The sequence below is a fragment of the Enemella dayhoffiae genome, from assembly GCF_002250625.1.
GTDB classification, from domain to species: domain Bacteria; phylum Actinomycetota; class Actinomycetes; order Propionibacteriales; family Propionibacteriaceae; genus Enemella; species Enemella dayhoffiae.
The window spans coordinates 284285-338946 of sequence record NZ_NMVQ01000023.1 but is presented as its reverse complement, the minus strand read 5'-3'; the positions used below and the strand labels follow the sequence as shown (position 1 = coordinate 338946).

Below are 54662 nucleotides of genomic sequence, written 5' to 3'. Positions count from 1 at the left end.
CTCGAACCTGGCCGCCATCGACAAAACCTTCGCGTTCACACCCCATCGTGGCCGGCCACTGCTTCGCGGGGGAAAGTATGTGAGGCACGGCCCCCTCGTTCCCGGGGACTATGTGTGAGTCTCGCCGTCGACTTGCTCGACCGGCGGGTGCCAAGTAGAGTTATTCGCTGTGCTGCGTGCCCGACACGCAAACCCAACCGACGAACACGAACCGATCAAGAGGCTGCCCAGTGGCGAACATCAAGTCCCAGATGAAGCGGATCAAGACCAACGAGAAGTCGCGTCAGCGCAACAAGCAGGTCAAGTCTGAGCTGCGCACCGCCGCTCGCCGCTTCCGTCAGGCCATCGAGGCCGGCGATTCGGCGAAGGCGAAGGAGACCGCCAAGCGCGCGACCCGCCTGCTCGACAAGGCGGTCTCGAAGGGCGTCATCCACAAGAACCAGGCCGCGAACAAGAAGTCGGCCATCTCCAGCCAGGCCGCCAAGGCCTGATCGCACACCGCGTCGGTGCGACGCCCCGGATCACTGGGTCCGGGGCGTTGTTGCGTTCAGAGCTGAGCAATCCCGGAGAAGTACTCGCCGGGCAGGGCTCCTAGCGTGGGCCCATGGATGAACCTCACCCGGACGTGGTCGAAATCGATCGGTGGCGGGAGTCGCTGGCGCGGTTGCGCGAGAAGGAGAAGGCGCACACCAGGGCCGGTGACGCGTTGGCCGCCGAACGCCGCCGGTTGCCGATGCACCCGGTCGCCGACTATCCGCTGACCGCACTCGACGGCACATCGACCAGCCTCGGTGCCCTGTTCGCCGGGCGCCCGCAGCTGATCGTCTATCAGTTCATGCCGTTGCACGACGGCGAACCCTGCAGCGGTTGCAGCATGTTCCTCGACAACGTGGGCAGCCTGGCCGCACTGGCCGCGCGGAGTGTGTCGTTCGCGGCGGTGAGCCGCTCCCCGGCCGACGAGCTCGCCCCGGTCGTGACCCGGGAGGGGTTCCGGCTGCCGTTCTTCTCCAGCGCGGGCAGCTCGATGGCCGATGACCTCGGTGAGCCCGAGGACGAGGGCACCGGGTTCGCGCTGCACGTGTTCCTGCGGTCCGGGGACACGATCCACCGGACCTGGGCGACCAGCCGCCGCGGGGTGGAACAGCTCGGCACCAGTTGGTCGCTGCTCGACGTGGCGCCCTTCGGCCGGCAGGAACCGTGGGAGGACTCCCCCGTCGGCTGGCCGCAGTCCCCGGCGTACGCCTGGTGGCGACTCCCCAGCGAATGGGGGTGAGCCGGGCTCAGCCGCGGTGTGCGGTGGCGATGGCGAGCACGCAGCGCTCCAGCGCGTATTCCGGCTGGTCGGCGGCGCCCTTGATGTCGGCGTCGGCCTGGGCGACGGCGCGGATCGCGGTGGCGAGTGAGCCCTGGTCCCAGCCGCGGAGCTGCTGGCGCATGGTGCGCAGCTTCCACGGGGGTACGCCGATGTCTCGGGCCAGGTCGTTGTCCCCCATGCCGGTGCGGTTGCCCTGCAGCTTGCCCAGCCCGCGCAGCCCGGAGGCCAGCGCGCTGGTCACCAGCACCGGCGCGACCCCGGTCGACAGGGCCCAGCGCAGCTGCTCCAGCGCGCGTGTGGCGCGCCCGGCGAGTGCCTCGTCGGCCACCGCGAAGCTGGACACCTCTGCCCGTCCGCCGAAGTAGCGCCGCACCAGGTCGATACCGATCTCGTTGCCGTCATTGTCGGCCGCCAGCTGGTCGACCGCGGCGGCGAGCGAACGCAGGTCGTGCCCGACGGCGTCGATCAGGAACTGGGCGGCGTCGGTGCTCATCCGCGCGCCGCTGCGGCGTACCTCGTTGGTGACGAACGGAAGCAACTCACGCGGCTTGAGGGCCGCGCAGTCGAACACCTCGACCTTCGTCTTCTTCAGCTTGTCCAGCAGGCCTTTGCCCTTGTTGCCGCCACCGTGCACCAGCACCGTCGCCAGGTCGGGCAGCGGGTCGGTGGCCAGGGCGAGCACCGCCGGGTGCAGGTCGGGGTCCAGATTGGCCAGGTCGCGGATGACCAGGATCGTCGCGTCGGCGAACAGCGAGCCACCGGACAGTTCGGCGAGGGAGCCGGCGTCGACCCGGCTCGCCTCGACGTCGTGCGCCTCGGCCACGGACTGCTCCTTGCGGGCGGCGGCGACCCGCTCGGCCACCGCCCGGTCGGCCAGCAACGACTCGGGGCCGCTGACCAGCAGCACGCGGCCGAAGGCGGAGGTTTTTGCCATGCGGCCAAGCATGCCAGCCCGGAACGACATCGGGGATAGGGTCGGCCGGTGACCTCGGACCGTGCGTTCGCTCCCCCGGTGGCCCTGGCCGCGGCCGGGTTCATGAGCAGCTTCGACCGGTTCGTGATCGGGCCGATGCTGGTGAGCATCGCGGTCGGACTGGACGTCCCGCTGTCGGAGCTGGTCGCGATCGCCGGAGCATACTTCCTCGCCTATGGCGTCTCCCAGCCGGTGTGGGGAACCCTGTCCGACCGGTTCGGGCGGGTTCGGCTGATCCAGTTGACGATGCTCGTCGGCGGGGTCGCCAGCATCGGGGTGGTGCCCGACGCCGGTTGGCTGCTGGTGACCAGGATTGTCGCCGGTGCGTGCTTCGGCGCGGTGGTGCCGACCTCCCTCACCTATGTCGGGGACACCGTCGAGCTGGGCGTACGCCAACGCGCCCTCTCGGACCTGATGGCGACGATGGCCGTCGGGACGGCGCTGGCCACCGCCCTGGCCGGGGTGCTGGCGCACGCCGTCGGCTGGCGGCCGGTGTTCGTGCTCGCCGGGGCCGCGTCGCTGGTGGCCGGGTTGCTGGTCGGACGCCTCCCCGAACCGGAGCGCGAACCGGTGGTGGGGCACCTGATCGGCCAGTTCGCGGCGGCCCTCAGCAACGGCTGGGCGGTGCTGCTCTATGCGTTGGTGCTGGTCGAGGGTGGCACCCTGCTCGGGATGCTGACGCTGCTGCCACCGGCGCTCGCCGCACAGGGGGTGGACGCGTCGGTGGCCGGCCTGGTGACCGCCGCCTACGGCGTCGGGGTGCTGGGGTTCTCCCAGCTGGTGCGGCGGTTGACCCAGCGCTGGCCGATGTGGTGGTTGCTCGGGGTGGGCGGGGCGCAGCTGGCGGTGGGGTTCGCCGTGGTCGGATGGCGGGTCACCCCGGTCACGGTGCTGGTGACCGCCCTGGCCCTGGGGGGCGGCTGGGCGTTCATGCACTCCTCGCTGCAGACGTGGGCGACCTCGGTGGTGCCGAGGGTGCGCGGCACGGTGGTGTCCCTGTTCGCCGGGTCGCTCTTCGTGGGCAGCTCGCTGGCGGCGTACCTGGCGGCGCCGTTCGCCGAGGCGGGCCGCTATCAGCTGCTGTTCGTGGCCTGCGGGGTGATCCTGGTGCCGTTGACGCTGGTCGCCTGCCTGGCCCGGATCCGCTATGCGAGCCGGCTCGGCCGCTGACCGCGGATCAGCTCTGCAGCTCGCGCTCGGGCAGGTCCGTGACGAACATGTGACCCGGTGCGTGGGTGATCGCGAACGGTGGCCGGGACGCCATCAGGGCAGCCTGGGGGGTGACCCCGCAGGCCCAGAACACCGGGACGTCACCCGGCTCCGCCTGCACCGGGTCGCCGAACTCCGGGTTGGCCAGGTCGCCGGCGAGCAGGGTTTCGGGCGAGCCGACGTGTACGGGCGCGCCGTGCACCTGAGGCGTACGCCCGCTGATCTGCACGGCCTCGCTGACCCGATCCGCGGGGATGGGTCGCATCGACACCACCAGCGGTCCGCGCAGCCGCCCGGCCGGGACGCAATCGCGCCGGGTGACATACATCGACACGTTGCGGCCCTGCTCGAGGTGCCGCAGCGGGATGCCGGTCTCGATCAGCCCCTGTTCGAAGGTGAACGAGCAGCCGATGTGGAAGGCGACCAGGTCGTCGCGCCAGTGCGTGGTGATGTCGGTGGGTTCCTCGACCAGCTCACCGTCGCGCCAGACGCGATAGCGCGGGAGGTCGGTGCGCAGATCGGCGTCCGGGGCGAGCCGGGTGCTGGGGCTGCCGACGTCCGACACATCCAGCACGGGGCAGGGCCGCGGGTTGCGCTGGCAGAACAGCAGCAGGTCGTAGGCCCAGTCCTGCGGCACGACGACCAGGTTGGTCTGGGTGAACCCGTACGCCCAGCCCGTCGTCGGCGCGCACAGCCCGGCGCGGGCTCGTTGCCGGGCGTGCTGTGGGGACCACCGCAGGGCCTCGCCGCTGTCGACCGCTGGCTGTGCCGTCATCGCCCCAGCATAGGCACCAGACCCCGCTCAGGCGTCGGGCACCGCCTCCACGATCAGGTTGTCCCGATAGCCGCGCCGGCCACCCTCGACCATCACCTCCCCGGAGCAGGTGACGACGACCAACCGGCTCCTCCCGGTGCTGTCCAGCAGGTCGGCCGGAAGCTGGTCGGCCCGCACCGTGTGCAACCGGGTCGCCCGCCACCGCGCCGTGCCGCCGGCGCCGTCACTGGTCACCAGCATCGCTCCGGGGGCGAGCCGGTGCAGCGGCCACAACGACCCGCGCACCGAACCGGAGGTGACGTGGCCCGACATCAGGATGGTGCCGGGCCCCGGCCGGAGGCGGTCGGGCAGGCTGCCAGCGGATCCGCGGTGCACGCCAACGGTTGCCGGGTCCTTGGGCACCTGGAACACCCCATCGGTGATGGCGGCGGCGCGGATCGGCGCCCGGATGCCGAGGCTGGGCACCTGCAACTCGGCCGGCCCCGTTCCTGGCTGGCGGGTCGGAGAACCGCCGGGCGCGGGGGCTCTCGACGGCGCCGTCGTCGCCGTGGGCGGCTGGGTCGGTCCCGGCGCGGTCCAGGTACGCCCCGGGGTGGGGGCCGGCGTACCCGGCTCGGGGGGTTGCTCGGCCGGGTCGGGCGCACCTGTCGCGGTGGGCGTAGCCGGCGGGGTCACCAAGGGATGGTCGTGGGTGACCCCAGGTGTCGGCTCGGTCCCGGGAACCGCTTCGGCCGTCGGCCGGGCCGGTGGCCGGGAGCGGCCCCAGATCACCACCCCCAACAGGCAACCGGCGACGGCGACCGCCACCACGATGGTGAAGACCCGGGTGCGCATCAGTCACCCTCCACCGCTCCGGACGGGATGCGCAGCACCGGCCGGGTTGGCGCCGAGGGCTCGGGTTTCGGCATCGGCTCTGGCTGGGGTGTCGGTGTGGGGGTGGGCGTCGGGCTCGGGCTGGGCGTCGGGCTCGGGCTGGGCGTGGGGGTCGGGCTGGGCGGGGGGGTCGGGCTGGGCGTGGGAGGCGGTGGCGTCGGGCGCACCCAGGTGATCTCGCTGGCCACTCCGCAGGGCGTTGTCACCGACGCGGTGCGATCGTCGGCCGCCAGGGTTTCCTGCCACACATAGAAACCGGGCCGTTCCACGGCGATCGGCGGGGTCCGGTGGTCTCCGTCCCGGTTGACTTCGAGCCGGACGGTCCCCGCCCGCGGGTCATCGGGGCGGCAGTCGTTCTCCGTGGGCCGCTGAGGATAGGGCCCGAACAGGGTTGCGGTCACCGTGCGGCGGGCCTGATCCGGCCAGAGTCCGCTGATCCGGACCAGGTCAGTGACGTTGCCGCCGCCGGTCAGCTCGGCGTGCGAGGTGACGGTGGTGATCGTGGGCCGGGCCTTGACCAGGCTGGTCTCTTCGGCCACCCCGCACGGGGTGGTCACCGGTGCCGACCGGTCTGTGCCCGGCAGAAACTCCTGCCAGACATAGAATCCCGCCTTCTGCACGGTGATCTCCGGGGTCCGATAGCGGCCGTCACCGTCGATGGCGAACTTCACCTCGCCCGCCTTCGGATCATCCGGCCGGCAGTTCTCGGCCCGGGGTCGCTGGGAATAGGGTCCCCAGAGCACCCCTCGCGCCTCCAGGCGTACCCCCGGCGCACCGGTCACGTCGACCTGATCGGTGAGCCGCTCCCCCGGTTCGGCGACCGCCTTCGAGGTCACCGTGGTGATCGCCGGCCGCAGCGGCTCGACCCGGGCAATGGCAGCCGCCTTGAGCGGGCGCCGCGGTGCGGCACCGACCATCCGCTGCACCTGGTGGTCCCGACTGCGCGGGTTGTCGTATTCCTTCGCCGCGTAGAGGATCGGCCGATCCGCCGGCACCTCCGCGTCCGCGGTCACCGCGAGTTCGCCGGGGTTCTGGGCGGGCAGCTCGAGCCGAGCCCGTCCGGTGCCGTCGGTGACCAGTCGGTGCTGCCTGCCCGCCACGGTCAGCGTCACCGGGACACCGGCTGGACCGTCTCCCCGCGATCCGGCCAGGCGTACCCCCACCGCCCCGCCCTGGATGAGCGTGGGCGCCTGCAGTTGCAACTCGAGCCGATCGACACCCGCGCGACTAAGGCCCTGCTCCAGTTCGTCCACGCGCCGGGCCACCCCGGGCCGGGCGGCCACCGCGGCCCGATAGCGCGCGTCCATCCGGGCGCGCTGACGGTCATCGCCCACGGTGCGCACCCGAATCACGTGATCGACCGCGGCCGCGGATTCGTCATCGCGCACGTGCTCACGCGCCCAGTCGAGCACCCACGCGAGGTCGGCCAGTTCGGTGGTGGTCAGCTCGGGCCCGTTGACGTCCCGGTGCCCGCCGCGGTCACCGAAGTCGGTCTGCTTGCGCACCCGATCGGCCACCGCACTGCGCCAACCCGAGGCGCTGTGCGGACCGGAGGAGTTGAGGTCGATGCACCACACCCGTTCGTCACCGATGTGATACTGCCCGACCTCGGCCAGCCCGCCGGCCGCCTGTACGCGCAAACCGAACGGCCCGAAACCATCGTTGGGACGTGCCTGGGCGCGTCCGGCCAGCAGCACGCTGGCGATCAGCGCCAGCACGACGGTGCACAGGATCACGGTCTTCTTCATCGGGGCTCCTTGGGTCGTTGGAGGTGAGCGGCCAAGCGGCCAGCCGTGCAGGTCAGGGCGACTGCGCCCTGGCGATCGGTGCGGAGCACCTGCTGGCCGTGCCGGCCGAGCAGCTGCAGGGTTCGGGCGGCGGGATGCCCATAGTCGTTGTCGGCGCCGACGCTGATCAGCGCCACCCGGGCGCCGCTGGCGGTCACGAACCCCTCGTCCTGGCGGGCCGAACCGTGGTGGGCAACCTTGAGCACGTCGGCGCGCAGGTCGGCGCCGCTGGCCAGGATCGCCTGCTGGGCGGCGGGTTCGGCGTCCCCGGTGAGCAGCACGCGGATCCCGCCCAGCTCCGCCACGGCGACCACGCTGGAATCGTTCTCGGCCGAGGACTCGCCGTTGCCGCCGGCCACCGCCGCCGCCTGGGTGCGCACCGGCCCGATCGTGCGCCAGCTGATTTCACCGATCCGGAGCTGCTGCCCCGGGGCCGCGACCCGCACCGGTACGCCCAGGGCGTCGGCCCGCTGCCTGATCGCGGCAGCGGCGCCAGGTGGTGAGCCGAGCGGGGACACCAGCAGTTGCCCGAGGGGTCGGCGTACCCCGGTTGGGCCGGCCACCGCGTCCAGTCCACCGGCGTGGTCGGCGTGGTAGTGGGTGAGCACCAGCAGCGGCAGCGCGCGGACGCCGAGCTGGTCCAGGCAGGCCGCCAGGGGTGCGGGGGCCGGCCCGGTGTCGACGAGGACCGCCTGGCCACCGCCGGCGTTCAGCACGACCGCGTCGCCCTGACCGACATCGCAGGCGACCAGCAGCCAGTCCCGGGGCGGCCAGCCGGGGGTCGCCTGGGGCCGCGAGATCACCACCACCAACAGCGCGGCGGTGAGCAGCACCAACCAGCGCCGCTCCAGCAGCCACCCGATCAACGGGATCGCGGCGAGGCAGGCGAGCAGGACCACCAGCACCCCGACGGGTCCGGCCGGCCACTGCCAGGCCGCCCCGGGAAGCCCGGCCCCGGCGTGGCTGATCCAGAGGATCGCCTGGGCGCTCCAACCGGCCAGCCACCCGGTGAATCCGGCGAGCCACGGCAGCGGGACGGCGAGGCCGGCGGTGGCGAACCCGAGCACGGTGGCCGGCCCGACGAACGGCCCGGCCAGGGCGTTGGCCAGCAGCCCCACCATGCTCACCTGTCCGGAGATGGCGGTGACCAGCGGCTGCGTCGCGAGTTGGGCCGCCAGCGGCACGGTCACCGCCTCCGCCACCGGCCGCGGCAGCCAGATCAGCCGATCTCGCCAGCGTGCCGCCAGCAGGATGATGCCGCCCGAGGCGAGCACCGAGAGGGCGAAACCGAGCGAACGTCCCAGCCAGGGGTCGCTCAGCAGCAGGGCGATCACGGCCAGGCTGAGGTGCCGGATCCCCTTTCCGGACTCGGCATTCGAGCCGAGCGCGGCCAGCGCAACCAGTCCCATGGCGGCAGCCCGCAGCACGCTCGGCTCGGTCCGACAGAGGGTGACGAACACGGCGACGCCGATCAGTCCGACCAGGTGCAGCCAACGGCCGCGGACTCCGAGCAGGCGGGCCGCGGTGAGCAGGAACGCCAGGAGCAGGGTGAGGTTGGCGCCTGAAACAGCGGTCAGGTGGACGAGGCCGGTGGTGCGGAAATCCTCCCGCAGCCGGTCGGTCATCAGGCTGGTGTCGCCCACCACCAGCGCCGGTACCAGCGCCCGCTGTTCGGCGGGTAGCTCCGCCACCGCGTCGCGCAGTCCCGCACGCACCGCATCGACGGCACGGGACCCGGGGCCGGGGTGGGAGACGGTTTCGGGGGTGCCGCGCAGGGAGGCGATCGCGGCGAACGGTTCACCGGGATCCGGCGACCCGAGCTGGACCAGCACCCGAACCGTGGCACCGACCGGCAGGCTCCGCAGAGCCTCGGCGTTGCCGCCGGTCGCGAAGACCCGCACGGGTTGACGCATACCGAACTCGTGGCCGCGCCCGGAGGCACGCACCGCATCCCCGGAGAGCATCACGGTCTGTCCGCCGAAGCGGCTGCCGACCGACTGCGGATCGGTGCCGACGGTCACGTCCAGGACGGCGACGGCCCGCTGTTCGGCGAGCCGACGCAGCGGGGAGTTGTCCAGCTGCTGCTGACGGGCCCAGCTGGTGGCCAGCAGCACCAGCAATGCCAGCGCCGTCGCGGCGAGCAGGGGCTTTCTGATCAGCGCCAGGACCGCCGCGGCCAGCGCGCTCGCTGCCGCCAGGACGGCGACCGGCACCCCACCGGCAGCGGTCCCGACCAGGGTCGCGCCCCAGGCCGTCACCGCCACGGGAATCAGCCGCGCGTCGACCGTCGCCATCTCACACCGTCGCCATCTCACACCGTAGCCATGTCACACCGTCACCAACGGGGCGATGTCTGCGAACGACTTCGGTCCGATCCCCGGAACCTCCTGCAACTCCTCGATCCGGTTGAAGCGTCCGTGCTGGGTCCGCCAGGCCAGGATCTTCTGGGCGGTCACCGGCCCCACCCCGGGCAGCGCGTCGAGCTGCTCGACGGTGGCGCTGTTCAGGTTCAGCTTCCCTCCGGGCGCCTTCGCACCGCCCGGGCCGTTGCTCGCACCGGGCGCGGTGTCGCCGCCACGCACCTCTCCGCCCGGCCTGGCGGCGTTGCCCACCACTACCTGTTGTCCGTCGGTCAACACCTGCGCCAGGTTCAGGTCACCGGGGCGGGCCGACGCGGTGAATCCCCCGGCGGCCGTGATTGCCTCAATGACCCGGGCACCACCGGGCAGGGTGTGCACCCCGGGGCGGTGCACCTCGCCGACGACGTGCACCCGCACCGTCGCCGCGCTCGGCGTCGCCGTCGGGGTCGCCGGGTGGGGCGATCCGGGCCCGGGCGAGGATGGTGCGGCGGCTCCGGACTGCTGTACCGGCAGCGGCTCGGTCAGCGGGATCGCTCGGGCGCGGGTCAGGGCATAGCCGGCCACCAGCACCCCGACCAGCAGCAGGCCCGCGAGCACGATCAGGTGGTTGCGAGTGAACCGTCGCCCGCTCGCCGGCTGGCTCGGCATACCAACCTTGGAATCAGCGACCGGAGGCTCGACCGGCGCCGCAGCCGGTGCAGCCACCGCAGCAGCCCGCGGCTCGGCGGGCCGGCGTACGACGGTCTTCTCCGCGTCCCCACCGGCCGCACCGACCGGGGGCCGGACCTCGGCCACCAGCCGCGCCAACCGCTCCCGGACATAGTCCGACATCACGGCGTCGCTGCGCTGTCTGCGTCCCATACCCACTAGATGCCGTACGGGCAGGGAGAATGTTCACCACCACGAAAGAATTGTGGACAACTCGCGCCGGCTCACCGGCTGTGGACAACCTCAGCCGGCGGCGGGGAGCCGCACCAGGCAGCCGCCCTCGACGAAGGGCTCCAGCTCCACCCCGTCGCCCGCGATCTGGCGCAACAACCCCAGGTGGACGTTGCAGACGACCTCGGGATTGCGCCGCGCGCTGGCGAGCAGTGGGCAGGTCAGCAGCCTGACGGTGCCCTCTTCCTCGTCGGTGCTGCTGGGCTCGAATCCCAACTCACGAAGGGTTCGCGTGGCATCGGCGTCCGCGTCGAACTGATCGCCCCAGGTCCGCCCGACCTCGATCGACTCGGCCACCGGATCGGCCGCGCGGCGGGACAGGTGGGCGGCCAGCGCATCGACCAGGGAGGCGTACTCGCGGGTGCTGTGCAGCGCGGTGGCGTTCGGCAGCGCGCGATAGCAGATCGCCGGTCGTCCGCGTCCGTTGGGCGACTTACGGCTGCGCTCCACCATGCCGGCGTCCACCAGCGCGTCCAGGTGCTCGCGGACGGTGTTGGCGTGCTGACCGCTGCTGGCGGAGACCTGCCGCACCGTCACGGGCATCGCCACCTCGACCAGATAGGACAGCACCGCCGCGCGCGCCGACGACAGTCGGACCGCCGGCTCCGCCACCGGCTGGGGCCCAATCTTATTCACGGCCCTATCTTACTAATAAGGTTCACGGCGGTGACACCCCGGTCAGTCACTGTGGAGGCGTGCCCTCGCCCACCCGCTACCCCGGCCGAGTGTTCGTGACGATGGTGCTGGGCCTGGGCGCCCTGCTCGGCGCCGGTGCGGGCACACCGACGCTGCTGCTCGGTGCGTTCCCCCGGCTGCAGCTCCGCGACACCCGGCTCACCCAGCTGGCCTCCTTCGTCCATCTCGGCCTGGTTGGCTGGCTGGTGGCGTCGGTCTGCCTGTTCGGCGCGTTGGCGGCGCTGCGCCCCCGCCAGCGGGTGTGGGCGGCACTGCCGGCGGGGCTGAGCGCGCTGGCGATGGCCTGCCAGCTGATCTGGGTGGCTCCCTATCTGCTCCCCAACCAGACCCGGCACGGCGCCGAGGTGCGGGTGGCCGCGCTCAATCTGGAGTTCGGCCAGGCCGATCCCGACCAGGTGATCGCCGCGGTGCGCGAGGCGGAGGTGGTGGTGCTCACCGAGATCACCCCGGAGGCGCGCGATGCCCTGTCCAGGAAGGGTTTCGACCGCTTGTTCCCACATCGCGTCGGAGAGGGGGCGCCCGGGGTGTCGGGGACCAGTATCCATTCCCGCCACCCGCTGCAGCAGGTTTCCGAGGCCGGCACCGTCCTCGAGTCCCGCCTGGTTCGGGTACGCCTCCCCTCCGGCTCGCTCCTGGTCGCCGGGGTCCATCCGATCAATCCGATGGGTGGTGCCGACGCCTGGGCGAAGGATGCCGCACGGTTGCGGGCGTGGCTGGCTCCCCATGACCGGGAGCGGGTGGTGGTGGCCGGCGACTTCAACGCCGTGGACCGGCACGCCACGATGCGGCCTTGGTTCGGCGCAGGCTATCGGAGCAGTGCCGACCTGACCGGCGCCGGGCTGCAACCGACCTGGCCGACCCGCGGGAACGGCTCGATCCCGTTGATCACCATCGACCACGTGCTGGTGTCGTCGTCGATGACGGCGACGTCGCACCGGGTCTTCCGGGTCGACGGCACCGATCACGCCGGCGTGATCGCCACGGTCGCGGCCCGCACGTAGCGGATCCAACCGCTGGGGCGTACGAACGCTCAGGCGGGGACGATCGACACCAGTCGCGGGGCGCGGACGATCACCTTGCGCACCTCGGCGCCGTCGAGGGCCCGTTGTACGCCCGAGTCGGCCAGTGCCAGCTCGCGCAGCTCATCCTCACCGGCCTCGGGGGAGACCTCCAGCTTGGCGCGCACCTTGCCCTTGACCTGCACCACGCAGGTGACGGTTTCCTGCCTCAGCAGGGATTCGTCGACCTCAGGCCAGCGGGCGTTGGCCACCGACGGGGTGTGTCCGAGCAGCTCCCACATCTCCTCGGTGACATAGGGGGCGAACAGGCTGAGCGCGATGGTGATCGCCTCGGCGGCCTCCCGGACGGCAGGATCGGCCGGCCCGCAGCCGGTGTCGATCGCCTTGCGGGTGGCGTTGACCAACTCCATCAGCCGGGCCACGACCACGTTGAATCGCTGTGCGTCCAGCAGCTTTCGGATCTCGGCGAGGCTCTGATGAGTGGTACGCCGCAGCGCGACGTCACCGCCAGCGACGTCGGCGCCGGGCTCGCTGGCCACGTCACAGGCCACCCGATAGGCACGCTGCAGGAAGCGCACGGTCGCGCTCGGCGACACGTCGGCCCAGTCGATGTCATCCTCCGGGGGGCCCGCGAACACCACGGTGGTGCGGATTGCGTCGACCCCGAACTGGTCGATCTGGGCGCCGAGGTCGACCCCGTTGCCCAGCGACTTGCTCATCGCCTTGCCCTCGTTGATCACCTGGCCCTGGTTGAGCAGCCGTTGCATCGGCTCCTCGAAATCGAGCATGCCCATGTCGTGCAGCACCTTGGTGAAGAAGCGCATATAGAGCAGGTGCAGGATCGCGTGCTCGACCCCGCCGACATATTGGAACACCGGCATCCAGCGCGCCACCTCGGCCGGGTCGAACGGGCCGTCGGTGAAGCCCGGCGAGCAGTAGCGGAAGAAATACCAGGACGAGTCGACGAAGGTGTCCATCGTGTCGGTGTCGCGGCTGGCCGGGCCGCCGCAACGCGGGCAGCTGGTCTCGCGCCACTCGGCCGCCTCCGGACCGGCCAGCGGGGAGGTGCCCTTCGGGGCCAGGTCGGCACCGCGCAGGTCGGGCAGCTCAACGGGCAGCTGGTCGTCGGGGACGGGCACCTCACCACAGTCGGCGCAGTGCACGATCGGGATCGGGCAACCCCAGAATCGCTGCCTGGACAGCAACCAGTCGCGCAGCCGATAGGTGATCGCCTCGCGGCCGGTGCCGCGCTCGTCGAGCAGTTCGATGATCTTCGCGACACCCTCGGCCTTGTTGTCCAGCCCGTCCAGGGCCGGCGAGTTCACGTAGCGGCCGTCCCCGGGGGTGGCGACGAACGTCTCGGCCGGGTCGGGCTGGTCGGTGTCGACGACCAGGCGTACCGGCAGGTCGAACGCCTTGGCGAAGTCGAGGTCGCGCTGGTCGTGCGCCGGCACGCCCATCACGGCGCCGGTGCCGTAGTCGGCCAGCACGTAGTCGGCGGCGTACACCGGCAGCTGTTCGCCGTTGACCGGGTTGGTGGCGTGCACACCCAGGAAGACGCCGGTCTTGGGGCGTTCGGTGGACTGCCGCTCGATCTCGGTGGCCCGCTTGGTCTGATCGAGGTAGGCCTCGAACTCGGCCCGCTGCTCGTCGGTGACGACCTCCTCGGCCAGCGCCGCCTCCGGCGCGATCACGAAGAAGGTGGCGCCATAGAGGGTGTCGGGTCGGGTGGTGAACACCGTCACCGGCTCGCTGCGCCCGGTCAGGGTGAAGTCGACGTACGCCCCTGAGGAGCGGCCGATCCAGTTGCGCTGCATGGCCAGCACCCGATCGGGCCAGTGGCCCTCCAGCTCGGCCATGTCGTCGAGCAGCCGATCGGCATAGTCGGTGATCTTGAAGTACCACTGGTTGAGCTTGCGCTTGGTGACGGTCGCTCCGCAGCGCTCGCACTGGCCCTGGACGACCTGTTCGTTGGCGAGCACGGTCTGGTCGTTGGGGCACCAGTTGACCGGCGAATCCTTCCGGTAGGCCAGGCCGCGCTCGAAGAAGCGCAGGAACAGCCACTGGGTCCAGCGGTAGTAGTCGGGGTCGGAGGTGTGCAGTCGCCGGGACCAGTCCAGGCTCAGCCCGTAGCGTTTGAACGAGTTGGCCTGGGTCTCGATGTTGGCGTAGGTCCACTCGGCGGGGTGGGTGCCGCGCTTGATCGCGGCGTTCTCGGCGGGCAGGCCGAAGGAGTCCCAACCGATCGGGTGCAGCACGTCGAATCCCTGCAGACGCAGGTTTCGCGCGACCACGTCACCCATCACGAACGCCTCGGCGTGCCCCATGTGCAGATCGCCGGAGGGGTAGGGGAACATGTCGAGCACGTAGCGCCGCTCGCAGGAGCCGTCGTCGAGCGGGCGGAAGGTCTGGTCGGTCTCCCAGAATTCCTGCCACTTCCGCTGGGCTGCGGCGGGGTCGTACGCCTGCCGCTGGGCTGCCTGCTCGGTCACTGTGAGTCTCCTTGATCCGCGTTCTGCGACACCTGCGCGCGTTGGTGCCCTGACATGAAAAAACCCCGGCTCTCGCGAGCACCGGGGCAGCCGCCAGGTGGCGGCGTCAGGAAAGCAACATGCGCTCGTGCATGGGGTGAGTCTAACCCACCCGCCGCGGGCTCCCCGGACCTTTCCGAGCGTGGTTGAGGCTTGCCATACCTTGCTTGCGGAAGTCCATGACGCGGACCACATTGGAGGCATGCAGCAGCACCCGGTAGCCGCTCACCCGACGGACCACGTGATGGACGTACGCCCGGCCGGCGAGTTGGCGAGCCGGCTGAACTGGCTGCGCGCCGGTGCGCTGGGCGCAAACGACGGGATCGTCTCGACGGCCGGTCTGGTGGTCGGTGTGGCGGGGTCCCAGGCCTCCTCGGGTGCGGTGCTGGTCGCCGGGATCGCCGGGCTGGTGGCCGGGTCGCTGTCCATGGCCGGCGGGGAGTACATGTCGGTGTCGACGCAACGGGACACCGAGTTGGCGGTGCTGGCCAAGGAGCGCTGGGAGTTGGCCAACCTTCCGCACGAGGAGTTGGGCGAACTGACGGGGTTGTACCGGGCCAAGGGTCTCTCCCCCGGCCTCGCCCGACAGGTTGCGGTGCAGTTGACCGAACACGACGCGCTGGCCGCCCACGCCGAGGCGGAGTTGGGTATCGACCCCGAGAAGCGGACCAACCCGGTGCAGGCGGCGCTGGCCTCGATGCTGGCCTTCTCGCTCGGTGCCGTGCTGCCGCTGCTGGCGATGGTGCTCAGCCCGCTGTCCTGGCGGATGGCGGTCACCTGGGTCGCCGTGCTCCTCTCCCTGGCGGTGACCGGTCTGATCACCGCCCGGCTCGGCGGTTCGTCTCCGGTACGCCCGGTCGGGCGAAACGTGGCCGTCGGCGTGCTCACCATGAGCCTGACCTGGGCCGTCGGCCACCTCGTCGCCATCGCCACCTGACCTGCCGTTCCCCGCGTAGGCCGGCGCAACGAAGGTCAGGCCGCGAGCGCGTCCCAGCGGGATGGAGCGAGGGCGTGATCGTGAATGTCGTTGAGCAGGCCGAGCAGCGAGAATCCCGGGTTGATCTTCTCGGCCCGCTCCATGCAGACCACCTGCAGGGCACCGTTGCCGGACAGCCAGGCGGCGAGAGCCAGCAGGCACAACGGGGCGACCTCGAAGGGAGCGGCGCTGACCGAGACCACCCGCGTCCACAGGGCCAGGTGCCGTTGCGCATCACACCGACGCATCCGCAGCAACACCTGGTCGCGGACCAGCGGGTCGTGGCAGAGAACCGCCAACTCGGCACAGTCTGTGGCGGGCAGGCCGCGGCGTACCTCGAACCGCTCGACCAGGTGGACCACCCGATCCTGCCGCTCGGCGATGTCCCAGTCCGCGAGCACCGGCAGCACCTCCTCGAACACCGCGCGGACCGCCGCCAGCTCATCGCGGCCGGGACCGCCGACCTGTTCGGCGAGTTCGCTGCGACTGCGAAGGGCTGGGAGCCCAGCGGCCACCGCCTCGGCCGCGAACCTGCTCGCAGACACGTCATAGGCCGTGCCCGTTGCCGGGCAGCACTCCTCGTCGTCGCAGTAGAGCGACCACCAGCACCTGCCGTCGCTGATCAGGGCATCCGCAACGTCGACCTCGCCGAACCTGTCCACGACCTCCCCGAGCACCGACCGGGCCGAGTTCGGCTTTTCGGCGAAGGCGAGCAGCAGCACCGTCTGGGCGCCGTGCTGCAGCACCACGTCGCGCAGCCGTGGTGCCTCGAACACCGCCAACTCCAGGTCGACCCGGGCGGTGAACAGGACACGTCGGTCGCACAGCGCCACGACGACGAGGGAATCCTCGGGGTGGAACCCCAGCAGATAGGGCACGGCACACAGCACCTCTTCGGGAGACTGGGCCACCAGGGAGACGTCATTGCTCATGCCTGCACGTTGCGGCTGGCACGAGCTGATCGGACGCCCCGAATTGTTCAACTGTGGAAAACAACCACCACCGGAAACCTGTGGACAACCGCCCGCCTCGCGGCGAGAACAGGCGCCTTCTACCGCCCCGGCGTACGCTCAGGCGGCCTTGCGCAAGGGGACGACCTGTCCCCCGCTGACCTCCCGATAGAGCTCCTCGAACCGCCCGAGCGTCGCGTTGAGCGCGTGCTGGTGCACGATCTCCCGGCTGGCCGCCCCCATCCGCCGGCGCAGGTCGGGGTCGCTGAGCAGGCGGCCCAGGTGGGTCGCCAGTTCGTCCACGTCACCGGGGGAGTAGAGGAAACCGTTCTCATCGGGGTGCACCAGGTGCGGCAGCGCCATCGCGTTCGCCGCCACCACCGGCTTGCCGGCGGCCATCGACTCGAGGGTGACCAGGGACTGCAGCTCGGCGACCCCGGGCATGCAGAACACGTCGCAGCGGCCGTAGGCGGCCAGCAGCTCCTCCTCGCTGACGAAGCCGAGGAAGGTGGTCCGATCGGCCACGCCTTCCGAACCCGCCAGCGCTTTCCACTGATCGGCGAAGGACCCGTCACCGACGACCTCCAGGCGCACGTCCAGGTCCTTCGGCAACCGTGCGAACGCGCGGATCAGCTCGTTGACCCGCTTCTCCTGATCGAGTCTGCCGACGAACAGCACGCGCAGGTGCCGGTCGTGCTTGGCGGCGCGGGAGGCGGCCAGATAGGGCTCGGGGTCGATCCCGCAGGAGATTGCCAGGCCACCGGGCAGGCCCGCCGATCCGGCCAGCAGTTCGACCGCGCGCGGGGTCGGGGCGGTCACCACCTGGGCACGGCCGAGGATGTTGGCACAGTCCTTCCAGGCCAGCCGGGAGACCGCGCGGCGGGCGCGGTGCGGGATCTTCACCAGCTCGACCAGGTTCTCCGGCATGAAGTGATTCGTCGCCACCAGCGGCAACCCGCGTTCGGTGGCCTGCTTGGACAGCAGCCGGCCGATCAGCATGTGCCCCTGGATGTGGGCCACGTCCGGCTGCACCTCGTCGAGGATCCGCTTGATCCGCGGCCCGGCCTGCCAGGGCATGCAGATCATGAACTGATCCACCAGCGGATAGCGGTGCGACGGCAGCCGGTGCACCACGACCCCGTCCCGGTCCTCGACGAATTCGCGACCGGTGTGCGAGGGGGCGATCAGGTGCACCTCGTGACCGCGGGCGACCAGACCGGTGGCGAGCCGCTCGGTGAACCGGGCAGCCCCGTTGACGTCGGGGGGATAGGTGTCGTGGCCGATGAGGATCTTCACCGGGTGCTTCCTTCCTGGCTGGGTTGCTCGGGGGTGTCGGTGGCACCGGGGCCACCGGAACTCTGGTTGCGGAGCCGATTGGCCTCCGCCTGTTCGTACGCCCGGGCGGCGTCCGGGTGATATTTCGACAGCAGCACCACACCGAGGGCCGACAGCAACCCCATCACGACCATGCCGATGCCGGCGGTGAGGTCGATGTTCGCGCCCTCACCGAGCACCAGCAGCCCGAACGCGACGGCCGTCAGCGGGTCGATCGTCGTCATGCAGCCGACCACGATCTCGGCCGGGCCGGAGGCGTACGCCTGCTGGATGGCCCAGGCGCCGATGGCGTAACAGGCCAGACAGCCGGCCAGGTTGGCCCAGAAGTGGGTGATCGGCAGGTGATCGCTGCGCTCCCAGGCGACCAGGGTGGTCTTCATCAGCGCGGTGGCCAATCCGTAGATCAGCGCGCCCGAGGTGGCCCACGCGAGGCAGCGGGCGCCCAGCGGCCCCTTGGCCCCCAGCACCGCGAACACCGCAGCCACCGCGAACACCAGCAGCGAGGCGATCAGGATCATCCTGCCGTCGAGGATGGTGTCGGTGGCGGCCGAGGACGCCGAGAACCAGGTGAAGGCGACGATGCCGATCACCGCGATGGCGATGGACACGAGCATCATCCGGGTGGGGCGGGTGCGGTTCTTCCGCGCGGCCAGCAGCACCGCGAACGGGACGGCCAGGATGCCGACGGGCTGGATCACGGTGACCGGGGCCATGTTCACCCCGATCAGGTGCAGCAGCGCGCCGATCAGGATCATCGCGGTGCCGAACAGCCAGTGCTTGTTGCGCACCATCGACAGCACCCGCTTGAGGGTGAGCGTGCGCGATTCCGCGGACTCGTCGAACTGCTTGCCGATTCCGTCGTGCTGGAAGGTCGCCCCGGTCGCGAAACACAGGGAGGCGATGACGCCCAGCACGATGGCCAGCGGGATGTTCTGGGTCATTCAGGCATCTCCGGGGTGTGGTTCATGTCGCCCACCCTTCCACCTTCCGTGCACCCGCAACTCGGGGAACCCCCCTGAGTCGACCCCAGTCCGGCTCCCTGGCCCGTGCCCACCCGGTGCGGACCGAGTGTCATCGGCGCCAGCCTAACGGATTGCCCGACAACTTCCGGCGCTCGACGCCACCCCGGCGTGTGGGCCGCGTCACTCAGTAGACGATGACCTTGTCGCCGACGCTCACGGTGTTGAACAGCGACGCCATGGCCGCCTTGTCCCGGACGTTGACGCAGCCGTGGGATCCGCCGCTGTAGCCGCGGGCGGCGAAGTCCGGGGAGTAGTGCACCGCCTGACCACCGGAGAAGAACAGGGCGTAGGGCATCGGGGTGTGATAGATCGATGACACGTGGTCGCGGGACTTCCACTGCACGCTGAACGAGCCCTCGCGGGTCGGCAGTTCCTTGGTGCCGAAGCGGACGGCCAGCGTGGTCTGCACCTGACCGTTCACCATCCACCGCAGCTTGTTCTGCTTCTTCGAGATGCACAGGGCGCGTCCGGTCATGCAGCGGGGGTCGACCCCGGCGGGAACGCCGCCGGCCTGGGTCGCGCTGGCGCTCGGGGTGGCCGCGGGCTTCGGCGCGTCGGCCTTCTCCTCCGCCGTGGGCGTACGCGTCATCTGCTGCAGCGAGTTCAGGGTGGCCCGGTCGACCGAACCGGTGACCGGCAATCCGCGCTTGACCTGGAACCCGGAGACCGCGCTGGCGGTGGTCGGGCCGTAGAACCCGGTCACCTGCTCGCGGAACCAACCGGCCTGCTTGAGCCGGGCCTGCAGGTCCCGGACCGAGTCGCCGGAGGAGCCGCGGGACAGGATGGCTGGCCCGGCCTGAGGCTTGGCCGGCCCGCTCGGGCTCGTTGTCGGACGCCCGCCCGGGGTCCGGGTGGCGCCCGCGGTCCGCGCCGCGGTCGGGGCACTGCTGGCCCGCGGCGTGGGCGCCGCAGTCGGTGCGCTCGAGGGCGGCGGTGGCGTCGGCTCGGCGGTCGGCTGGCCGCCCGGTGCGGTCGGGGTCTCGGTGGCGGTCGGTTCCGGCGCGGGGACCGGTGCCGGCTGTTCCTCCGCCGGCGCCTGCGCGGCGGGCGCGGCGGTGAGGTCCCCGGTCCCGGGCTTGGCGCATCCGGCGAGCGGCAGGGCGGCCAACGCCAGCGTGCACAGGGCAGCGGACACCCGCCATGGGGAACGCACGGACATCGGTCACCTCGGTCTCGGGGGAAGGTTGCTGTCCGGAAACCTTAACCGCAGAGCGGGGCGTCCGGTGCCCGGACGCGACCGGCACCGGCTCACGAAATTGTCACGATCCGGGTTGGCTCAGTCCACCTGGTCGGGTGCCGCGACCCAGGTGTTGCACGAGTCGTAGGAGGAGGTCCGCTCCCCCAGGCCCCGGTGGAACCAGTCGCGCATCGTGCGCGAGTTGCCGTGGGTGCCCTCGCGGGTCACCTCGTCGTTGTTCCGGTCGAAATAGTCGAGCAGCTGACTCACGTCGCGTTCCGTCGCGCCGACGGAACGCCACAGCGCCCCGTAGGCGACCGCCGAGAAGCAGGTCGCCTGCAGTTCCGAGCGCCGGGACAGCTCGAGGCGCTGCTCGTCCCCCGCCCTGGCCATCAGGTCGGCGTACCCCTCGGTGATGCCGCCGGCGAGTTGGAGGTGGTGACCGAACTCGTGGGTGATCACTGCGAAATAGCCGAGCCGCATCCCGCCATAGAAGCGCCAGTTGTCGTCGGAGCGGAGGTCGACGTAGATGCTGCGGTCCTCGGGGCAATAGAACGCGTAGCGGCTGATCACCCCGCAGGCGGTGTCCGCCTGCACCTGGAACCCCTTGACCATCGGCCTGGTCAGGGTGATCCCCTGGGCCGCCAACGGTTCCCGGTTGAGTTCGACCAGGCAGTCGCTGAGCTGCTGCAGGTGTGCCACCAGCCACGCATCGGGGAGCGGTGGGCGTTCCTGGCGGGTCGCGCAGGTGGCCGAGCCGCGGGTGTACGCGACGTTGTAGAGCCGTGAGGAACGCGGGGTGAGGCCGGTGTGCGGACCGTCTCGGCCGGGTGTCGCGGACGCCCGCGTCGGTGGGCCGCTCGGGGTCGGGCTGGTCACCGGACCACCGGCGGCGGGTACGCCCGCAGGTGCGTTCCGCAGCAGCACCACCACAGCGATCACCACCGCCACGGCGCAGGTCAGCCCGATCGCCAGCCCCCGCCGCGAGCCCCGAGACCGCCGGACGGCGGGCTGGTCGGGTGGCGGGACGGACGCGGACACCGTCCAAGGCTAGGCAGGCCCGGGGCCACCATCGGCCGGGGCGCACCGTGGTCCGACCCGCGGCTGCGACCAGGGTCCACACCTGGCCTGGCGGCTCGGCCGCTGGTCCCGGCGTGGTCGCGGACCGGTGCGCAGGCACCCTCGGCGGCGAAGAATGGCCGCATGACAGTCCCGGACACCCACCGCAGCAACCCGAAACCACCGCCCGCGTTGCGGATCGGCGACGCCGAACGCACCGAGGTGTGCGAGCTGCTGAACCAGCACTTCACCGCCGGTCGGCTGACCCTCGACGAGTTGCAGGACCGGCTCGACGCCTGTGTCCGGGCGCGCACCGCGGCCGACCTGCACGGGCTGTGTCAGGACCTGCCGCGCATCGCTCCCCCGGCCCCCGCGGAACCTGCGCTCCACCCGGTGACCCGACGCAACGGCCCCGTCCGCGACCTGGTGTTCGCGCTGGTGGCGGTGGGGGTGGCGCTGAGCGTCCCGATCGTGATGCTGATGCTGCTGGGATCGACCATCCTCGGCGAGGCGGTGTTCGTCTTCTCGGTGCTGGGTGGCACCCTGGCCGCCTTCCTCGGCGCCGGCACGACCTACCTGATCATGTCCTCTGCGACCCCTCGGCAGTCCCGGCGGGTTCAGCCAGCAGCGACAGCAGTGCCCCGGCCCGTTCCAGCAACCGGGCCCGCAGGGGTCTCGCGCGCGTGGTGAAGGCTCGCTGCTGTTCCACGTATTCGGCGCGTCCCGTGGCCGTCTCGACCGCGATCGCGGTGAGTCCGAGCGAGCCGAGGTCATAGGGGCTGGCCCGCATGTCGAGCACCCGGATCTCGCGTGCGAGCTCGAAACAGTCGACGACCAGCTCGGACTCGATCAGCGGTGACAGCTTGCCGGCGATCCGATAGAGGTCCATGCCCACGTGCAGGCAGCCGGGCTGGTCCAGCTCGACCTGGTTGGCCCGGGTCGGGGCGTACCGGTTGCGTGGTTTCCAAGCGGGGCTGAAGAAGCGGTGCGCGTCCACGTGGGTGCAGCGCAGCCCGACCGACTCCAGGGTCTGCTCGATCCCGGCCATCGGCAGCCGCAGCCCGAGCTGCGGATGACGCACCTCGTCCGCGGCCAGGCCGGCCACCATCGCCCACTCGTGCATGCCGAAGCAGCCGAAACCGGCAGCCCGATCGGTGGTCGCCCGCAGCAGGGCGTACGCCGCCCGCACCGTCCGGGCACGATGGGCCAGCAGGTCCTCGGTGTGCACGCGAACGCCGGCACCGTCGGTCGCCACATGCGGTAGCTCCAGCAACTCGTCGGCCTCGAGCAGGCGTACGCCGTGCCCGGGCGACCAGCGCCGGAGCTGGTAGGGCCGGAAAGGGTAGTACTCAAAGAGAAAATCTTCGACCGGATGCTTGATCGCGCGGCTGGAACGCCACCGGTGATCGGCGAGCAACTGGTCGACGCGCGCCTGGTGGGCGGCACGACGGGTACGCCACTGGTCGCCGGTCAGCTCCTCCGGGCCGGCGTTCACCCCTTGCAGCCGAACCCGTCCTGCTTGGTCTGGGTGCCGTGGCAGTAGCCGCGCCCCGGATACACTCCGCCGGAGTTGACGGTCAGTTCGGAGACCGTGACCAGGGTGGCGCCCTTGTCCTGCAGCCCCTGCACGATCGCCGGGGCGGCGGCCACGGTGAAGTCGTGGATGTCGTGCATCAGCACGATCGCGTGCGGCGAGGCCACGCCCTGATAGACGGCGCTGTTCTCGGTCTTGGGGGTGCTCTTGGTCTGCCAGTCGAGGGTGTCCACGCTCCAGTTGATGACCGCCATCCCGGCGGCGCCGATCACCTTGTCGCTGTTGTCGTTGTGCGCACCGTAGGGCGGGCGGAAGAGCAGCGGCGGGCGGCCGGTGAGCGCCTTCAGCGCCTCGCTGTTGCCGCCGACCTGCTTGTCCAGGGCGGCCCCGGACAGCTTGGAGATGTCGGGGTGGGTGGAACTGTGGTTGGCGACCTCCATGCCCATTGTCGCGACCTTGCGGACGGTGTCCGGGTAGCCCTTGATTCCCTCACCCATCTGGAAGAAGGTGGCGGCCGCGTGGGCCTGGTTGAACACGTCGAGCACCTTGCCGGTGCCGGGGCCGGGGCCGTCGTCATAGGTGAGGGCCACGCACTTCAGCACCCGGCAGTCCGGGCCGATCGCGGTGGAGGGGCGCTTGGCGGTGGCGCCGGGGCTGGCCGACCCGCTGGCCGAGGGAGCGGCACTGGGCGTCGTCTGCGCGCCACCCTGCTTCGGCTGGCCGACCGCGGTGTACGCCGACGGGCTCGTCGCGGCGGCCTGCGCCTTGGTGCCGAACGGGGACAGCGCCGGCGTGACAGCCTCCTTGGGCACGAGCAGCCCCTGCGCCTCGGGAGCGAGCACGCCGCTGCCGAAGCGCAGCACCAGCGCGCCGGTGTTGTCAAACCCCATCGCGGGACCGTTGCCCTCGGGGGCCGGTGCCTCGTCGAGCACCCTGCCCAGCTTGCCGGCGTCCAGCTTCGCCTTGCCGCCGGCGTCGAGGGCGGCCTTCTTGAAGTCACCCCACTTGCCGGCGTCGATCAGGATCGGCGAGGAATAGGACTGCGACTCGGCCGCGTCGTACCAGATCGTCACGGGCCGCTGCACCTGGCCACCGTTCTCGGTGCTGGTGCTGGTGACCGCGACCCCGACCACCTCGGGCGAGCTGGCCACCACCTGGGACTTGATGTCCACCTGGCTCGCCTTCGCCCAGGTCGCCTGACGCAGCTGCTTCTCCCGGACCACCTCGATCGCCTGGGACAGGTTTCGCGCGTTCGGCACCTGAGGCACCTCGGCGACCACCTTGGCCGGGTCGTTACGCAGGGTGACCAGCTGCAGCGACTTCACCTGGGCGTTGTCCACCTGGGCGAACTTCGCCTCGGGCGGAGGTGGGGGTGCCTGCTTGGTGCCGCCGGGTGCCTGACCGCCCCCCTGACCGGAGTTCTGGTCGGGGGCGGGCGGGGTGCCGCAGGCGGACAGGATCAGTGGGGCCAGGCCGGCCAGAGCGAGCAGTTGGAGCGAGCGTGCCTTGTTCACGCCGTGAGTCTAGGTCGGTCCACGGCCGTTTCCGTAATCGACCCTTATGCCTTTTCGCGAGACATTTCGGCCGACTTCCGGCGTCCCCTGACCGCCCCGATCAGCTGCCAGCCGGCGTACCCGAAGAAGGCGCTGGCCGCGATGATGGACCCGATCGACTGCTGCTGGGAGGTCAGCGCGCTGGTGGCGTACTCGACCTTGGGAACGTGGTACGCACCACCCAATGGCGAAACGAGTCCTGGCAGGAAGTGCTGCCGTCGCTCTGCTCAACTGGTGGCGTAGCCGCTGCCTCAACGGCGACCGCCCACGCTGACGATCCTTGGGACAGGGCGGGCGGCCCGGCGTACGCGTATGGCTGCGTAGCATCAGCTCACGTCGACGTCGTCTCACGGACCTCCACCACCGTCACGTTCCGCCCGACCTACTGGGTCAACTGCGACAACATGAAGCCGGTGATCAATGTGAAGGGCGAGATCGGCGGGGCGGGCAACCGATGAAACACACTCCTCGTGTTGCCGCCTACGACTACAGCGTCCAGGCCAAGGGTGAGACATTTACCGTCCGTCGGGACTGCAGCAAGCGCCTGGTACTTCGGAACAAGGTCATGCTGTCCGCCGGCAGCGTTTCGGACCCGAACGATCCTCCGGGGGCTTTCGAACAGGAACTGACCTCACTCAGCTACCCAAAGGCCTGCTGACGCACGCCCAGGGTTGTCGAGCGACCCTTCGCTGGAGTGGGCGCGATCTGCGCCCACCTGGCCACTCGCATGGGTCGCCTCTCTGCAATTTCCCCGATGAGCTGGCAGCGTTCGCTTTTCCAATGCACACGGCAAACCTCAGGAATATGCCTCCGGCTCGCCCTCGGAGAAGTGCAGCCGGATGGCAACCGATATCGAGCCCCACATCATTCTCGAAACGTCTGTTCGCCGGAGCTGAGCGCGGCCGATGCATGGCTGTGTGCGTGGTCGGGGGTTACGGCCACCCCACGCCTCAGGTGGGACTGCGACTGACCAGCTACTTCAATGGGTGGAGCTAAGGGGATTCGAACCCCTGACCTCTTCCATGCCATGGAAGCGCGCTACCAACTGCGCCATAGCCCCGCGCTCGTCTCCGAGCAACCAGAGAAATATAGCGCGCGGCCCACGGCGGGACAAATCCGGGCCGGAGGCATACGCGCGTGGCATGCTCGGGGCTGTGAAGCACTTTGACGAGCGGGCGGCGACCTGGGACGACGATCCAGCCAAGCTGGCGCGGGCGCAGCGGACGGCCGCACTGCTGCGCGAGCACCTCCCCCTGAACGGCACCGAGCAGGTGCTCGACGTGGGTGGTGGGACCGGGCGGCTGAGCATCCTGCTCGCCGACGCAATCGCCGACGCGACCATCGCGGACACCTCGACCGGGATGATCGAGGCGGCCACCCAGAAGATCGACGCCGCGGGGCTGTCGGATCGGTTCCGCGCGGTGCTGCTCGACCTGACGGTGGACGACCTGCCCGAGGAACGGTTCGACGGGGCGTGGAGCCAGCTCGTGCTGCACCACGTGCGGGACGTGGATCTGTTGCTGCACAGGGTTCGCGAGGTGCTCAAGCCCGGAGCATGGTTTGCCGTGGTCGACCTCGACCAGGATGCCGACGGCGCCTTCCATGCGCACCTCCGCGAACACCATGATGGTCACGATTCCCACCAGGATGAAGAATTTCTGGTGCATGACGGGTTTGATCGGCACTCGTTCGGCGAGCGGATGCGCGCCGCCGGGTTCGAGCGGGTCACGGTGCACGACGGCGGTGTGGTGCGCAAGGAGGCTGGCAATCAGGACCGGGACTTCCCGATGTTCCTCGCCATCGGGCACCACTCCGCGGACTGAGTTTCACCTCGCGTGGTGAAGTTCACTTCGCGTGGTGCCGGTGATCCGCGAGGTGAACTTCGGCACGCGGAGTGACGTTCGGTACGCGAAGTGGCCTCGACCCTTCGACTCGCTTGTTCCTCCCTCGCTCAGCTCAGGGAACGTGGGGGCCGGTGGCTTCGACAGGCTCAGCAACCATACGAGTTCAGGCTCAGCCGGCGGTCTGGTTGTAGTGGGTGATGCGCCAGGGGTGGGCGAGCTGGCGGCTGTGGTCGATCACGATCCAGCCGCAGTTGTCCAACCCACCAAAGGCTTCCTTCAACGCCGCGGGTACGCCGACCAGTTCCAGCGCACCCACTTTGCCGGCCAGCCCGTGCATCACCACGGCCACCACCGCACCATCGGACGCCTGCTCGCCGATCTCCCGCAGCGCCTCGGCGACGCGTACCTCGACCTGGCGTACCGACTCCCCGGTCCGCCCGCGCACCACGTCCTCGCCGCGCGACTCACGCTCGAGCACGTCGCCGAACTCTTCCTGCAGCTCGGCGAGCACCCGACCCGACCACTCCCCCACGCCGATCTCGCGAAGTCGTGTGTCGGTTCGGATTCCGCAGCCGACCTGCGCCGCCAGCGCCTCGGCGGTGGCGTACGCCCGCTGCAGCGGTGACGCCCAGATCTCGCTCACTCCGAGAGCGGCGACCGCCGGCGCCGCCGCCGCGGCCTGCGCCAACCCGGTCGCGTTCAGCGGGATGTCCGCCTCTCCCTGCCAGCGACGTTCCAGGTTCCAGTCGGTCTGCCCGTGCCGCCACACCACCAACCGGTGAGCGGTCACGAGCGCTCCTCCACCCCGAGGTCGACCTTCGGGCAATCGCCCCAGAGTCGTTCCAGGGCGTAGAACTTGCGCTCCTCGATGTGCATCACGTGCACGACCAGGTCCAGATAGTCCAACAGCACCCAGCGGTTCTCACGATCCCCCTCGCGGCGGGTCGGGCGCTCGTCGAACTCCTCGCGCAACCGCTCCTCGATCGCGTCCACCACCGCACCGACCTGCCGATCACTCGCCGCCGAGGCGAGCAGGAACACGTCGGCGATCCCGAACTGCTCCGCCACGTCGAAGGCCACCTGCTCGGTCGCGAGCTTGTCCGCCGCCGCCTCCGCGGCGGCCCGGGTGATCGCGATCGCGTGCTCGGTGGCCGTCATGCTGTCCTCTCGGCGGCGTACAAACCGCGCTTGGTGATGTATTGCACGATCCCGTCCGGCACCAGATACCAGATCGGCTCCCCCTGCCCGACCCGCGCCCGGCAGGCCGTCGACGAGATCGCCATCGCGGGCACCTCCATCAGCGTCACCCGATCCGGCGGCAGGTGATCCACCGTTGGGGAGTTCAGCTCCACCCCCGGCCGGGACACCCCGACGAAGTGGGCCAGGTCGAACAACTCGTCGGCCCCCCGCCAGGTGAGGATCTGCCCCAGCGCGTCGGCACCGGTGATGAAGAACAGGTCCACGTCGTCACCGCGCTCGGCGCGCAGGTCCTTCAACGTGTCCACGGTGTAGGTGTCGCCGTCCCGCTCGATGTCCACCCGGCTGACCGTGAAATGCGGGTTGGACGCCGTCGCGATGACCGTCATCAGATAGCGGTCCTCGGCCGCCGACACCCGCCGGTCCTTCTTCTGCCACGGTACGCCGGTGGGGACGAACACGACCTCGTCCAGGCCGAACCGGCTGCCGACCTCGGAGGCGGCGACCAGGTGGCCGTGGTGGATCGGGTCGAAGGTGCCGCCCATCACGCCGAGACGATAACGAGAGCCGTCCGCATCGCCGCGTCGGCTCAACCCGGGCTTGTCACTCATCGGCCGGTACGCCTCAGGAGTGCGGTCTGCTGCCCCCGATGTGGGTCACGATCGCGAGCAGGGCCATCAGCAGAGCGAGGGCGATCAGGCCAAATCCCACGGCGGGGATCGGCAGGTGGTTCACACCCTCCGCGGCGGTCTCGAGCAGCAGCATGGCCGCAGACTACCGGAACGGCCGCCGTTCGCGCGCACCGCGGCACGATCGCGACCGGGCCGTTACTCACCCGCGCACCTGACCGGTGCCGGTGACCAGATATTTCGTCGACGTCATCTCCGGCAGCCCCATCGGCCCGCGGGCGTGCAACTTCTGGGTGGAGATCCCGATCTCGGCACCGAAACCGAACTCCTCACCGTCCACGAATCGGCTGGACGCGTTCACCAGCACCGCCGCGGCGTCCACCTCGGCCTGCCAGCGCCGGGCGCTGGCCAGGTTCTCGGTGACGATGGTCTCCGAGTGTCCGGTGCTGTGGCGGCGGACGTGCTCCAGCGCCTCGTCCAAGGAGTCGACAACCTTCGCCGACAGGTCGAGCGAGAGCCACTCCCCCTCGAAGTCGTCGTCGATGGCGGGCACGACCTGGTCGGCGCCGGCCAGCTCCGCGAACCGTGTCTCGGCGTGCACGGTGACCCCGTGCTCGCCCAGCGCCGCAACCGCCTTGGGCACGAAGCTCTCGGCCACGGACTGGTGCACCAGCAGGGTTTCCAGCGCGTTGCACACGCTGGGGCGCTGCACCTTGGCGTTCAGCAGGATTCGCAGGGCCTGCTCCTGATCGGCATCGGCGTCGACGAACAGGTGGCAGTTGCCGGTGCCGGTCTCGATCACCGGCACTTTCGCGCCCTCCACCACCGCGTTGATCAGCCCCGCACCACCGCGCGGGATCAGCACGTCGACCACGCCGCGGGCGGCCATCAGCTCGGCGGTCACCTCGCGTCCGCCGGTGACCAGTTGGATGCAGTCGGCCGGCAGCCCGGTGTCGGTGAGTCCCTGCTGCAGCGCAGAAACCACGGCGGTGTTGGAATTCAGCGCCGAGGACGATCCGCGCAGCAGCACCGCATTGCCCGACTTCAGCGCGATCCCGCCGGCGTCGGCGGTGACGTTGGGTCGGGCCTCGTAGATGATCGCGACCACGCCGAACGGCACCCGCACCTGGCGTACCTCCACGCCGTTGGCGTTGGTCCACCCGCGCACCACATCGCCGACCGGGTCAGGCAGCCCGGCCAGCTGCCGCAGGCCGGAAGCCATCCCCTCGAGCCGCGCACCGGTGAGCCGCAACCGGTCGACCAGCGAGGCGGCGGTGCCGGCCTGCTCGGCCGCGTCGGTGTCCGCGCGGTTGGCGGTCAGGATCTCCTCGCGGGCGGCGAGCAGGGCGTCGGCCATGGCGTGCAGGGCGCGGTCCTTGGTGGCCCGGTCGGTGGTGGCGAGCACCCGGCTGGCGGCGCGGGCTCGGCCCCCCTGTTCGGCGAAATCCATGCGGCCCAGCGTACGCCGTGATTCCCGCCGCACTGCGGCTGTCCGTGGCCCTTGCGGAATCGGCCGTACGCCGACCCGGGACGAGTCCTGGGGTCGGCATACGCTGCCTCGATCGAGCCACTCGGCTCAGCTGTTCATCCGGAACCCGACATGCTCACCAATCCCGTTGCGGTACTCGAAGGATTTGATTGCGCTCGTTCGTCTCACCAACCGTGCTGGTGATCGGACTCGCGGTGTTGACGGTCGGGGTGGCGGCCACTGTCGTGGTGGCTGCTCCGGCGTACCGGGCCCGCCGCGGAAGTCAGCCCCGGTGTTCCAGCGGCTCTGCGACCTGACCGTCCCGGGGCCTGATCTCGCCGGAGACGATCTGCTCCACGTAGTGGCAGGCGACCCGGCGACCGGGGCGTACCTCGCGCAGCTCGGGCACCTCGGAATCGCACCGGGTCTCCTGCCGCCACGGGCATCGGGTGTGGAAGCGGCAGCCGGCCGGCGGATTGGCCGGCGAAGGCAGATCGCCGGTGAGCAGGATCCGCTCGCGGCCGTCCTCCACCTCCGGATCCGGCACCGGGATGGCCGACATCAGCGCGATCGTGTAGGGGTGCAGCGGTTCGGCATACAGGTCGTCCGAGGGCGCCTCCTCGACCAGCCGACCCAGGTACATCACCCCGATCGAGTCGGAGATGTGGCGCACCACGGCCAGGTCATGGGCGATCACCACATAGGTCAGCCCGAACATCTCCTGCAGCCGCTCCAGCAGGTTGATCACCTGCGCCTGCACCGACACGTCCAGCGCCGACACCGGCTCGTCGGCGATCACCAGCTCGGGGTTCAGGATGACCGCGCGGGCGATCCCGATCCGCTGCCGCTGCCCGCCCGAGAACTCGTGCGGATATTTCGCCAGCGCCGAGCGCGGCATCCCGACCAGCTCCAGCATCTGCACGGCCTTGGCGAGGTATGCCTTGTCGGAGTTCTTGCCGAACTCCTCGGTGTCCTGCTCCGAAAGCCCGTGCACCTTCAGCGGTTCGAGCAGCAGCGACTGGATCGACTGGCGCGGATCGAGCGAGGACATCGGATCCTGGAACACCATCTGCATCCGCCGCCGCAGCCTGCGCAGGGTCTCCCCCTTCAACGCCGTGATGTCCGTGCCGTCGAAGGAGATGCTGCCGCCGGCGGTGTCCTCCAGCCGGAGCAGTGCCCGACCCAGGGTGGACTTGCCGCAGCCGGACTCCCCCACCAGCCCATAGGTACGCCCCCGCGGGATCCGCAGGTCGACCCCGTCGACGGCCTTGACGTGCCCGACGGTGCGGTCGAACACCAGCCCGCGGCGGATCGGGTAGTGCACCTTCAGGTCTTCCACCACCAGCAGGTCGTCGGTCATCGCAGCACCTCCTGGGTTTCGGCCACCTCGGCCGGATGGACGCACCGCACCCGATGCTCGAACCCCATCTCCGTCAACTCGATGTCGGCGGTCACACACGCGTCGGTGACGTGGCGGCAGCGCGGGGCGAACGCGCACGCCTTGGACCAGCTGATGGTGTCCCGCGGGGTGCCCGGGATCGGGGTCAACGGTTCACCGCGCGGCGCGTCCAGCCGCGGGATCGACGACAGCAGTCCCTCGGTGTAGCGATGCCGCGGATGGGCGAACAGGTCCTTGCGCGGGGCGTACTCGACGATCCGCCCGGCATACATCACGTTCACCTGGTCGCACAGCCCGGCCACCACGCCCAGGTCGTGGGTGATCATGATCATCGCCGTGCCCATATCGCGGACCAGCTCGGCGAGCAGTTCCAGCACCTGCGCCTGGATGGTCACATCCAGCGCGGTGGTCGGCTCGTCGCAGATCAGCAGCTTCGGCTTGCAGGCCAGGGAAACCGCGATCAGCGCCCGCTGCCGCATGCCGCCGGAGAGCTGGTGCGGATATTCGGTGAACCGGCGCGCCGGATCGGGGATGCCGCAGCGGTCGAGCAGGTCGATCGCCTCGTTCTTGGCGTCCTGGCTGGAGATCTTCTGGTGCGCGTGCAGCACCTCGGTGATCTGGGTGCCGACCGTGACGACCGGGTTGAGCGAGCTCATCGGGTCCTGGAACACCATCGCCAGTTCCTTGCCGCGGAGCCGGTTCAGCTCCCGGCCGGGCATGGTGAGCAGGTTACGGCCGCGATAGTTGGCCTCGCCGGAGATCTTCACCCCACGCTTCGGCAGCAGCCCCATCACCGCCATCGAGGACACCGACTTGCCGGAGCCGGATTCACCGACGATGCCGACCACCTCGCCGGGGCGCACGTCGAAGGAAACCCCGTCCACGGCGACGAACGGGGTCTGCCCGCGGCGGCCGAAACTGACCCGCAGGTCCTTCACGTCGAGCAGCACCTCGGCGCGCTGTTTACCCGCCCTGGTGGGTTTCTCGGTCGCCATCGGGTTGTCCACCTCCTGCTCCTCGGGGCCGGTCATCGTCGGGTCTTCGGGTCGAGGGCCTCGCGCAGCGCCTCACCGAGCAGGGTGAAGCCGAGCGCGGTGACCGCGATGCACAGGCCGGGCAGCAGGGTCAGGTGGGGGTCGGACTCGAGCCGCTCCTGCGCCTTGACCAGCATCCGGCCCCATTCGGCGACGGTCGGGTCGGGGGCGCCCAACCCCAGGTAGGACAGCGCCGCGACCTCGATGATCGCGGTAGCCAGCATCAGCGTCGCCTGCACGATCACCGGGCCCAGCGAGTTGGGCAGGATGTGGCTCATCACCACGGTCCGGTGCCGCAGCCCCAGCGAGGTGGAGGCCAGCACATAGTCCTGGCCGCGCTGTTTCAGCATCGAGGCGCGCAGCAGCCGGGCGAACACCGGCACCTGGGCGGCCGCGATCGCCACCATCAACGCCTCGGGGCGCCGACCCATCACCGCCGCCACCGACACCGCCAGCAGCAGCGCGGGGATGGACAGCAGGATGTCCACGAACCGCATCACCAGGGTGTCCACCCACCCGCCGAAGGCGCCGGCGAGCCCGCCGACCAGCGCACCACCGGCCAGCCCGAGCAGGGTGGAGACGACGCCGATGATCAGCGACTGCCGGGCGCCATAGATCAACTGGGTCAGGAAATCCGAGCCGAAGGAGTCCAGGCCCAGCGGGTGTTCGGGGCTGAAGTCGGGCAGCGTGGACGGGGTGATCTCGTTGGCCCACTCGGTGGTGGACGGCTTGTAGGGGGCGAGCAGCGGGGCCAGCAGCGCGACCGCGATGAACGCCACGACGATGATTCCGCCGATGATCGCCGACGGGTTGCGGCGCAGCCGCTGGAGGGCGCCCGCCCACAGGCTGGTGCCGGTCTCCTGGCTCTCGGTCTGCGGGCCCATCGCGTCGATCAGCGCCTGCGGGCGGCGGTCGGCAACGTCGGTGCTCAGCGCGGCCAGCTCGTCGGCGGCTGTGGCGTGCTCCTGCTTCGGGGTGTCGGTCATGACGCACGCATCCTCGGGTCGAACACCCCATAGAGCAGGTCGACCAGCAGGTTGACCAGGGCGTAGATGATCGCGATGAACAGGATGAACCCCTGCAGCACCGCATAATCCAGCGACGAGATCGCCTCGAACAGATAGGAGCCGATGCCGTTGAACGCGAACACGCCCTCGGTCAGCACGGCCCCGGAGAGCAGGTGCCCGGTCTGCAGACCGATCGTGGTGATGATCGGCAGCATCGCGTTCTTCAGCACGTGCCGACGGTTGATCAGCCCCTGGGCGAGACCCTTGGCGGTGGCGGTGCGCACGTAGTCCTCGCCCAGCACGTCGAGCACCGAGGCCCGGGTCATCCGGGTCACGGCGGCGAGCGGGATGGAACCGAGCGCGATGCCGGGCAGGATCAGGTGCTTGATCGCGTCCCAGGCCGCGTCGAACTCGCGGGTCATCAACCCGTCCAGGACATACAGGTTGGTGATGTGGGTCGCCTCGAGGCGTACGTTCTGACGACCGGAGGTGGGCAGGATCGCCAGGAACTCCAACCCGGGAATGCCGATCGCAAAAATCACCTTCAACAGATAGGCGAGCACGAACACCGGGATCACCACCCCGATCAGGGAGTTGGTGACCGCGATCGTGTCGAGGATGCCGCCGGCCCGCTTGGCCGCGAAATAGCCGAGCGGGATGCCGACCACCAGCGCGAACAGCAGCGCGGCAACGGAAAGCTCGATCGTTGCGGGGAACCGTTCGATGAACGTGCCGACCACCGGCTGACCGGTGCGCGGCGAGTTGCCGAAGTCGCCCTGGATCAGCTGACTGACATACTTCACATACTGCACCGGCAGCGGCTGATCGAAGCCATACTGCGCGTTGATCCGGGCCACCGCCTCGGGGGTGGCCTTGTCCCCGAGCAGCGCCGAGGCCGGATCTCCTGGCAGGGCACGCAACCAGGCGAACAGCAGCACGCTCAGCCCGATCAGCACGGGCACCATGAGCAGCAGCCGCCGGACGACGAATCTCAGCATGGGTGGTCCTCACACGCGGCCGCGGATGGGGTCGGTCGGACCCCATCCACGGCTGGGCGATTCACTGTAGGGACAGGATCAACGCTGGACGGTGACGGTGTTCCAGACCTCGTCCTGCACGGGGCTCGGGGTGTATCCCTTCACACCCTTGCCGAACGCCAGCGACGGGGCCGGGTGCGCCAGCGGCACCCCGGGCACGAAGTCGGCGATCTGCGCGTTGATCTTCTTGTACGCCTCGGCCTGCGCCTCCTTGGTGGGCAGCTGACGCGCGTCCTGCAGGGCCTTGAACAACTCCGGGTTGTCGAAGCCCCACTCGAGGCCCTTCTTGCCGAAGAAGACGCCGACGAAGTTGTCGGGGTCGTTGTAGTCACCGGTCCAGCCGAGGAAGTGGATGTCGCGCTTGGCCACGCCCTCGGGCTTGCGGGTCATGTCCAGGTAGTCCGGGCTCCACTTGGCGGTCACCGGTTCGACCTTGACGCCGACCTTCTCCAGCTGGCCCTTGATGGTGACGAACGAGTTCTCCGGGGTCGGCATGTAGGGCCGGGAAACCCCAGTGGGATAGGCGAACTTCAGGGTCAGGTTCTCCTGGCCGGCCTCCTTGAGCAGCTGCTTGGCCTTCTCCGGGTCGTACTTGTACGGGGTCACGCTGGGGTTGTAACCGACCACGTTGTCCGGCATGAACTCGATCGCCGTCTTGGTGCCTTCGGGCAGGCTCTGCTTGACCAGCGCATCCTTGTCGATCGCGTAGGAGAGTGCCTCGCGCACCTTCTTGTCCTGCAGCGCGGGGGTGGCCTGGTTGAAGGCGAGGTAGAAGATGGTGAACGGCTGGCGCTGCATCACCTGCAGGCCCTTTTCCTTCAGCGGTTGGATATCCGCCGGGGAGACCAGGTCGTAGCCGTCGATGTTGCCGGCCACCAGTTCCTGGGTGCGCGCCTTCGGGTCGGAGATGATCCGCACGATCGCCTTGGACACCTTCGCCTTCTCACCGTGATAGGCGTCGTTGCGCTCGAGCACGACCTGCTGGCCGCGGTCCCACTTGGCGAACTTGAACGGCCCGGTGCCGGTCGGGTGCTGGGTGGCGTACGCCGAGAAGCGCGGGTCCTTGGCGTCACCCTGCACGTCGTCGGCGTTGTACTGCTTCATCGCGGCCGGGCTCTGCATCGCGAACGCGGGCAGGGTCATCGCGTCGATGAACGCAGCGAACGGCTTGTTCAGCTTGATCGTGACCTCGGAGTCGGACTTCGCCTCGCAGCCGTCGTAGATGCCCGGGGTGCCGCCGGCCTCGGGGGTCTTGAAGCCCTGGAAGAGCTTGCCGTAGTAGTACGAGATGTTCTCGTTCTGGTTCAGGCCCTTCCAGTTGGCCCAGCGGTCGAAGTTGGCGCACACGGCGGCGGCATTGAAATCCGTGCCGTCGTGGAACTTGACCCCGGTCTTCAGGGTGAACGTGTGTGACTTGCCATCGCCGGCCGACTGCCACTTGGTGGCGAGCAGCGGCTCGAGTTCGGTGGTGCCGGGCTTGACCGAGACCAGGCCCTCGAACAGCTGGCGCGAGATGCGGAACGACTCACCGTCGGAGGCGAAGGCCGGGTCCATCATCACCGGGTCGGAGGAGCCGGCGAAGATGAACGTGTCGTTGCCGCTCCCGCCGGTGCCGCCGCTACCGCTGTTTCCTTCGCGCTTGCTCTCCGCGCAGGCGCCCATGCCCACGGTCAGCGCGAGTACGCCGACGGCCGCGATGGCCCGACGAAGATTGAGTTTCTGCACAGTTCCTACCTCGTTGGAGTGAAACGGGTCGTGACCTCGCTGCCCGGGTTTGGGCTGGCCCGACAGTAGCGCAGCACTGCCCGGGCCGGAACGAATTCGTTGGTCACGATTGGGTCAACCGGCCAGCGGGCTGGGCAATGGGTGCATTGTTGTACGCCTCCGCGAGACAAGTTGTCTTGTTCGGTGGAATCCCGGCCCGCATCGACCAGACTGGGGAGGGTGACGACACGACTCGACGGGCTGTCCCCCACCCTGGCCATCAACGAGGAGATCGACCGGCGGCGCCGGGCCGGGCTGCCGGTCGTGCCGTTGGGCTTCGGCGAGGCGAACGTGCCGGTGCTGCCGGAGCTCCAGCAGAAGTTGGCCGAGGCGGCCGCCGAGGGCGGTTACGGCCCGGTGGCCGGCACCGTCGAGCTGCGCGAGGCCGCAGCCGGTTATCTGGGTCGGCGCGGCTGTCGGGCCACCGCGGACACGGTGGTCGCCGGGCCGGGCAGCAAACCGTTGCTGTTCGCGCTGCTGCGGACCCTCGATCTGCCGGTGGTGCTACCTCGGCCCAGCTGGGTCAGCTATGCAGCCCAGGCCCGGATCACCGGCCTGGCAGTGATCTGGGTCGACCCCAGGCCCGGTCAGGGCGGCGTACCAGATCCCACCCGGATCGCCGAGCTGGCCCGCGAACACGCCCGGACCGATGGTCGTCCGCCGTTCAGCGTGCTGCTCACGCTGGTCGACAACCCCACCGGTGCGGTGGCCGATCCGGACACGATCGCCGAGTTGTCCCGGGTGGCCGAGGAACACGACCTGCCGCTGATCAGCGACGAGATCTATCGCGACCTGGTCCACGACCCGGACCGCCGGGTGGTCGGCCCGGCCGAGCTGGTGAGCGGGCGAACCTTCGTGACCTGCGGGTTGAGCAAGAACCTGGCCGTCGGCGGCTGGCGGATCGGGGTGCTGGCCGTCCCCGACAACGAGTTCGGGTGGCACACGCGGGCCGCGGTGCTCAACCTGGCCAGCGAGATCTGGTCGGTGCCGCCGATGCCGGTCCAGCGGGCCGCGACCTGGGCGTTCGGGAACCGCCGGAGGTACGCGGGCGGTTCCGCGACAGCGCCCGGTTGCACGGTGCGATCGTCGGCGGGGTCGCCGCCTGCCTGGCCGAGTTGGGCGTACGCCACGTGCCGGCGGGCGGCGGGTTCTATCTCTATCCCGACTTCGAGGCGCACCGCGAGCGGCTGCAGGAGGCGGGCGTCACCGACTCCGCCTCGCTGGCCACAACCCTGCTGGAGCGGTACGGCATCGCCACCCTGCCCGGGGTCGCCTTCGGCGACGCACCGGAGCGGCTGACGTTGCGGCTGGCCACCTCGATGCTGTTCGGGCGTACGCCGGCCGAACGTCAGCAGGCGATCGACTCCGATCATCCGCTGGGGCTGCCGTGGGTGCGGCAGAACCTGGCCGAGCTGCGGGCCGCGCTCAGCGCGTTGCTGGGCGGCTGAGGCGTACGCTGCGCAGCGCCGCCAGCACCAGCACCAGCAGCGCCACCAGCGCGGCCACCCAGGTGACGGGGATCGAGCGCAACTCCCCGGCGTACCGGGCGAAGGCCGCCCAGCCGAGCCCCCAGGCGATCGCCGCGGCCACCGCGAGAACGCTCCAGCGGTGGGTGAGCAGCCGGCCGGCGGTGACGGCGAACACGGCGAGCACGACCAGCAGGACGACGAGGGTGAGCACGGTCGCCAGAGCGCCGGCAGCGGGTACGCCGGAGCCGACCAGCGCGAGCGCCACGTTGGCGCAGGTCGCCACGCACACCCAGCCCAGGTAGAGCCCGAAGGTGAGCTGCACCCAGACCCGGGCGCCCCAACCGGCGTCGGGCAGGTCGCGGGTGCGGCGGTGCAGCCAGCCGAGCGCGGCGACCAGCAGGGCGATCACCAGCACGCTGCCCCCACCCACTGCGCCTGCACCACGAGCAGCCAGACCCCGTTCAGGGCAAGGGTTGCCGCGGCGGGGATCCTGGTACGCCCGGCCCAGGGCTGGCGCGCGGTCCCGGGCAGCCACTGCCAGAGCACGTAGCCGGCCAGGCCGAGGTAGATCGCCGACCAGATGGAGAAGGCGGGACCGTGTGGGGCGATCAGGGTGGCGTGGTCGCTGAACAGCCCGTTGCCCTGCGCCGACACCGAGGAGCCGCCGACCAGGCCGAGCCCGAGCAGGGTGCCGACGAGCCAGACGACGGCGCTCCCGGTGACGATGAGCCGGTCGCGGAGCAGGGTGTTGGGTGGTTCGGTCACGATTTCTCCCTGTGTCGGTTGAGAATCACCAGCACGTCGCGGTGCACGGCGACCCCTTCGTAGTCCTCGCCGAGGGCGCTGAGCAGCTCGCGGCTGTCCTTGCCGATCATCCGTCGCAGGTCGGCGGCGTCGAAACCGACCAGCCCGCGCGCCGTGACGGCTCCCTCGGGGGTGACCAGGTTGACCGGCTCCCCGGCCGAGAATTCCCCTTCCACGGCGGTGATTCCGACCGGCAGCAGGGACGCGTTGCGTTCGACGAGGGCGCGCACCGCGCCGGCGTCCAGGTGCAGCTGGCCGGCGGTGTAGGAGGCGTGCTGCAGCCAGAGCAACCGGGTCGGTCGGCGCTTGCCGGTGACCGCGAACCGAGTGCCGACGTCAGCCCCGGAGAGCGCCGAGGCGGCGTTGGCGGCGGAGGTGAGCAGGGTCGGGATCCCAGCCGAGGTGGCGATCTCGGCCGCCTGCACCTTGGTCACCATGCCACCGGTGCCGACCGCCGAGCCGGTGCGGGAGATGTCCACCCCGGCAAGTTCGGTCGCGTCGGCGACCTCGGGGATGCGGCGGGCACCGGGCCGGGACGGGTGGTCGGTATGGAGGGCGTCCACATCGCTGAGCAGCACCAGCGCGTCGGCGTGCACCAGGTGGGCAACCAGCGCGGCCAGTCGGTCGTTGTCGCCGAAGCGGATCTCGTGGGTGGCGACGGTGTCGTTCTCGTTGACGATCGGGATCACCCCGAAGTCGAGCAGCTTGGCCAGGGTGCGATAGGCGTTGCGATAGAGGCCCTGGCGGGTGACGTCGTCGACGGTGAGCAGCACCTGACCGACCCGCCAGCCGTGCTCGAGAAACCGCCGCGTGTAGTGCGCCACCAGCAGCCCCTGCCCCACCGAGGCGGCCGCCTGCTGGGTGGCCAGGTCGCGGGGGCGGCGTTTCAGCCCGAGCGGGGAGATCCCGGCCGCGATCGCACCTGAGGAGACCAGGACGACCTCGCGCCCGGCCGCGCGTACGCCCGCCAGGGCATCCACCAGGGACTGGATCCGGTCCGGGTCGATCGCCCCCTGCGGGGTGGTCAGCGAGGAGGAGCCGACCTTGACGACGACCCGGGGTGCGGAGCCGAACCAGTCCGCGGCCAGGTCACTCATCGGCGTCGGCGGTTTCGACAGGCTCAGCCACCGTGCCGGAACGCTCAGCCGACGTGGGGCGGTGGGACTTGGCGTACCCGCGGCGCATGCCCTGGGTCTCGGGCTCGGCACCGGCCTGGGAGGCGTGATATTCGGCGTCGCGGGCGCGGCGGCGGGCGACGGCGGGGCGCTCGTCGAGCACCCGGTCGTCCTCGCCGCGCCGGGAAAGGATCTCGGCGCCGATGTCGATCTGCGGGGAGAAGTCGAAGACGACGGCGTCCTCACCGCCGATGGCGACCGCGTCCCCGGCCCGGGCACCCAGCTCGAGGAGTTTGGTCTCGATGCCGATCCGGTTCAGCCGGTCGGCCAGATAGCCCACCGCCTCGGGGTTGTTGAAGTCGGTCTGGCGGACCCACCGCTCGGGCTTGGCACCGCGGACCCGCCACAGGTGGCCGCCCTCGCCGTCACCGATCCGCTTGATGGTGAACTCCTCACCGCCGGTCACCGGTTCGGGGCGCAGCACCACGCGCGGGGCCGCCGGCGGGGGCAGCGTCTCGCGGCGGCGGCGTACCAGATCTGCCATCGCGAAGGTGAGCGACTGCAGACCCTCCCCCGACTTGGTGGAGATGACGAAAGTGGGCCAACCGCGGGCCTCCACCTCGGGCAGCACGATCTCGGCCAGGTCGTGCCCGTCGGGTACGTCGGCCTTGTTCAGCGCGACCAGCCGGGGCCGGTCGTCGAGCCCGCCGTGGGCGGTCAGCTCGGCCTCGATCACGTCGAGATCCGACAGCGGGTCACGGCCCGGCTCGAAGGTGGCGCAGTCGATCACGTGCACCAGCGCGGCGCAGCGCTCGATGTGGCGCAGGAAGTCGTGGCCCAACCCGCGGCCCTCGGAGGCCCCCTCGATCAGGCCGGGGACGTCGGCGACGGTGAAGGTGGTGTCGCCGGCGACCACGACGCCGAGGTTGGGCACCAGGGTGGTGAACGGATAGTCGGCGATCTTGGGCCGGGCCCGCGAGATCGCGGCCACCAAGGACGACTTGCCGGCGCTCGGGAAGCCGACCAGGCCCACATCGGCGACCACCTTGAGCTCCATGGTGACGCGCCGGGACTCACCCTCCTCACCGAGCAGGGCAAACCCGGGGGCCTTGCGGGCGGCCGTCGCCAGCGCCGCGTTGCCGAGACCACCCTTGCCCCCGGAGGCGACCACCAGCTCGGCACCGTTGCCGGTCAGGTCGGCGAGCTGTTCGCCGGTGTCGGCGTCGGTGATCACGGTGCCGTCGGGCACCGCGAGCACGACGTCCTCGCCGCGGGCGCCGTTCTGGTGGTCACCCTTGCCCGGCTGGCCGTTGCTGGCCCGGCGCCGAGAACTGCGGTGGAACTCCACCAGCGTGGTCAGGCCGGGGTCGACGCGCAGCACGACGGAGCCGCCGTCACCGCCGTTGCCGCCGTCGGGACCGCCGAGCGGTTTGAACTTCTCGCGGTGGATGGAGGCGCAACCGTGTCCGCCGTTACCCCCGGCCACCTCGAGGGTGACCTGGTCGACGAAGGAAGGAATGGCCATGCTGTGTCCCGTCTCTGGCTGCGACCGCCCAGTCTAGCTTTCGGGCGGCAATCGCTGCTGCGGCGACCGCGTCGGCGGCGGTGGACGGCAGGGCGAGCGTACGCCGTCAGCTCAGGCCACGTCGGTCAGCCGCGCCTCGTCGCGTTCCAGCTCGGCGTTGAAGTCGCGCTTGGTCGACTGCCAGCCCGCCTCGTCGAGACCGGTCCGCCAATAGCCGGAGATGGACACCTGGTCCCGGGGCACCCGGTGTTCGACGAAAAGCCACCGACGCAGGTCCTTGACCATCTCGGCGTTGCCGTGCACGAAGGCGCGCAGCTCCGGGGTGGGGGTCACCGCCGCGCGGACCGTCGCGGCGAGGGCGGTGCCGTGGGGGTGGGCGCCCCGGTGCACCCAGGTGACGTCGATGCCGCCGCCGCAGCGTACCGGCACCTCCGCTTCCGGGCTGGACACCTCGAGGAAGGCGCGCGCCGGCGCGCCGGTGGGCAGGGCGTCCAGGGCCGCCGCGATGGCCGGCAGAGCCGATTCGTCGCCGACGAGCAGGTGGTCCCCGGCGGCAGGATCCGGCGCCCAGGCGCCACCCGGACCCAGGAATCCGATCTGTTCCCCGGGCTGCACGGCGGCCGCCCACGGACCCGCGATGCCCTGATCACCGTGCACCACGAAGTCGATCGCCAGTCTTGCCGTGTCGCGATCGAACCAGCGAATCGTGTAGGTGCGGGTGAGCGGCCACTCGTCCGCAGGCCTGGTCGCGCGGAGCTGTTCCGGGTCGAAGGGCCAGGCGTACGCCGCGCCCGGCGGCGGGAAGAGCAGTTTCACGTAGTGGTCGGTGAACTCCAGCGGCGGAAGCTGGCGCAGGTCCTCCCCGGTCAGGATCACCCGGACCAGCTCGGGGCTGAGTCGTTCGGTCGCGACGACCGTCACCGACTTCGGCCTACGCCGCGTGCGCTGCTGCTCGCTCATCGCTGAACCTCTCTTCGGTTGGGTGAGGTTAGCCTAACCTATTCTGCGCGGCACTCAATCCCTGACCTCGGCAGCCGGTCAGCCGTCGCCCCTCAAGCGCGGTCCGGAACGACCAAGCGCCCCGGTCCGCTGGGGGACCGAGGCGCTCTGGTGGAGTGCTTGTCAGCTCGCGCTGGCGGCGACCTCGACCGGGGTCACGTTGACCACGCGGCGCCCGCGCCGGGTGCCGAACTCGACGTTGCCCGCGCGCAGCGCGAACAGGGTGTCATCGCCCCCGCGGCCGACGCCGTCGCCCGGGTGGAAGTGGGTGCCGCGCTGGCGGACGATGATCTCGCCGGCGTTGACCAGCTGGCCGCCGAAACGCTTCACGCCGAGCCGCTGGGAGTTGGAGTCACGACCGTTGCGGGTCGAGGACGCGCCCTTCTTGTGTGCCATCTGTGATCAGCCCCTCACGCCTTGATTCCGGTGACCTTGACCTGCGTGTAGCGCTGGCGGTGGCCCTGGCGCTTGCGGTAGCCGGTCTTGTTCTTGAACTTCATGATCCGGATCTTCGGACCCTTGGTCTCGGCCAGCACCTCGGCGGTCACCGAGGCCTTGTCCAGAGCACCCTTGTCGGAGGTGACGGTTTCGCCGTCGACCAGCAGGAGCGGCTGCAGCTTGACGCTGGAGCCGACCTCGTCGGTGACCTTGTCGATCTCGACGACGTCACCCACGGCAACCTTGTGCTGGCGGCCGCCACTGCGCACGATCGCGTACACGCCTGACCTACTCTCTGTCTTCGTCAATGGGCCCGGCCCCAGCGCGTGGCGCAGGGCGACCCGATCGGTGGAGATGCCGCAGCCGCACGTGGTTCTGCGTCCACTGAGCACCGAGGATCAAGCCTACGCGCCGCTCCCGAGTGGGTCAAACCGGGCCGTTCCTCCCGACTCGCTCCCCGGTTCCGCTCCTGAATGATGCCAACTGGATAGCCTCGCCCGGTGAGCACACAGGTTGATCAGCAGCAGGCGCCCACGCACCGACCCCCGGCGAAGTGGCTGGTGCTCGCCGTCTCGGCGGTGATCACGGCGCTCATCGCGACCTGGGCGCTGCTCGACCCCACCGGAGCCGGCGAACTGCTCGGGGCGGCGGTTCTGCTGACCTCGGACTGGTTCGGCTGGTTCTACATCGCCCTGGCCACCGTGGTGCTGGTGTTCGTCATCCTCGTGGGAGCACGGCATTCCCGGGTACGCCTGGGCAAGGACTCCGATCGTCCCGAGTACAGCACGTTCGCGTGGGCGGCGATGCTGTTCGCCGCCGGCATCGGAACCGACCTGATGTTCTATGCCGTCGCCGAACCGGCCGCCCAATATCTCACCCCGCCGCAGTCCCCCGGCGGCACCGCCGACGCGGCGCGCGAGGCGACCGTGTGGACGATGTTCCACTACGGCATCACCGGGTGGGCGATGTATGCGCTGATGGGGATCGCGCTGACCTATTTCGCCTATCGCAAGGGCCTGCCGCTGGCGGTTCGCTCCGCCCTGTCGCCGCTGTTCGGCAAGCGCGTGCACGGGACCCTCGGCGACGCCGTCGACATCGCCACGATGCTGGGCACCATCTTCGGCGTCGCCGCCTCGCTCGGCATCGGGGTGGTCATGCTCAACGTCGGCCTGGACATCCTCACCGGCGTACCCCAGGGAATCCCGGCCCAGATAGGGCTCACGGTGCTCGCCGTCGTGGTGGCGGCCGTCTCGGCGACCACCGGAGTCGATCGCGGGATCCGATTCCTGTCCCAGCTCAACGTGCTGCTGGCGATCCTGCTGGCCGGCTGGGTGCTGGTCACCGGCGACACCACCTTCCTGCTGCGCGCCGCGGTGATGAACGTCGGCGACTTCGTGGCGATGTTCCCCGGGATGACGCTGGACACGATGGCGTACGGCTATCCGCAGGAGTGGATGAACAGCTGGACGTTGTTCTTCTGGGCGTGGTGGATCGCCTGGGCGTCCTTCGTCGGCATGTTCCTGGCGCGCATCTCGCGGGGCCGGACGATCGGGCAGTTCGTGCTCGGTACGCTGACGATCCCGTTCAGCTACATCGTCATGTGGGTGAGCGTGTTCGGCAACAGTGCGGTGAAACGGATCGCCGACGGGGACGCCGGCTTCGGCGAACAGGCGTCGAACTCCCCCGAGCTCGGCTTCTTCACGCTGCTGCAGACCTATCCGTTGCCGCTGTTCCTGGTCGGGCTGGCCACCCTGGTCGGCCTGTTGTTCTATGTCACCTCGGCCGACTCGGCGGCGCTGGTGATGGCCAACCTGTCCTCCCACCTGCCCGACCCGAAGACCGACGGGCGGGCCACCCTGCGCATCCTGTGGGCGCTGGCGACCGGCGTGCTCACCATCGCGATGCTGCTGGTCGGCGGGATCGACGCGCTCAAGAACGCGACGATCATCATGGCGCTGCCGTTCGCCGTGGTGATGGTGCTGGTGATGATCGGGTTGTACCGGTCACTGGAGCGAGAGCGCACGCCGGAGCTGGCCCGCGAGCCGGAGGCGGAGCCGGGGCGCGAGTCAGCGTAGGTCGTCGGGGTTGGCCAGGCCCGGGGGCAGTCCGTCGAATGGGGCGTACCAGTCGGCATACCGGGCGAACAGCTGCTCGGGCAGCCGGTCGGCGATCAGCGCCAGCTGGGTGCCGAAGTTCTGGGCGTACGCCACCGCCTTGGCCGCGTCGTCCACCTCGGGAGTGGCGATCAGGAAACGGCCGCGGACCCGCCAGGCGAAGGCGACCTCCTTCATCTGGGCGACCACCGGTTCGCTGAAGAAGGCGGCGAGGTATGCCTGTGTCGCGGCTGCGCCGGACCAGGTGCTGGTGATCCGATAGAGCCGGTCGAAGTGCGGGTCACCGGTGCGGAAGGCGGCCTCGGAGCGTACGCCGCGCTCGCGGATCACTTCCAGCGGCGGCAGCGGGCCGGGCAGCGGCACCATCAGGTACCAGCGTCGCCCGCCGTCCGGGTCCACGTGCTCGAAGCCGGTGAACCGGGTCGGTTCGGAGTTGCTGGAGCGCCGCGCCGCGACGAACCCTTCCATCCGGTTCTCCAGGTGCCCGGGGCCGAAGTTGTCCGGCGGCATCGTGTCCGCCCAGAGCAGGGCTAGGTCGCCCACCTCCCGGGTCAGGGTCACCGAGGCGGGGAGGTGCCGGGTGATGGCGAAGCTGTTGCGGCGCCGGCGGGCCCGCTGCCCGGTCAGCCGCCGGGCCCGTTCGACGGGGCCGGGGCCGCCGGATCGCCAGGCGCGGGCCAGCATCGCCACGAACGCCACGCACAGCCCGGTGCCCAGCGCGGGCACCACCAGCCAGACCCCGGGCGCGATCAGCGCACCGACCAGCAGCACCACCGGGCTGAGCAGCACCGAGCCGGCGGCCACACCCCAGGCCGCGTCGGAGCGCCGGGACTCCAGTCCGTTCACGGGCGCGCGCCGGGCAGTAGCGGCCAGCCGCCGCCGGGCGGATCGTCGTGGCGGGCCACGAGCGGGGGTTCGGAGGTGTCCTCCGGCTCGGCCAACCACTGGTCGACCGCGGCGGCGTCCGGGTCGCCGGCGGTGCCGAACTGGTGGTAGACGCTGGGGTCGATCGCCTCGGCCAGCGAGACCAGGTGCTTCCCCTCGTCGGTGATCAACTTCTCGGCGCGCTCGGGCGGGTGGTACGTCGCCAGGTGCAGCAGGTGGTGACCGACGATGCTCCAGTCGATGGGGCTGTGGGTGAGCAGCACCCTGCGTACGCCCGGGGTGACCAGCGCCCGCAACCAGGCCCGGGCCAGCGGGGAACTGTCGTTGGGCACCTCGCTGTCGATCCGGAACGTGTTGTCCAAGGTCGGGTCGCCGAGGCGTACGTCGTGTCGGGAGAAGTCCCCCTGCGCCTGTATGCGCAGATAGGGCAGCTCACCGTCGAGGCGGACCAGCAGACAGCTGCCCAGCCCGCGGCCGAGCAGGTCCCCCACCCCGAACGCGCACACCTCACGGCCGCGGATCCGGGTGCTGACCAGGTGCCGGTACGCCAGACGCGGCGGCTGGGCGGTCTCCAGCACGTCGGCGGCGACCTGGCGGGCGAGCTCCCGGTTGACCGCGCGCAGCCCGCGCAACGGTTCGGCGTCCTCGCGATAGGCGTACCCGGTCTCGATGCCACCCAGGAGCCGGTCGTCGAAGCGGGTTGCCATGGCGGACATCGTGCCAGACCGGGCGGTCGCCGGCCCTATGATCCGGCTCATGCCCACCTCCGGCGCGACTGACGCGCAGCCCGCGCCCGCGCACGGGACCGCGCACACCCTGCTCGCCGGTGTCGTGTGCGCCCTGGTCGGGTTCACCAGTTCGTTCGCGGTGGTGCTGGCCGGGCTGCGGGCCGTCGGGGCCGATCCGGCGCAGGCGGGGTCGGGGCTGACCGCGGTGCTGGTGGCGATGGGGTTGGGCAGCCTGATCTTCTCCTGGCGCTATCGGATCCCGATCACCATGGCGTGGTCCACCCCGGGGGTGGCGCTGCTGGCCCGCGGGTTGGCGCCGGCCGGCGGCTTTCCGGCGGCCGTCGGCGCGTTCGTGGTGACCGGGGTGCTGCTGGCGCTGACCGGGTTGGTCCGTCCGTTCGGTGACCTGGTGCAGAAAATCCCGGCCTCGCTGGCCAACGCGATGCTGGCCGGGGTGCTGCTGATCCTCTGCCTGGCGCCGTTCCGGGCCCTGGTGCACTCGCCGGCGGCGATCGCCCCGGTGGTGCTGACCTGGTTGGTGCTGCTGCGGTTCGCGCCGCGGTGGGCGGTGCCCGGGGCGCTGGTCACCTCGGTGGTCGTGCTCGGGGTTACCGGGGCGCTCGGCCGGGTGGGGACCGGCGAATTGCTGCCGACCCTGACACCGGTGCTGCCGCGATTCGACCCGGCGACCCTGGTCGCGATTGCCCTGCCGCTGTTCCTGGTCACCATGACCAGCCAGAACATCCCCGGCACCGCGGTGCTGGCCGGTTTCGGCTATCGGACGCCGTGGCTGCCGACGATGGCCTACGGCGGTGGCGCGACCGCGGCGGGGGCGCTGATCGGTGGGCCGGGGGTGAACCTGGCGGCGATCTCGGCGGCGCTGGCGGCCGGCCCGGAGGCCGGCTCGGACCCGGCGCGGCGCTGGCTGGCCGGGGTGTCCTGCGGGGTGACGCACCTGTTGCTGGCGCCCGTGTCGGGGGTGGTGATCGCGGTCTCCCAGGTGGCCCCGGATGGGCTGCTGGCGACGATCGCCGGGTTGGCGCTGGTCGGCACGTTCGCGGCCAGCGCGACCGCGGCGCTGGCCGACGCCGAGCAGCGGGTGCCGCCCGCGCTGACCATTGTGATCGCCGCGACCGGGATCTCCGTGCTCGGCATCGGCGCCCCGTTCTGGGCGCTCCTGGGCGGGTTCATCCTGTACGCCGCCCTAGGGGTCGGGCGTACCCCCCGCGCGAAGGCCGGCTGAGCGGCGAGAGATCAACGGCGCCAACGGCTCAGCCGTGACCGCCCTCGACCTTGCCCTCGGCCCGCCGGAATGGCGTCGGGCGTCCAGACAGGGGTGCTGTCTGGACGCCCGAGGGAGGTGTCTGGCCGTCAGCCGTTCTGGTCGACCTCCGTGGTCACCGGCGCGACCGGCTCGGCGACGATGGGCGGCTGGACAATGGACTGGCCCTGGACGGCGTCCTCAACTTTGACCTCGGGTGCGGCGGCTGCCGGTTCCGGGGACTGGGCCTGGTCGCCTGCAGGCTGTGGCGCGCTCTGCTGCTGAGCCGTGCCCGAATCCTGATCCTGCGGCTCGTCCTGACCCTTGTCACGCGAGTGGGACTTGTCCGACCTGCCCCGGCCACCGCGGTGGTCGGACTTGCCCTTGTCGTTCCCCTGGCCCTTGTCGTTCCCCTGGCCCTTGTCGCTCCCCTCGCCGTCGGAGTTCGACTTGTCCTTGCCGCCGCCGTTGCCACCGTTGCCGCCACCGCGGTTGCGACCACCGCGTCGATCACCACCGTCGGCCGGCGCCTGGGTCTCGACCGGCATCTCGTGGATCTCATACCCACGCCCGGAGCAGTGCTCACAGGTCTCGGTGAAGGCCTCGTGCAGGCCGGTACCGATCTTCTTGCGGGTCATCTGCACCAGGCCGAGGCTGGTCACTTCGGCGACCTGGTGCCGCGTGCGGTCGCGGCCGAGGCACTCGACCAGCCGGCGCAGCAGCAACTCACGGTTGCTCGGCAGCACCATGTCGATGAAGTCGATCACGATGATCCCGCCGATGTCGCGCAGCCGCAGCTGGCGTACCACCTCTTCGGCGGCCTCCAGGTTGTTGCTGGTGACGGTCGCCTCGAGGTTGCCGCCGGAGCCGGTGAACTTTCCGGTGTTCACGTCGATCACCGTCATCGCCTCGGTCCGGTCGATGATCAGCGAACCACCCGAGGGCAGGAACACCTTGCGCTCCAGTGCCTTGGCGATCTGCTCGTCGATCCGGTGCGCGGCGAAGATGTCGCCACCCTCGCGGTCCCACTGCTCGATCCGCTCGGCCAGGTGCGGGGCGACGTGCGAGACGTACGCCGTGACGGTGTCGTAGGCGTCGTTCATCTCCCGGTTGCCGTCGATGACCAGCTTGCCGAAGTCCTCGGTGAACAGGTCACGCACGATCCGCACGGTCGCGTCGGGCTCGGCGTACAACTGCTGCGGGGCCGAGCCGCCGGTCTTCTTCTCGATCGCCTCCCACTGCGCCTTGAGCCGGTTCACGTCGCGGACGAGTTCCTCGTGCGAGGCGCCCTCGGCGGCGGTGCGGACGATCACCGAGGCGTCATCGCCGACGAGCTCGGCCAGGATGTCCTTGAGCCGCTTGCGCTCGGTGTCCGGCAGCTTGCGGGAGATCCCGGACAGGTGACCGCCGGGGGCGTACACGATGTAGCGCCCGGGCAGCGAGATGTGGTTGGTCAACCGCGCACCCTTGGCGCCGACCGGATCCTTGGTGACCTGGACCAGGATCGACTGGCCTGACTTGAGCACCTTCTCGACCTTGCGGTTCTGCCCCTCGGCACCGAAGGAGTCCCAGTCGACCTCGCCGGCGTACAGCACGGCGTTCCGGCCGCGGCCGATGTCGATGAACGCTGCCTCCATCGACGGCAGCACGTTCTGCACCTTGCCGAGATAGATGTTGCCGATCATCGAGCTGGCGGAGGCGCGGTCGACGTAGTGCTCGACGAGTACGCCGTCCTCCAGCACCGCGATCTGCGAGAGCTCGGTGTTCTGCCGGATCACCATGGTCCGGTCGACGGACTCGCGGCGGGCCAGAAATTCAGCCTCGGACAGGATCGGCGCCCGGCGTCGCCCGGCGGCGCGGCCCTCGCGACGACGCTGCCGCTTGGCCTCCATCCGGGTCGAGCCCTCGATCCCGGTGACCTCGTCCTTGGCCCGGTCGGACTTGCTGCGGCGCGGTTCGCGGACCCGGTCAACCACCTCGATGTTCTCGTCGTCGTCGCTGCTGCCGCCCGACTCTCCGCGGCGGCGACGACGGCGCCGGCGACGCCGACCGCTGGACTGCTGGTCGTCGTCGGTGCCAGAGTCGTCGGAATCGTCCGAGTCGTCGGAGTCCTCGGAATCGCCATCCTTGTCGCCCTGGTCGTTCTTGTCGTCGTCCTGGGACCCGTTGCCGTCGGCGTTGGCGTCGTTCGACTCGTCGTCGTTGTCGTCACCGGAGTTGCCCCGCCGGCGACGGCGCCCGCCGCGGCGGCGACGCCGCCGCCGGCCTCCGCCCGACCCCTCGGAGGTGTCGGAGTCGTCCCCGTCGGAATCGTCGTCTTCGGAGTCGTCCCCGTCGGAATCGTCATCTTCGGAGTCGTCCCCGTCGGACTCGGAATCGTCGGAGTCGGCCTTGGAGCCCGGCTCCCCCGCCGACTGGTCTGCAGCGTCGGTTTCCTCGTCGCCTTCTTCGTCCTCGGCGGCTTCTTCGTCCGCGACCGGCGGCTGGGCGGCCACCGGTGTGGGTGGCTGGAACGGGTTGGCCAGGGCGGCGAGTGGCCGCTGCTCCGGGGCCTGTTCGCTGGCCGGCTCCGGCGCGGCGTCCTCGGCAGTCGCGGGCACGGTGTCGCTCTGCACGATCTCGGCCTCAGTGGCAGCCACCTCGGCGGGCTTGGTCTGGGCGGCCGGGGCCGCCTTCTTGCGGGACGTGCGCTTGCGGGTGGGGCGCGCGGGCTCCTCCGCGACGGCTCCGGCGTCGGCCGGAGCGTCCCCGGCGTCACCTTCGGCGGTAGGTGGTTCGGCCCCCTTGCGGGTACGCCGGGTGCGCGCGGCGGGCGCGCTGGGTGCCTCGGCGGTCTTCTTGCGGGTGGCCCGCTTGCGGGGCGCGGGGGCCTCGGCAGCGGCCTCGGCCACCGCATCCGCCTGCGGGGCAGTCGGCTCGGGGGCGGGTGCCGGCTCCTGGATCGGGGCCGGCGGCCCGGCGGGCCGGCTGGCGGCTCGACGGCCGCTCGGGGGGCGGGGAAGTTCCTCGTCGGCGGACGAGGCAGGATTCTGGTCTTCGAGCATTCGCGCTCCTTCAGCCGGCGGGGCCGGCGTACGGCTGCGCACCACACCACCGGCAACCATTGCTGGTCGCGCGTGCAGACGGCGCTGCAGAAGCTATCGGTCCGCCCGGCTGACTCGATTCGGTCCGCCGCGGTCGCCAGGCGTCGCGGTCGGGACCTGGTCGTGGACTGTCACCCCACGAGGAGATCAACCTTGGGCGAGGAGCACCGGCGGTGCCCCAAACCTGCCCTCATCATCCCACATCCCGGCGCAGAGCGCAGGTCGCTCACCCACCGAGCGGATCGGCCAACCCGTCGGCTCCGAGCTCGCCCTGCATCACGCGGGTGATCAGCACCGCCTTGGGGACGCCGAACCGCGGCTCCACCCGCGCCATCGCCTGCAGCACGTCGTCGGGGCGAACCAGCGGGGTCTGGTGCCGGCTCAGCAGGTGCAGCGCCCCCTCGCGGACGGCCAGCTCGACCACCGCGGCGCGGGCGTCGAACTCGCGCATCCCGTTCTTGGTCAGCCGCTCCACGGCCACGTTCGACTCCGCCAGCAGCGCCGCGACCGCCGCCTCGGTGACCGCAACCGACGCCACGAGGTCCGGCCACTCGATCCGCCACAGCGACCCGGTCAGCCGGTCCGCCAGCGACCCCGACCCGGCCTCGACCACCGTCAGGACGTCCAGCCCGGGGGGCATCGCCCGATCCAGCTCGTCCCGGACCCGCTCGGGATCGCACCGCTGAGCCGGCCCGATCTCGAGATATTCGGCCTCGGTCGCCGCCCCGGTCGGCGAGGCGTTCGCAAACGACACCCGCGGGTGCGGGTTGAAGCCCGAGGAGTACGCCATCGGGATCCCCGCCCGGCGCAGTGCCCGCTCGAAAGCTCGGGAGAAGTCGCGGTGACTGGTGAAGCGGGCACGGCCGCGCTTGGCGTACCGGATCCGCAGCTTCTGCACCGGCGGTGCCTGCTGCTCCGGCTGTTTCCGTTTCGCTGCTGCCACGGGCCGTCAGCCTAGCCGGGTGCCAGCCGCCAGCGAACCGCGTACACCCCGGGCGTTGGCTGCCGCTGCTGGCCATCCTGCTGCTCGCGCTGACCGCCCGGCGCTCCCCGGTGGGGGTCCGTGGTGGCGCTGGGCGTCAGCGGGATCAGGAGGCGACGGCAGCCTCGTGAACCGGGGTGAACCGTTCCCGGAACGTACGCCGAGGCGCCAGCCGACGCCGCCTCACCGCCTGTCCCACCCCGTCGACGAACGCGTCCGAGCCGCAGAGGTAGCCGGTCATGCCGCGACAGCTGGACAGGTCCTCCAGCAGCCGCTCGGTGACGTAACCCCGCGCGCCCTGGTGCACCTCGCGGCTGACCGCGGGGGTAAAGCGCACGCCGGGATGCCGCTCGGCCAGCCCGTGCCAGAAGTCGAGGTCGTACAGGTGCGCCACCGTGCGGACCCCGTGATAGACGTGCACCTCCCGATCCGGCCGGTCGGCAAGCGCGGCGAGCGCGATCGCCTTCAGCGGCGCGATCCCCGTCCCGCCGCCGAGCAGCAGCAGGGGGCCGTCGGCCTCCTCGCCGTCGAAGACGAAGTCCCCGAGCGGGCCGCTGAGGCGGACCTCCTGACCGAGCTCGATGCTGCCGAAGGCCCACAGGTCTGACGCCAGCCCACCCGGGTCACGGCGGATGTGCAGCTCCAGCTCCCGATCCCCGGGCACGCTCGCGATCGAGTACTGCCGATGCACGTCCTCGTGGCCCGGCACCCACAACGACACAGACTGCCCCGCTCCGAACTCGAGCGGCTCCTCGGGTGTGAGCATGATCCGCCGGGTGTCCAGGGCCACGTCCGCGATCCCGGTCACGGTCGCGGTGAGGTCGACCAGCGGGTGGTGCACCGCCTGGCTGCCCTCGTTCGAGGCGGCCAGCTCCACATCGCTGCAGGGGGTGGCCTGGCAGGCGAGGGCGTACCCCTCCTCCCGCTCCTGGGCGGGCAGGACGCCCTCCGACGATCCGTGGTGGTCCACCGAGCCGGAGAGCACCCGGACCTTGCAGGTGCTGCAGGTGCCCTGGTTGCAGGAGTTCGGCACCCACACGCCGGCGCGGAGCAACGAGTCCAGCAGCGACTGGTCCTCCCGGCACTCGGCCGCCGAGTCCCGCTGGGCGACAGAGACGGTGAAGGTCATCTCACACCTCCCAGGTGGCGTGCAGCTCACGGGGGCCGCGGAAGCCCCAGCCCCAGAACTCGACGTCGGCATCGGTGTCGCGGGTCAGGTTTGGGATGGACTCGAACAGCTCCTCCATCCCGATCCGGCAGACCTGGTTGGCGAAGTGGATGCCGGCACAGGCATGGTTGCCGAACCCGAAGGCCAGGTGCGGCAGCGGTGCCCGACGCATGTCGTAGCGAGACGGCGCCTCCCACTTCCCCTCGTCGTGGTTGGCCGAGCCGTAGGACTGGATGATCACCGTCCCCTTGGGCACCTCATAGTCCCCGATCACGGTGTCCTCGGTCGCCATCCGGGAGGTCGCCGACCAGATCGGCGCGGTCCAGCGCAGTCCTTCGGCGATCGCCTGCGGGATCAGCCGGGGGTCCTCGACCACGTCGTCCAGCTGCTGCTGGTCGGTGAACAGTCCCACCATGGTGGAGGCCATGGCGTGCCCCGGCTCCTGCATCGCACCGAGCAGGAAGACGAAGATGGTTGGGTAGATGTAGTCCCGGTCCCGGGTCTGGCCCTCCGGCATGCCGTCGTGCAGCCAGTGCGAGATGGAGACGTCCTCGGGCTCGTGGATCCACCGGTCGATGAGCGGATCCACCACCGCACGGATCTCGGCCTTGGCCCTGTCACCGATCTCGAACCGCGACTGGTCCAGGAAGTTGCCGTCCTCGTCGACGCCCGCGTTGGTGAACGACACACTCAGCGCGTGGAACCACTCGCGCAACTTGTCCGAGCTGACCTCGCCCAGTCCCATCGAGTCACCCAGGGCTCGCACGCTGAGCGGCTCGAAGTACTCCGAGACCAGCTCGGCGGTGCCGCGGTCCTCGAAGCGCTCCAGGTAGCGACGGGCGAGCGGGCGTACGGTGGCGTCCACCCACCGGTCCACCTCGCTGGGCTGGAGGGCGGGGTCGACCATCGAGCGCAGGTCGGCGTGGATGTCGCCGTTCACCCCGATCACCGCGGGATGGCCGAAGGTACGCCCGCCCGCGGGCTGGATCACGGCCTCCATCGACGGGCTGGTGGCGACCTCCCGGCAGAGGTCCACGGTGGTGGCCACCGCCCCGCCCAGGACCGGGAGGTTCACCAACGGTGATTCGGCGCGCAGCCGCTCGTAGGTCGGGTAGGGGTTGCGCTCGAGCTGTTCCATGGTGACCTCGCGGGTCCAGTCCAGGGTCGGGATCTGCTGCGTCATCGTTGCTCCTCGTCGAGTCGACGGACGGTGACCTCGATCACAGTCCGGGTGTGGCGCTTTACATTAGGAAGGCACGAACTCGGTCGAAAAGACGCTGAACGCGGCCTGTACGCTGAACGCGACCACCCTCGCGCAGACCGGGCAGACTGGCCAACTGCAGAGGCACAAGGAGGTGCAGGTGGAGCCGAGACGATGGCGGGTGACGGACTGGGATCGGGCGCACGGCCTGGCCCAGGAGACCTACTTCCCGCACCGGTTGCGGGTGCGGGAACGCTACCGGCCTGATTTCCGACTGCAGGCCGTCGACCTCGGTCCGGTGCTGATCGGACGGATCGGCTGGGGCGGCGAGGTGGCGATCGACTGCGCCTACGAGGGCAGCGTCGAGGTGAACGCTCCGCTGTCCGGGCTGCTGGAATGGCAGGGGGGCGGCCAACGTCTGGCCTCCACCGCCGGCCAGGCCTCGGTGTTCGCTGCGGATGAGCAGCAACCCATCACCCGCTGGAGCCGCGACTGCGAGGTGCTCGGTGTGAAGTTCGACGTCCGGTGGCTCGGTGATCGGGCCCGCGCGGGCTTCGGCGCGACCGGGCCGTTGCTGCTACCGCGGCAGCTGGATCTGCGGCGCGGACCGCTGGCGGAGTGGTGGCGGCTGGTCCGCAGCCTGCACGCTGCCGGGGTCAGCAATCCTGCCGTGGCCGACTCCCTGGCCGACGCGGTCACCACGTCCTTCCTGCTCTGCGTGCTGCCCGACGAGCGCGAGTCGGGGGGCGGGGTCGGCAGCGTACAGAGGGTGGTGGACGCCCTCGGCGACGCACCGGAACGTGACTGGACCGCCGCGGACATGGCGGCCTTCGCGGGCGTGAGCGTACGCCGGATGCAGGAGCTGTTCGCCGCCGAGCTGGGGCTTACGCCACGGCAGGTGCTGCAGGAGATGCGACTCGACCGGGCCCGGACCGACCTGCGCCGCGGTGACGACACGGTCGCCGAGGTGGCTGCGACCTGGGGGTTCACCAACCCGGGCCGGTTCGCCGCCGCGTACCGGAAGCGGTTCGGCTGCCCGCCCTCGCTGGAGGCCAGGGCCGGACAGATCCTCGGCCGCTAGAGTGCGACCCGTGACCACCCGACAGTTCAGCTACCACACCGATGACGGCGACGAGACCGTCGAGATCGCCATCCGCGGGCGGCAGATCCTCGACCGGCCGATGATCAACTTCGGCACCGCCTACACCCACGAGGAACGTGAAGGTCTCGGCCTGACCGGTCTGCTCCCGGCGGCGGTGAGTTCGATCGAGTCGCAGGTGACCCGCGCCTATCAGCAGGTGTGCGCCCAGCCCGACGACCTGAGCAAGAACATCTATCTGATGCAGTTGCAGGACCGCAACGAGATCCTTTTCTATCGGCTGCTGGCGGCGCATTTGGCGGAGCTGCTGCCGATCATCTACACCCCCA

At 70.5% G+C, this 54662-nt stretch carries 51 protein-coding genes, 1 tRNA gene and 1 pseudogene (1 of these 53 cut by a window edge); 14 read left to right on the top strand and 39 right to left on the bottom strand.

Going from position 1 to position 54662, the window contains the following annotated elements:
* The first annotated feature begins 230 nt into the window (after nucleotides 1-230).
* The gene (gene rpsT / locus CGZ93_RS12525) at nucleotides 231-491 is read left to right on the top strand and encodes a 30S ribosomal protein S20 (RefSeq protein WP_094364474.1); all 261 of its coding nucleotides are present in this window, start codon (nucleotides 231-233) and stop codon (nucleotides 489-491) included.
* A gap of 113 nt (nucleotides 492-604) precedes the next feature.
* Nucleotides 605-1273 carry a DUF899 family protein gene (locus tag CGZ93_RS12520; protein WP_094364473.1) on the top strand — a complete coding sequence of 223 codons (669 nt, stop codon included), beginning with the start codon at nucleotides 605-607 and terminating at the stop codon, nucleotides 1271-1273.
* Between the two features lie 7 nt (nucleotides 1274-1280).
* Here CGZ93_RS12520 and holA read toward each other — a convergent pair whose 3' ends face one another.
* Nucleotides 1281-2249: a DNA polymerase III subunit delta gene (gene holA / locus CGZ93_RS12515; RefSeq protein ID WP_094364472.1), complete on the bottom strand. Its 969-nt coding sequence runs from the start codon at nucleotides 2247-2249 to the stop codon at nucleotides 1281-1283.
* Between the two features lie 48 nt (nucleotides 2250-2297).
* On the opposite strand from holA, the gene CGZ93_RS12510 reads away from it, so the two are divergent.
* Nucleotides 2298-3458 (top strand): MFS transporter, encoded by a 1161-nt coding sequence (locus tag CGZ93_RS12510; RefSeq protein WP_229117415.1) that lies wholly within the window; start codon nucleotides 2298-2300, stop codon nucleotides 3456-3458.
* Nucleotides 3459-3465: 7 nt separating this feature from the next.
* Here CGZ93_RS12510 and CGZ93_RS12505 read toward each other — a convergent pair whose 3' ends face one another.
* The 6 genes from CGZ93_RS12505 to CGZ93_RS12480 all read right to left on the bottom strand — a co-directional run bounded on the left by CGZ93_RS12505 (nucleotide 3466) and on the right by CGZ93_RS12480 (nucleotide 10867).
* Entirely contained in the window at nucleotides 3466-4272 is an 807-nt protein-coding gene (locus CGZ93_RS12505; protein WP_094364471.1) for a putative hydro-lyase, read from the bottom strand.
* A 27-nt stretch (nucleotides 4273-4299) separates the two neighbouring features.
* The gene (locus CGZ93_RS12500) at nucleotides 4300-5106 is read right to left on the bottom strand and encodes a class F sortase (RefSeq protein WP_094364470.1); all 807 of its coding nucleotides are present in this window, start codon (nucleotides 5104-5106) and stop codon (nucleotides 4300-4302) included.
* Nucleotides 5106-6893, bottom strand: a complete 1788-nt coding sequence (locus CGZ93_RS18980; protein WP_094364469.1) for a hypothetical protein — start codon at nucleotides 6891-6893, stop codon at nucleotides 5106-5108. The genes CGZ93_RS12500 and CGZ93_RS18980 overlap by 1 nt, the downstream gene beginning before the upstream one ends.
* Nucleotides 6890-9226 (bottom strand): ComEC/Rec2 family competence protein, encoded by a 2337-nt coding sequence (locus CGZ93_RS12490; RefSeq protein ID WP_094364468.1) that lies wholly within the window; start codon nucleotides 9224-9226, stop codon nucleotides 6890-6892. The genes CGZ93_RS18980 and CGZ93_RS12490 overlap by 4 nt, the downstream gene beginning before the upstream one ends.
* Nucleotides 9227-9259: 33 nt before the next feature.
* Nucleotides 9260-10153 carry a helix-hairpin-helix domain-containing protein gene (locus CGZ93_RS12485; RefSeq protein WP_229117414.1) on the bottom strand — a complete coding sequence of 298 codons (894 nt, stop codon included), beginning with the start codon at nucleotides 10151-10153 and terminating at the stop codon, nucleotides 9260-9262.
* Between the two features lie 90 nt (nucleotides 10154-10243).
* Nucleotides 10244-10867, bottom strand: a complete 624-nt coding sequence (locus CGZ93_RS12480) for a helix-turn-helix transcriptional regulator (protein ID WP_229117413.1) — start codon at nucleotides 10865-10867, stop codon at nucleotides 10244-10246.
* Nucleotides 10868-10926: 59 nt separating this feature from the next.
* On the opposite strand from CGZ93_RS12480, the gene CGZ93_RS12475 reads away from it, so the two are divergent.
* Nucleotides 10927-11928, top strand: coding sequence for an endonuclease/exonuclease/phosphatase family protein (locus tag CGZ93_RS12475; RefSeq protein ID WP_141211199.1), 1002 nt, complete (start codon nucleotides 10927-10929; stop codon nucleotides 11926-11928).
* Nucleotides 11929-11957: 29 nt separating this feature from the next.
* Here the strand turns inward: CGZ93_RS12475 and leuS are convergent, their stop codons facing one another.
* Nucleotides 11958-14438: a leucine--tRNA ligase gene (leuS, locus tag CGZ93_RS12470; protein WP_094364466.1), complete on the bottom strand. Its 2481-nt coding sequence runs from the start codon at nucleotides 14436-14438 to the stop codon at nucleotides 11958-11960.
* A 241-nt stretch (nucleotides 14439-14679) separates the two neighbouring features.
* On the opposite strand from leuS, the gene CGZ93_RS12465 reads away from it, so the two are divergent.
* Nucleotides 14680-15414: a VIT1/CCC1 transporter family protein gene (locus CGZ93_RS12465; RefSeq protein WP_094364465.1), complete on the top strand. Its 735-nt coding sequence runs from the start codon at nucleotides 14680-14682 to the stop codon at nucleotides 15412-15414.
* 35 nt (nucleotides 15415-15449) lie between these two features.
* On the opposite strand, the gene CGZ93_RS12460 is transcribed toward CGZ93_RS12465, so the two are convergent.
* The 5 genes from CGZ93_RS12460 to CGZ93_RS12440 form a co-directional block, all read right to left on the bottom strand.
* Nucleotides 15450-16385: a DUF4192 domain-containing protein gene (locus CGZ93_RS12460; protein WP_094364464.1), complete on the bottom strand. Its 936-nt coding sequence runs from the start codon at nucleotides 16383-16385 to the stop codon at nucleotides 15450-15452.
* A gap of 138 nt (nucleotides 16386-16523) precedes the next feature.
* Nucleotides 16524-17699 (bottom strand): glycosyltransferase, encoded by a 1176-nt coding sequence (locus CGZ93_RS12455; protein ID WP_094364463.1) that lies wholly within the window; start codon nucleotides 17697-17699, stop codon nucleotides 16524-16526.
* Nucleotides 17696-18679, bottom strand: coding sequence for a hypothetical protein (locus CGZ93_RS12450; protein ID WP_094364462.1), 984 nt, complete (start codon nucleotides 18677-18679; stop codon nucleotides 17696-17698). Before CGZ93_RS12450 ends, CGZ93_RS12455 begins: the two co-directional genes overlap by 4 nt.
* 205 nt (nucleotides 18680-18884) lie before the next feature.
* Nucleotides 18885-19919: a L,D-transpeptidase family protein gene (locus CGZ93_RS12445; RefSeq protein ID WP_094364461.1), complete on the bottom strand. Its 1035-nt coding sequence runs from the start codon at nucleotides 19917-19919 to the stop codon at nucleotides 18885-18887.
* A 117-nt stretch (nucleotides 19920-20036) separates the two neighbouring features.
* The gene (locus CGZ93_RS12440) at nucleotides 20037-20978 is read right to left on the bottom strand and encodes a neutral zinc metallopeptidase (protein WP_094364460.1); all 942 of its coding nucleotides are present in this window, start codon (nucleotides 20976-20978) and stop codon (nucleotides 20037-20039) included.
* 162 nt (nucleotides 20979-21140) lie between these two features.
* Here CGZ93_RS12440 and CGZ93_RS12435 point away from each other — a divergent pair, with 162 nt between their 5' ends.
* The gene (locus tag CGZ93_RS12435) at nucleotides 21141-21686 is read left to right on the top strand and encodes a DUF1707 SHOCT-like domain-containing protein (protein WP_094364459.1); all 546 of its coding nucleotides are present in this window, start codon (nucleotides 21141-21143) and stop codon (nucleotides 21684-21686) included.
* On the opposite strand, the gene CGZ93_RS12430 is transcribed toward CGZ93_RS12435, so the two are convergent.
* Both CGZ93_RS12430 and CGZ93_RS12425 read right to left on the bottom strand, forming a co-directional pair.
* Nucleotides 21577-22491 carry a 3-methyladenine DNA glycosylase gene (locus CGZ93_RS12430; RefSeq protein WP_229117412.1) on the bottom strand — a complete coding sequence of 305 codons (915 nt, stop codon included), beginning with the start codon at nucleotides 22489-22491 and terminating at the stop codon, nucleotides 21577-21579. The two genes, CGZ93_RS12435 and CGZ93_RS12430, sit on opposite strands and share 110 nt — an antisense overlap.
* Nucleotides 22488-24044 (bottom strand): polysaccharide deacetylase family protein, encoded by a 1557-nt coding sequence (locus CGZ93_RS12425; protein ID WP_094364458.1) that lies wholly within the window; start codon nucleotides 24042-24044, stop codon nucleotides 22488-22490. The genes CGZ93_RS12430 and CGZ93_RS12425 overlap by 4 nt, the downstream gene beginning before the upstream one ends.
* 206 nt (nucleotides 24045-24250) lie before the next feature.
* On the opposite strand from CGZ93_RS12425, the gene CGZ93_RS18455 reads away from it, so the two are divergent.
* A complete protein-coding gene (locus CGZ93_RS18455; RefSeq protein WP_141211198.1) occupies nucleotides 24251-24541 on the top strand; it encodes a hypothetical protein in 291 nt (96 codons plus the stop codon).
* Between the two features lie 529 nt (nucleotides 24542-25070).
* Here CGZ93_RS18455 and CGZ93_RS12415 read toward each other — a convergent pair.
* Nucleotides 25071-25143 (bottom strand) — tRNA-Ala (locus CGZ93_RS12415).
* A gap of 94 nt (nucleotides 25144-25237) precedes the next feature.
* Between CGZ93_RS12415 and CGZ93_RS12410 the strand changes: the two genes are divergently transcribed.
* Entirely contained in the window at nucleotides 25238-25906 is a 669-nt protein-coding gene (locus CGZ93_RS12410) for a class I SAM-dependent methyltransferase (protein ID WP_176451747.1), read from the top strand.
* Between the two features lie 190 nt (nucleotides 25907-26096).
* Here the strand turns inward: CGZ93_RS12410 and CGZ93_RS12405 are convergent, their stop codons facing one another.
* The 10 genes from CGZ93_RS12405 to CGZ93_RS12365 all read right to left on the bottom strand — a co-directional run bounded on the left by CGZ93_RS12405 (nucleotide 26097) and on the right by CGZ93_RS12365 (nucleotide 35423).
* Nucleotides 26097-26717 carry a histidine phosphatase family protein gene (locus CGZ93_RS12405; protein ID WP_176451746.1) on the bottom strand — a complete coding sequence of 207 codons (621 nt, stop codon included), beginning with the start codon at nucleotides 26715-26717 and terminating at the stop codon, nucleotides 26097-26099.
* Complete coding sequence (gene rsfS / locus CGZ93_RS12400; RefSeq protein WP_094364454.1) at nucleotides 26714-27085, bottom strand: ribosome silencing factor; 372 nt, start codon at nucleotides 27083-27085, stop codon at nucleotides 26714-26716. Before rsfS ends, CGZ93_RS12405 begins: the two co-directional genes overlap by 4 nt.
* A complete protein-coding gene (gene nadD / locus CGZ93_RS12395) occupies nucleotides 27082-27735 on the bottom strand; it encodes a nicotinate-nucleotide adenylyltransferase (protein WP_094364453.1) in 654 nt (217 codons plus the stop codon). Before nadD ends, rsfS begins: the two co-directional genes overlap by 4 nt.
* Nucleotides 27736-27748: 13 nt before the next feature.
* The gene (locus tag CGZ93_RS18975) at nucleotides 27749-27889 is read right to left on the bottom strand and encodes a hypothetical protein (RefSeq protein WP_171196940.1); all 141 of its coding nucleotides are present in this window, start codon (nucleotides 27887-27889) and stop codon (nucleotides 27749-27751) included.
* A 66-nt stretch (nucleotides 27890-27955) separates the two neighbouring features.
* A complete protein-coding gene (locus CGZ93_RS12390; protein WP_094364452.1) occupies nucleotides 27956-29203 on the bottom strand; it encodes a glutamate-5-semialdehyde dehydrogenase in 1248 nt (415 codons plus the stop codon).
* 301 nt (nucleotides 29204-29504) lie between these two features.
* On the bottom strand, nucleotides 29505-30581 hold the full coding sequence (locus CGZ93_RS12385; protein ID WP_094364451.1) for an ABC transporter ATP-binding protein: 1077 nt from the start codon (nucleotides 30579-30581) through the stop codon (nucleotides 29505-29507).
* A complete protein-coding gene (locus CGZ93_RS12380) occupies nucleotides 30578-31651 on the bottom strand; it encodes an ABC transporter ATP-binding protein (protein ID WP_229117411.1) in 1074 nt (357 codons plus the stop codon). The genes CGZ93_RS12385 and CGZ93_RS12380 overlap by 4 nt, the downstream gene beginning before the upstream one ends.
* The gene (locus tag CGZ93_RS12375) at nucleotides 31648-32640 is read right to left on the bottom strand and encodes an ABC transporter permease (protein ID WP_094364450.1); all 993 of its coding nucleotides are present in this window, start codon (nucleotides 32638-32640) and stop codon (nucleotides 31648-31650) included. The genes CGZ93_RS12380 and CGZ93_RS12375 overlap by 4 nt, the downstream gene beginning before the upstream one ends.
* Nucleotides 32637-33659, bottom strand: a complete 1023-nt coding sequence (locus CGZ93_RS12370; RefSeq protein ID WP_094364449.1) for an ABC transporter permease — start codon at nucleotides 33657-33659, stop codon at nucleotides 32637-32639. Before CGZ93_RS12370 ends, CGZ93_RS12375 begins: the two co-directional genes overlap by 4 nt.
* 78 nt (nucleotides 33660-33737) lie before the next feature.
* Nucleotides 33738-35423, bottom strand: a complete 1686-nt coding sequence (locus CGZ93_RS12365; protein ID WP_229117410.1) for an ABC transporter substrate-binding protein — start codon at nucleotides 35421-35423, stop codon at nucleotides 33738-33740.
* A gap of 219 nt (nucleotides 35424-35642) precedes the next feature.
* On the opposite strand from CGZ93_RS12365, the gene CGZ93_RS12360 reads away from it, so the two are divergent.
* Together CGZ93_RS12360 and CGZ93_RS19500 are read left to right on the top strand one after the other, a co-directional pair.
* On the top strand, nucleotides 35643-36761 hold the full coding sequence (locus CGZ93_RS12360) for a pyridoxal phosphate-dependent aminotransferase (protein WP_229117409.1): 1119 nt from the start codon (nucleotides 35643-35645) through the stop codon (nucleotides 36759-36761).
* 2 nt (nucleotides 36762-36763) lie between these two features.
* Entirely contained in the window at nucleotides 36764-36910 is a 147-nt protein-coding gene (locus CGZ93_RS19500) for a hypothetical protein (protein WP_229117408.1), read from the top strand.
* On the opposite strand, the gene CGZ93_RS12355 is transcribed toward CGZ93_RS19500, so the two are convergent.
* The 7 genes and pseudogenes from CGZ93_RS12355 to rplU all read right to left on the bottom strand — a co-directional run bounded on the left by CGZ93_RS12355 (nucleotide 36888) and on the right by rplU (nucleotide 42093).
* Nucleotides 36888-37346, bottom strand: coding sequence for a hypothetical protein (locus tag CGZ93_RS12355; RefSeq protein ID WP_094364448.1), 459 nt, complete (start codon nucleotides 37344-37346; stop codon nucleotides 36888-36890). The genes CGZ93_RS19500 and CGZ93_RS12355 overlap by 23 nt on opposite strands.
* The gene (locus CGZ93_RS12350) at nucleotides 37337-37696 is read right to left on the bottom strand and encodes a hypothetical protein (protein WP_094364447.1); all 360 of its coding nucleotides are present in this window, start codon (nucleotides 37694-37696) and stop codon (nucleotides 37337-37339) included. The genes CGZ93_RS12355 and CGZ93_RS12350 overlap by 10 nt, the downstream gene beginning before the upstream one ends.
* Entirely contained in the window at nucleotides 37693-38832 is a 1140-nt protein-coding gene (proB, locus tag CGZ93_RS12345) for a glutamate 5-kinase (protein ID WP_094364446.1), read from the bottom strand. The genes CGZ93_RS12350 and proB overlap by 4 nt, the downstream gene beginning before the upstream one ends.
* A 115-nt stretch (nucleotides 38833-38947) precedes the next feature.
* Nucleotides 38948-40375: pseudogene (gene obgE / locus CGZ93_RS12340) on the bottom strand (GTPase ObgE); the annotation flags it as partial.
* Nucleotides 40376-40486: 111 nt separating this feature from the next.
* The gene (locus tag CGZ93_RS12335; RefSeq protein WP_094364444.1) at nucleotides 40487-41335 is read right to left on the bottom strand and encodes a siderophore-interacting protein; all 849 of its coding nucleotides are present in this window, start codon (nucleotides 41333-41335) and stop codon (nucleotides 40487-40489) included.
* A 162-nt stretch (nucleotides 41336-41497) separates the two neighbouring features.
* Nucleotides 41498-41770, bottom strand: a complete 273-nt coding sequence (gene rpmA / locus CGZ93_RS12330) for a 50S ribosomal protein L27 (RefSeq protein ID WP_094364442.1) — start codon at nucleotides 41768-41770, stop codon at nucleotides 41498-41500.
* Between the two features lie 14 nt (nucleotides 41771-41784).
* Nucleotides 41785-42093, bottom strand: coding sequence for a 50S ribosomal protein L21 (gene rplU / locus CGZ93_RS12325; RefSeq protein WP_094364440.1), 309 nt, complete (start codon nucleotides 42091-42093; stop codon nucleotides 41785-41787).
* A gap of 219 nt (nucleotides 42094-42312) precedes the next feature.
* Here rplU and CGZ93_RS12320 point away from each other — a divergent pair, with 219 nt between their 5' ends.
* Nucleotides 42313-43887, top strand: coding sequence for a BCCT family transporter (locus tag CGZ93_RS12320; protein ID WP_094364439.1), 1575 nt, complete (start codon nucleotides 42313-42315; stop codon nucleotides 43885-43887).
* Here CGZ93_RS12320 and CGZ93_RS12315 read toward each other — a convergent pair.
* Together CGZ93_RS12315 and CGZ93_RS12310 are read right to left on the bottom strand one after the other, a co-directional pair.
* Nucleotides 43879-44772 carry a hypothetical protein gene (locus CGZ93_RS12315; protein WP_094364437.1) on the bottom strand — a complete coding sequence of 298 codons (894 nt, stop codon included), beginning with the start codon at nucleotides 44770-44772 and terminating at the stop codon, nucleotides 43879-43881. The genes CGZ93_RS12320 and CGZ93_RS12315 overlap by 9 nt on opposite strands.
* A complete protein-coding gene (locus CGZ93_RS12310) occupies nucleotides 44769-45518 on the bottom strand; it encodes a hypothetical protein (RefSeq protein ID WP_094364436.1) in 750 nt (249 codons plus the stop codon). Before CGZ93_RS12310 ends, CGZ93_RS12315 begins: the two co-directional genes overlap by 4 nt.
* 49 nt (nucleotides 45519-45567) lie before the next feature.
* On the opposite strand from CGZ93_RS12310, the gene CGZ93_RS12305 reads away from it, so the two are divergent.
* The gene (locus CGZ93_RS12305) at nucleotides 45568-46782 is read left to right on the top strand and encodes a benzoate/H(+) symporter BenE family transporter (RefSeq protein ID WP_094364434.1); all 1215 of its coding nucleotides are present in this window, start codon (nucleotides 45568-45570) and stop codon (nucleotides 46780-46782) included.
* 128 nt (nucleotides 46783-46910) lie between these two features.
* Here CGZ93_RS12305 and CGZ93_RS12300 read toward each other — a convergent pair whose 3' ends face one another.
* The 4 genes from CGZ93_RS12300 to CGZ93_RS12285 all read right to left on the bottom strand — a co-directional run bounded on the left by CGZ93_RS12300 (nucleotide 46911) and on the right by CGZ93_RS12285 (nucleotide 53216).
* Nucleotides 46911-49844 (bottom strand): Rne/Rng family ribonuclease, encoded by a 2934-nt coding sequence (locus tag CGZ93_RS12300; RefSeq protein ID WP_094364432.1) that lies wholly within the window; start codon nucleotides 49842-49844, stop codon nucleotides 46911-46913.
* Between the two features lie 265 nt (nucleotides 49845-50109).
* Nucleotides 50110-50826 (bottom strand): TIGR03936 family radical SAM-associated protein, encoded by a 717-nt coding sequence (locus CGZ93_RS12295; RefSeq protein ID WP_094364430.1) that lies wholly within the window; start codon nucleotides 50824-50826, stop codon nucleotides 50110-50112.
* Nucleotides 50827-50971: 145 nt separating this feature from the next.
* Nucleotides 50972-51994, bottom strand: coding sequence for a 2Fe-2S iron-sulfur cluster-binding protein (locus CGZ93_RS12290; RefSeq protein ID WP_094364429.1), 1023 nt, complete (start codon nucleotides 51992-51994; stop codon nucleotides 50972-50974).
* A gap of 1 nt (nucleotide 51995) precedes the next feature.
* Nucleotides 51996-53216, bottom strand: a complete 1221-nt coding sequence (locus tag CGZ93_RS12285; protein ID WP_094364427.1) for a cytochrome P450 — start codon at nucleotides 53214-53216, stop codon at nucleotides 51996-51998.
* Between the two features lie 178 nt (nucleotides 53217-53394).
* On the opposite strand from CGZ93_RS12285, the gene CGZ93_RS12280 reads away from it, so the two are divergent.
* The gene (locus tag CGZ93_RS12280) at nucleotides 53395-54315 is read left to right on the top strand and encodes an AraC family transcriptional regulator (RefSeq protein WP_094364425.1); all 921 of its coding nucleotides are present in this window, start codon (nucleotides 53395-53397) and stop codon (nucleotides 54313-54315) included.
* Nucleotides 54316-54325: 10 nt separating this feature from the next.
* Nucleotides 54326-54662, top strand: partial view of an NAD-dependent malic enzyme gene (locus CGZ93_RS12275; RefSeq protein ID WP_094364423.1) — the 5' portion only. The gene runs 1406 nt beyond the window's last position; only the first 337 of its 1743 coding nucleotides appear in the window; the start codon lies at nucleotides 54326-54328; the stop codon falls past the right edge of the window.

What these genes read in the sequence shown, in the direction of transcription:
- CGZ93_RS12520 (WP_094364473.1), top strand. Translation starts at nt 605, where the DNA reads ATGGATGAACCTCACCCGGACGTGGTCGAAATCGATCGGTGGCGGGAG.
- holA (WP_094364472.1), bottom strand. Translation starts at nt 2,249, where the DNA reads ATGGCAAAAACCTCCGCCTTCGGCCGCGTGCTGCTGGTCAGCGGCCCC.
- CGZ93_RS12505 (WP_094364471.1), bottom strand. Translation starts at nt 4,272, where the DNA reads ATGACGGCACAGCCAGCGGTCGACAGCGGCGAGGCCCTGCGGTGGTCC.
- CGZ93_RS12500 (WP_094364470.1), bottom strand. Translation starts at nt 5,106, where the DNA reads ATGCGCACCCGGGTCTTCACCATCGTGGTGGCGGTCGCCGTCGCCGGT.
- CGZ93_RS18980 (WP_094364469.1), bottom strand. Translation starts at nt 6,893, where the DNA reads ATGAAGAAGACCGTGATCCTGTGCACCGTCGTGCTGGCGCTGATCGCC.
- CGZ93_RS12490 (WP_094364468.1), bottom strand. Translation starts at nt 9,226, where the DNA reads ATGGCGACGGTCGACGCGCGGCTGATTCCCGTGGCGGTGACGGCCTGG.
- CGZ93_RS12485 (WP_229117414.1), bottom strand. Translation starts at nt 10,153, where the DNA reads ATGGGACGCAGACAGCGCAGCGACGCCGTGATGTCGGACTATGTCCGG.
- CGZ93_RS12465 (WP_094364465.1), top strand. Translation starts at nt 14,680, where the DNA reads ATGCAGCAGCACCCGGTAGCCGCTCACCCGACGGACCACGTGATGGAC.
- CGZ93_RS12460 (WP_094364464.1), bottom strand. Translation starts at nt 16,385, where the DNA reads ATGAGCAATGACGTCTCCCTGGTGGCCCAGTCTCCCGAAGAGGTGCTG.
- CGZ93_RS12450 (WP_094364462.1), bottom strand. Translation starts at nt 18,679, where the DNA reads ATGACCCAGAACATCCCGCTGGCCATCGTGCTGGGCGTCATCGCCTCC.
- CGZ93_RS12445 (WP_094364461.1), bottom strand. Translation starts at nt 19,919, where the DNA reads ATGTCCGTGCGTTCCCCATGGCGGGTGTCCGCTGCCCTGTGCACGCTG.
- CGZ93_RS12435 (WP_094364459.1), top strand. Translation starts at nt 21,141, where the DNA reads ATGACAGTCCCGGACACCCACCGCAGCAACCCGAAACCACCGCCCGCG.
- rsfS (WP_094364454.1), bottom strand. Translation starts at nt 27,085, where the DNA reads ATGACGGCCACCGAGCACGCGATCGCGATCACCCGGGCCGCCGCGGAG.
- nadD (WP_094364453.1), bottom strand. Translation starts at nt 27,735, where the DNA reads ATGAGTGACAAGCCCGGGTTGAGCCGACGCGGCGATGCGGACGGCTCT.
- CGZ93_RS18975 (WP_171196940.1), bottom strand. Translation starts at nt 27,889, where the DNA reads ATGCTGCTGCTCGAGACCGCCGCGGAGGGTGTGAACCACCTGCCGATC.
- CGZ93_RS12390 (WP_094364452.1), bottom strand. Translation starts at nt 29,203, where the DNA reads ATGGATTTCGCCGAACAGGGGGGCCGAGCCCGCGCCGCCAGCCGGGTG.
- CGZ93_RS12385 (WP_094364451.1), bottom strand. Translation starts at nt 30,581, where the DNA reads ATGACCGACGACCTGCTGGTGGTGGAAGACCTGAAGGTGCACTACCCG.
- CGZ93_RS12380 (WP_229117411.1), bottom strand. Translation starts at nt 31,651, where the DNA reads ATGACCGGCCCCGAGGAGCAGGAGGTGGACAACCCGATGGCGACCGAG.
- CGZ93_RS12375 (WP_094364450.1), bottom strand. Translation starts at nt 32,640, where the DNA reads ATGACCGACACCCCGAAGCAGGAGCACGCCACAGCCGCCGACGAGCTG.
- CGZ93_RS12370 (WP_094364449.1), bottom strand. Translation starts at nt 33,659, where the DNA reads ATGCTGAGATTCGTCGTCCGGCGGCTGCTGCTCATGGTGCCCGTGCTG.
- proB (WP_094364446.1), bottom strand. Translation starts at nt 38,832, where the DNA reads ATGAGTGACCTGGCCGCGGACTGGTTCGGCTCCGCACCCCGGGTCGTC.
- CGZ93_RS12335 (WP_094364444.1), bottom strand. Translation starts at nt 41,335, where the DNA reads ATGAGCGAGCAGCAGCGCACGCGGCGTAGGCCGAAGTCGGTGACGGTC.
- rpmA (WP_094364442.1), bottom strand. Translation starts at nt 41,770, where the DNA reads ATGGCACACAAGAAGGGCGCGTCCTCGACCCGCAACGGTCGTGACTCC.
- CGZ93_RS12310 (WP_094364436.1), bottom strand. Translation starts at nt 45,518, where the DNA reads ATGGCAACCCGCTTCGACGACCGGCTCCTGGGTGGCATCGAGACCGGG.
- CGZ93_RS12305 (WP_094364434.1), top strand. Translation starts at nt 45,568, where the DNA reads ATGCCCACCTCCGGCGCGACTGACGCGCAGCCCGCGCCCGCGCACGGG.
- CGZ93_RS12300 (WP_094364432.1), bottom strand. Translation starts at nt 49,844, where the DNA reads ATGCTCGAAGACCAGAATCCTGCCTCGTCCGCCGACGAGGAACTTCCC.
- CGZ93_RS12290 (WP_094364429.1), bottom strand. Translation starts at nt 51,994, where the DNA reads ATGACCTTCACCGTCTCTGTCGCCCAGCGGGACTCGGCGGCCGAGTGC.
- CGZ93_RS12285 (WP_094364427.1), bottom strand. Translation starts at nt 53,216, where the DNA reads ATGACGCAGCAGATCCCGACCCTGGACTGGACCCGCGAGGTCACCATG.